The sequence below is a fragment of the Shimia gijangensis genome, assembly GCF_900142085.1.
Lineage (GTDB): Bacteria > Pseudomonadota > Alphaproteobacteria > Rhodobacterales > Rhodobacteraceae > Shimia > Shimia gijangensis.
The window spans coordinates 56820-113484 of record NZ_FQZQ01000014.1 but is presented as its reverse complement, the minus strand read 5'-3'; the positions used below and the strand labels follow the sequence as shown (position 1 = coordinate 113484).

58 protein-coding genes (2 of these 58 only partly in view) are annotated in these 56665 nt (G+C 54.3%); 33 read left to right on the top strand and 25 right to left on the bottom strand.

The genetic code is table 11. The annotated features are described in order from the left end of the window. The 3 genes in view from BUC32_RS13145 to BUC32_RS13135 are tightly spaced (at most 4 nt apart) and all read right to left on the bottom strand, a layout consistent with a single transcriptional unit that may run on beyond the window. Window positions 1–462 carry the 5' portion of an HNH endonuclease gene (locus tag BUC32_RS13145; RefSeq protein WP_073253570.1) on the bottom strand. It extends 438 nt beyond the left edge of the window, so the window shows 462 of its 900 coding nt (coding positions 1–462); it begins with the start codon at window positions 460–462; its stop codon lies off the left edge, out of view. A gap of 4 nt (window positions 463–466) precedes the next feature. Next, window positions 467–763 (bottom strand): hypothetical protein, encoded by a 297-nt coding sequence (locus BUC32_RS13140; protein ID WP_073253567.1) that lies wholly within the window; start codon window positions 761–763, stop codon window positions 467–469. A 4-nt stretch (window positions 764–767) separates the two neighbouring features. Beyond that, the gene (locus tag BUC32_RS13135; protein WP_073253564.1) at window positions 768–1190 is read right to left on the bottom strand and encodes a helix-turn-helix domain-containing protein; all 423 of its coding nucleotides are present in this window, start codon (window positions 1188–1190) and stop codon (window positions 768–770) included. Between the two features lie 367 nt (window positions 1191–1557). Here BUC32_RS13135 and BUC32_RS13130 point away from each other — a divergent pair, with 367 nt between their 5' ends. Continuing rightward, complete coding sequence (locus tag BUC32_RS13130; RefSeq protein ID WP_073253561.1) at window positions 1558–2652, top strand: tyrosine-type recombinase/integrase; 1095 nt, start codon at window positions 1558–1560, stop codon at window positions 2650–2652. 130 nt (window positions 2653–2782) lie between these two features. Here the strand turns inward: BUC32_RS13130 and BUC32_RS13125 are convergent, their stop codons facing one another. From BUC32_RS13125 to BUC32_RS13115, 3 genes are read right to left on the bottom strand one after another with little or no spacing between them, the layout of a single operon-like run. Then, window positions 2783–4258, bottom strand: a complete 1476-nt coding sequence (locus BUC32_RS13125) for a heme biosynthesis protein HemY (protein ID WP_073253558.1) — start codon at window positions 4256–4258, stop codon at window positions 2783–2785. Window positions 4259–4268: 10 nt separating this feature from the next. Next, entirely contained in the window at window positions 4269–5480 is a 1212-nt protein-coding gene (locus tag BUC32_RS13120; RefSeq protein ID WP_073253555.1) for a COG4223 family protein, read from the bottom strand. 52 nt (window positions 5481–5532) lie between these two features. Continuing rightward, entirely contained in the window at window positions 5533–6270 is a 738-nt protein-coding gene (locus tag BUC32_RS13115; RefSeq protein ID WP_083599327.1) for a uroporphyrinogen-III synthase, read from the bottom strand. 59 nt (window positions 6271–6329) lie between these two features. Between BUC32_RS13115 and tsaD the strand changes: the two genes are divergently transcribed. From tsaD to BUC32_RS13090, 5 genes are read left to right on the top strand one after another with little or no spacing between them, the layout of a single operon-like run. Continuing rightward, complete coding sequence (gene tsaD, locus BUC32_RS13110; protein ID WP_073253613.1) at window positions 6330–7427, top strand: tRNA (adenosine(37)-N6)-threonylcarbamoyltransferase complex transferase subunit TsaD; 1098 nt, start codon at window positions 6330–6332, stop codon at window positions 7425–7427. Beyond that, window positions 7424–8383: an NAD(P)H-dependent glycerol-3-phosphate dehydrogenase gene (locus BUC32_RS13105; protein ID WP_073253552.1), complete on the top strand. Its 960-nt coding sequence runs from the start codon at window positions 7424–7426 to the stop codon at window positions 8381–8383. The genes tsaD and BUC32_RS13105 overlap by 4 nt, the downstream gene beginning before the upstream one ends. Window position 8384: 1 nt before the next feature. After that, a complete protein-coding gene (locus tag BUC32_RS13100; protein WP_073253549.1) occupies window positions 8385–8657 on the top strand; it encodes a YciI family protein in 273 nt (90 codons plus the stop codon). Then, the gene (locus BUC32_RS13095) at window positions 8657–9070 is read left to right on the top strand and encodes an EVE domain-containing protein (RefSeq protein WP_073253546.1); all 414 of its coding nucleotides are present in this window, start codon (window positions 8657–8659) and stop codon (window positions 9068–9070) included. Before BUC32_RS13100 ends, BUC32_RS13095 begins: the two co-directional genes overlap by 1 nt. A gap of 52 nt (window positions 9071–9122) precedes the next feature. Continuing rightward, entirely contained in the window at window positions 9123–9515 is a 393-nt protein-coding gene (locus BUC32_RS13090) for a DUF1761 domain-containing protein (RefSeq protein WP_073253544.1), read from the top strand. A 277-nt stretch (window positions 9516–9792) separates the two neighbouring features. Here BUC32_RS13090 and BUC32_RS13085 read toward each other — a convergent pair whose 3' ends face one another. The 3 genes from BUC32_RS13085 to BUC32_RS13075 all read right to left on the bottom strand — a co-directional run bounded on the left by BUC32_RS13085 (window position 9793) and on the right by BUC32_RS13075 (window position 12114). Further along, the gene (locus tag BUC32_RS13085) at window positions 9793–10134 is read right to left on the bottom strand and encodes a DUF2853 family protein (RefSeq protein WP_073253542.1); all 342 of its coding nucleotides are present in this window, start codon (window positions 10132–10134) and stop codon (window positions 9793–9795) included. Window positions 10135–10337: 203 nt separating this feature from the next. Beyond that, window positions 10338–11729: an adenosylhomocysteinase gene (gene ahcY, locus BUC32_RS13080; protein ID WP_073253540.1), complete on the bottom strand. Its 1392-nt coding sequence runs from the start codon at window positions 11727–11729 to the stop codon at window positions 10338–10340. Between the two features lie 70 nt (window positions 11730–11799). Then, the gene (locus BUC32_RS13075; protein ID WP_073253537.1) at window positions 11800–12114 is read right to left on the bottom strand and encodes a hypothetical protein; all 315 of its coding nucleotides are present in this window, start codon (window positions 12112–12114) and stop codon (window positions 11800–11802) included. 308 nt (window positions 12115–12422) lie between these two features. On the opposite strand from BUC32_RS13075, the gene BUC32_RS13070 reads away from it, so the two are divergent. Next, window positions 12423–12989 (top strand): HD domain-containing protein, encoded by a 567-nt coding sequence (locus BUC32_RS13070; RefSeq protein ID WP_073253534.1) that lies wholly within the window; start codon window positions 12423–12425, stop codon window positions 12987–12989. Window positions 12990–12992: 3 nt separating this feature from the next. Next, a complete protein-coding gene (locus BUC32_RS13065; protein WP_073253531.1) occupies window positions 12993–13484 on the top strand; it encodes a GNAT family N-acetyltransferase in 492 nt (163 codons plus the stop codon). A gap of 71 nt (window positions 13485–13555) precedes the next feature. Here BUC32_RS13065 and BUC32_RS13060 read toward each other — a convergent pair whose 3' ends face one another. Beyond that, window positions 13556–14110: an ActR/PrrA/RegA family redox response regulator transcription factor gene (locus tag BUC32_RS13060; RefSeq protein WP_073253528.1), complete on the bottom strand. Its 555-nt coding sequence runs from the start codon at window positions 14108–14110 to the stop codon at window positions 13556–13558. Window positions 14111–14181: 71 nt separating this feature from the next. Further along, window positions 14182–14799 carry an SCO family protein gene (locus BUC32_RS13055; RefSeq protein WP_073253526.1) on the bottom strand — a complete coding sequence of 206 codons (618 nt, stop codon included), beginning with the start codon at window positions 14797–14799 and terminating at the stop codon, window positions 14182–14184. An 88-nt stretch (window positions 14800–14887) separates the two neighbouring features. Here BUC32_RS13055 and regB point away from each other — a divergent pair, with 88 nt between their 5' ends. The 8 genes from regB (at window position 14888) to trxA (ending at window position 26780) form a co-directional block, all read left to right on the top strand. Continuing rightward, on the top strand, window positions 14888–16285 hold the full coding sequence (gene regB / locus BUC32_RS13050) for a sensor histidine kinase RegB (RefSeq protein WP_073253523.1): 1398 nt from the start codon (window positions 14888–14890) through the stop codon (window positions 16283–16285). Between the two features lie 67 nt (window positions 16286–16352). After that, entirely contained in the window at window positions 16353–17894 is a 1542-nt protein-coding gene (locus BUC32_RS13045; protein WP_073253520.1) for a PAS-domain containing protein, read from the top strand. A 44-nt stretch (window positions 17895–17938) separates the two neighbouring features. Then, a complete protein-coding gene (tsaE, locus tag BUC32_RS13040) occupies window positions 17939–18415 on the top strand; it encodes a tRNA (adenosine(37)-N6)-threonylcarbamoyltransferase complex ATPase subunit type 1 TsaE (RefSeq protein ID WP_073253518.1) in 477 nt (158 codons plus the stop codon). Continuing rightward, window positions 18408–19427 (top strand): aminoglycoside phosphotransferase family protein, encoded by a 1020-nt coding sequence (locus BUC32_RS13035; protein ID WP_073253515.1) that lies wholly within the window; start codon window positions 18408–18410, stop codon window positions 19425–19427. Before tsaE ends, BUC32_RS13035 begins: the two co-directional genes overlap by 8 nt. Continuing rightward, window positions 19403–20095: a nucleotidyltransferase family protein gene (locus BUC32_RS13030; protein WP_073253512.1), complete on the top strand. Its 693-nt coding sequence runs from the start codon at window positions 19403–19405 to the stop codon at window positions 20093–20095. Before BUC32_RS13035 ends, BUC32_RS13030 begins: the two co-directional genes overlap by 25 nt. Beyond that, window positions 20088–23018 carry a double-strand break repair protein AddB gene (gene addB, locus BUC32_RS13025; protein ID WP_073253509.1) on the top strand — a complete coding sequence of 977 codons (2931 nt, stop codon included), beginning with the start codon at window positions 20088–20090 and terminating at the stop codon, window positions 23016–23018. The genes BUC32_RS13030 and addB overlap by 8 nt, the downstream gene beginning before the upstream one ends. Beyond that, a complete protein-coding gene (gene addA / locus BUC32_RS13020; protein ID WP_073253506.1) occupies window positions 23015–26410 on the top strand; it encodes a double-strand break repair helicase AddA in 3396 nt (1131 codons plus the stop codon). The genes addB and addA overlap by 4 nt, the downstream gene beginning before the upstream one ends. A 49-nt stretch (window positions 26411–26459) precedes the next feature. Continuing rightward, complete coding sequence (gene trxA / locus BUC32_RS13015) at window positions 26460–26780, top strand: thioredoxin (RefSeq protein ID WP_073253502.1); 321 nt, start codon at window positions 26460–26462, stop codon at window positions 26778–26780. 53 nt (window positions 26781–26833) lie between these two features. On the opposite strand, the gene BUC32_RS13010 is transcribed toward trxA, so the two are convergent. Then, on the bottom strand, window positions 26834–27802 hold the full coding sequence (locus BUC32_RS13010; protein ID WP_073253499.1) for a phosphotransferase: 969 nt from the start codon (window positions 27800–27802) through the stop codon (window positions 26834–26836). Between the two features lie 168 nt (window positions 27803–27970). Between BUC32_RS13010 and hslV the strand changes: the two genes are divergently transcribed. Further along, window positions 27971–28528 carry an ATP-dependent protease subunit HslV gene (hslV, locus tag BUC32_RS13005; protein WP_073253496.1) on the top strand — a complete coding sequence of 186 codons (558 nt, stop codon included), beginning with the start codon at window positions 27971–27973 and terminating at the stop codon, window positions 28526–28528. 43 nt (window positions 28529–28571) lie between these two features. Here the strand turns inward: hslV and BUC32_RS13000 are convergent, their stop codons facing one another. Then, on the bottom strand, window positions 28572–28976 hold the full coding sequence (locus tag BUC32_RS13000; RefSeq protein WP_073253493.1) for a DM13 domain-containing protein: 405 nt from the start codon (window positions 28974–28976) through the stop codon (window positions 28572–28574). A gap of 169 nt (window positions 28977–29145) precedes the next feature. On the opposite strand from BUC32_RS13000, the gene hslU reads away from it, so the two are divergent. After that, window positions 29146–30456 carry an ATP-dependent protease ATPase subunit HslU gene (gene hslU / locus BUC32_RS12995; RefSeq protein WP_073253490.1) on the top strand — a complete coding sequence of 437 codons (1311 nt, stop codon included), beginning with the start codon at window positions 29146–29148 and terminating at the stop codon, window positions 30454–30456. 84 nt (window positions 30457–30540) lie between these two features. Next, the gene (locus tag BUC32_RS12990; RefSeq protein ID WP_175556937.1) at window positions 30541–31635 is read left to right on the top strand and encodes an alpha/beta hydrolase; all 1095 of its coding nucleotides are present in this window, start codon (window positions 30541–30543) and stop codon (window positions 31633–31635) included. Here the strand turns inward: BUC32_RS12990 and BUC32_RS12985 are convergent. Genes BUC32_RS12985 through BUC32_RS12975 form a run of 3 tightly spaced genes read right to left on the bottom strand, consistent with a single transcriptional unit; the run spans window position 31632 to window position 33903 of the window. Continuing rightward, window positions 31632–32210, bottom strand: a complete 579-nt coding sequence (locus BUC32_RS12985) for a Smr/MutS family protein (protein ID WP_073253484.1) — start codon at window positions 32208–32210, stop codon at window positions 31632–31634. The two genes, BUC32_RS12990 and BUC32_RS12985, sit on opposite strands and share 4 nt — an antisense overlap. Next, complete coding sequence (gene mltA, locus BUC32_RS12980) at window positions 32207–33244, bottom strand: murein transglycosylase A (protein ID WP_073253482.1); 1038 nt, start codon at window positions 33242–33244, stop codon at window positions 32207–32209. Before mltA ends, BUC32_RS12985 begins: the two co-directional genes overlap by 4 nt. Then, the gene (locus tag BUC32_RS12975) at window positions 33241–33903 is read right to left on the bottom strand and encodes a Tim44/TimA family putative adaptor protein (protein WP_073253479.1); all 663 of its coding nucleotides are present in this window, start codon (window positions 33901–33903) and stop codon (window positions 33241–33243) included. Before BUC32_RS12975 ends, mltA begins: the two co-directional genes overlap by 4 nt. Before the next feature lie 102 nt (window positions 33904–34005). Between BUC32_RS12975 and BUC32_RS12970 the strand changes: the two genes are divergently transcribed. Next, on the top strand, window positions 34006–34503 hold the full coding sequence (locus tag BUC32_RS12970; RefSeq protein WP_073253611.1) for an FxsA family protein: 498 nt from the start codon (window positions 34006–34008) through the stop codon (window positions 34501–34503). Between the two features lie 60 nt (window positions 34504–34563). After that, window positions 34564–35052: a protein-export chaperone SecB gene (gene secB, locus BUC32_RS12965; RefSeq protein WP_073253476.1), complete on the top strand. Its 489-nt coding sequence runs from the start codon at window positions 34564–34566 to the stop codon at window positions 35050–35052. 28 nt (window positions 35053–35080) lie between these two features. On the opposite strand, the gene dnaQ is transcribed toward secB, so the two are convergent. From dnaQ to BUC32_RS12945, 4 genes are read right to left on the bottom strand one after another with little or no spacing between them, the layout of a single operon-like run. After that, complete coding sequence (gene dnaQ / locus BUC32_RS12960) at window positions 35081–35809, bottom strand: DNA polymerase III subunit epsilon (RefSeq protein WP_073253473.1); 729 nt, start codon at window positions 35807–35809, stop codon at window positions 35081–35083. Then, complete coding sequence (coaE, locus tag BUC32_RS12955) at window positions 35802–36395, bottom strand: dephospho-CoA kinase (protein WP_073253470.1); 594 nt, start codon at window positions 36393–36395, stop codon at window positions 35802–35804. The genes dnaQ and coaE overlap by 8 nt, the downstream gene beginning before the upstream one ends. Beyond that, on the bottom strand, window positions 36392–37225 hold the full coding sequence (locus BUC32_RS12950) for a shikimate dehydrogenase (RefSeq protein ID WP_073253467.1): 834 nt from the start codon (window positions 37223–37225) through the stop codon (window positions 36392–36394). The genes coaE and BUC32_RS12950 overlap by 4 nt, the downstream gene beginning before the upstream one ends. Further along, complete coding sequence (locus BUC32_RS12945) at window positions 37222–37821, bottom strand: Maf family protein (RefSeq protein ID WP_073253464.1); 600 nt, start codon at window positions 37819–37821, stop codon at window positions 37222–37224. Before BUC32_RS12945 ends, BUC32_RS12950 begins: the two co-directional genes overlap by 4 nt. 407 nt (window positions 37822–38228) lie before the next feature. On the opposite strand from BUC32_RS12945, the gene BUC32_RS12940 reads away from it, so the two are divergent. The 7 genes from BUC32_RS12940 to BUC32_RS12910 all read left to right on the top strand — a co-directional run bounded on the left by BUC32_RS12940 (window position 38229) and on the right by BUC32_RS12910 (window position 45614). Beyond that, complete coding sequence (locus BUC32_RS12940; RefSeq protein ID WP_073253461.1) at window positions 38229–38678, top strand: CopD family protein; 450 nt, start codon at window positions 38229–38231, stop codon at window positions 38676–38678. A 122-nt stretch (window positions 38679–38800) separates the two neighbouring features. After that, complete coding sequence (gene rho / locus BUC32_RS12935; protein WP_073253458.1) at window positions 38801–40096, top strand: transcription termination factor Rho; 1296 nt, start codon at window positions 38801–38803, stop codon at window positions 40094–40096. Between the two features lie 10 nt (window positions 40097–40106). Beyond that, window positions 40107–41405 carry a tRNA uridine-5-carboxymethylaminomethyl(34) synthesis GTPase MnmE gene (gene mnmE / locus BUC32_RS12930; RefSeq protein ID WP_073253455.1) on the top strand — a complete coding sequence of 433 codons (1299 nt, stop codon included), beginning with the start codon at window positions 40107–40109 and terminating at the stop codon, window positions 41403–41405. Between the two features lie 12 nt (window positions 41406–41417). After that, window positions 41418–43280: a tRNA uridine-5-carboxymethylaminomethyl(34) synthesis enzyme MnmG gene (mnmG, locus tag BUC32_RS12925; protein WP_073253608.1), complete on the top strand. Its 1863-nt coding sequence runs from the start codon at window positions 41418–41420 to the stop codon at window positions 43278–43280. After that, window positions 43277–43903, top strand: coding sequence for a 16S rRNA (guanine(527)-N(7))-methyltransferase RsmG (gene rsmG, locus BUC32_RS12920; protein ID WP_073253452.1), 627 nt, complete (start codon window positions 43277–43279; stop codon window positions 43901–43903). The genes mnmG and rsmG overlap by 4 nt, the downstream gene beginning before the upstream one ends. Further along, window positions 43896–44705, top strand: coding sequence for a ParA family protein (locus BUC32_RS12915; protein WP_073253450.1), 810 nt, complete (start codon window positions 43896–43898; stop codon window positions 44703–44705). Before rsmG ends, BUC32_RS12915 begins: the two co-directional genes overlap by 8 nt. A 15-nt stretch (window positions 44706–44720) precedes the next feature. Beyond that, window positions 44721–45614, top strand: a complete 894-nt coding sequence (locus BUC32_RS12910) for a ParB/RepB/Spo0J family partition protein (protein ID WP_073253447.1) — start codon at window positions 44721–44723, stop codon at window positions 45612–45614. Here the strand turns inward: BUC32_RS12910 and BUC32_RS12905 are convergent. Genes BUC32_RS12905 through rph form a run of 4 tightly spaced genes read right to left on the bottom strand, consistent with a single transcriptional unit; the run spans window position 45604 to window position 48432 of the window. After that, entirely contained in the window at window positions 45604–45957 is a 354-nt protein-coding gene (locus tag BUC32_RS12905; protein ID WP_073253444.1) for a YbaN family protein, read from the bottom strand. The genes BUC32_RS12910 and BUC32_RS12905 overlap by 11 nt on opposite strands. A gap of 3 nt (window positions 45958–45960) precedes the next feature. After that, window positions 45961–47118, bottom strand: coding sequence for a radical SAM family heme chaperone HemW (gene hemW, locus BUC32_RS12900; protein WP_073253441.1), 1158 nt, complete (start codon window positions 47116–47118; stop codon window positions 45961–45963). Next, entirely contained in the window at window positions 47111–47722 is a 612-nt protein-coding gene (gene rdgB, locus BUC32_RS12895; RefSeq protein ID WP_073253438.1) for an RdgB/HAM1 family non-canonical purine NTP pyrophosphatase, read from the bottom strand. Before rdgB ends, hemW begins: the two co-directional genes overlap by 8 nt. After that, window positions 47719–48432 (bottom strand): ribonuclease PH, encoded by a 714-nt coding sequence (rph, locus tag BUC32_RS12890; RefSeq protein ID WP_073253435.1) that lies wholly within the window; start codon window positions 48430–48432, stop codon window positions 47719–47721. The genes rdgB and rph overlap by 4 nt, the downstream gene beginning before the upstream one ends. Window positions 48433–48547: 115 nt before the next feature. Between rph and hrcA the strand changes: the two genes are divergently transcribed. The 3 genes from hrcA to BUC32_RS12875 are packed head-to-tail and all read left to right on the top strand — an operon-like array spanning window position 48548 to window position 51296. Further along, window positions 48548–49612, top strand: a complete 1065-nt coding sequence (hrcA, locus tag BUC32_RS12885; RefSeq protein ID WP_073253432.1) for a heat-inducible transcriptional repressor HrcA — start codon at window positions 48548–48550, stop codon at window positions 49610–49612. Window positions 49613–49622: 10 nt separating this feature from the next. After that, complete coding sequence (locus BUC32_RS12880; protein ID WP_073253429.1) at window positions 49623–50183, top strand: nucleotide exchange factor GrpE; 561 nt, start codon at window positions 49623–49625, stop codon at window positions 50181–50183. Between the two features lie 54 nt (window positions 50184–50237). After that, window positions 50238–51296 (top strand): TPM domain-containing protein, encoded by a 1059-nt coding sequence (locus tag BUC32_RS12875; RefSeq protein WP_073253426.1) that lies wholly within the window; start codon window positions 50238–50240, stop codon window positions 51294–51296. Here BUC32_RS12875 and mutS read toward each other — a convergent pair whose 3' ends face one another. After that, window positions 51297–53912, bottom strand: coding sequence for a DNA mismatch repair protein MutS (gene mutS, locus BUC32_RS12870; protein WP_073253423.1), 2616 nt, complete (start codon window positions 53910–53912; stop codon window positions 51297–51299). 164 nt (window positions 53913–54076) lie between these two features. Here mutS and BUC32_RS12865 point away from each other — a divergent pair, with 164 nt between their 5' ends. Both BUC32_RS12865 and BUC32_RS12860 read left to right on the top strand, forming a co-directional pair. Then, window positions 54077–56332 carry an NADP-dependent malic enzyme gene (locus BUC32_RS12865; RefSeq protein WP_073253421.1) on the top strand — a complete coding sequence of 752 codons (2256 nt, stop codon included), beginning with the start codon at window positions 54077–54079 and terminating at the stop codon, window positions 56330–56332. Between the two features lie 76 nt (window positions 56333–56408). Next, a protein-coding gene (locus BUC32_RS12860) for a ribokinase (protein ID WP_073253418.1) crosses the window boundary here: on the top strand, window positions 56409–56665 show its 5' end (the start). Its footprint extends 619 nt past the window's final position; 257 of the gene's 876 nt are visible here — the first part of the coding sequence; its start codon is at window positions 56409–56411; the stop codon falls past the right edge of the window.

The following is a 56665-nucleotide window of genomic DNA, read 5'->3' as shown; positions in this document are numbered from 1 at the left end:
GTCTTGAAACCCCGGCAACTGCATCGAGTCGCCCACGCGAGGCAGGATGTCCTCATCCCGTCCAAGGCCGCGTTCGACAATTCGAGCAAAGTCATCAGGAGACAGGATTCTTACTGCGGCTTGCGCGCGTCCGGATATCTTGCCTTGATCGTTCAACAACCCTTGTTCGACGATTGAATTTTCGTCTCGAAATGAAACAGGGTCGCCGAAATCAAGATACGTTCCTGGCTCGATAACCGCCAAGAACATGTCCGGTTTCCTAGGATCCGGAATGATCTCCTGGACCTTAGCGACAGCAAAATAGCCTTTGGTCTCTTTGACCTTGCTTGGCTCTAGGTAGACGATCCAATCCCCTTCGCACTGTTGGGCACGCGAGAGGTATTGCTTGGGAAACTGATACCGCTCAGAGGGGATGTCGTCGTAGATCGAGTCGCGGCGATGGATGAAGATACCGAAGGCCATCGGATCACCCGCGTTGAAGACGTTCCAGTTTTCGATCGGCCGCGCGTAGGGTCAGCACCGCACCTGTCAAAAATGGAAGTGCTAAGCCTGCTGCTGCGATGGCAAAAATCATGATGGCAGCCAAAACCGAGTATTCGGCGGTCTGTTGTGCCAATGATAGTCGGCCCAAGCCAATCAGGTAGAAGACACTGGTTCCCAGGAAGATCAGGTAAAGCGGCCCAAAGGGTTCAATCACCTCACGACGGGTGCGCTCCAAGACTGAATGTCGCAACATGTTCCAGCGTTTGCTTGCCTTGTTCACCAGATTACTCCCTTACCAACTCGATCCATGTGTGCACGTCGTCATCCGTCACTTCACGGCCTTCGACATGCGATTGATACCAACGGGCGACGATGGCACCGCGCTTTTCGCTTTTGATTTTTATGCCCGCTTCGGTGAGGTGCTTGTCCATCGAGCTTTCGATGTGTTTGAGCGCTTCGAAATCATGCCCCGCCCGAATGGATTTGGTGCCTAGTAGTAGCCAGGCGACGTCAATAGCATAGCGGCTTTGCATCTTCACGAGGGCCTCGACCGGGACGCCGCGTTTGCCCTTTTCATAGCTGTGATAGGCACGATGCGACACGCCAATGGCTTCAGCCATAGCAGCCTGCGAGACGCCTATCTCATTGCGACAGATCGCGAGGCGAGCGCCAATCTCTGCAAACAATTCAGCATCATCTCGCACCATGCAAGTTTCCCAATTGACGAGTGCGCAATTTTGTATAAACATAGCACAAAATGACGCATATTTACGGCTTCACTCATCTGAACACGTCAGAAGGTGCATAACAAGCGATTCCATGCGTGTCGCCGATTCAACTTAAGCGGACAAGGACGACTGAAATGTCAGAGACCAACTATTCAGACAGCTCTCAGATCCTGGGGCTTGGGAAAACGCCCGCGCAATGGGTCGAAGTTATGGCCGGGATGGGGATCGATATTTCAGAACGCACTTTGCGTGAACGCGCCAATGAGACGGGCGCATTTTATCGCCTTGGGCGAACCATGCTGATCACGCCCGCGCAGATCGACACGATTTTTGAAGGAGGCCAGTCATGCCGCTCCAAATTTACAAGAGGGGCCACGTTTACTGGGCCAAGGGGTGGATCGAATACAACGGCAGGCCAATCGCCGGCCCATACCGGAGAAGCACTAAGGCATCTTCAGAAGAGGGCGCACGGGACTGGATAAATTATGAGACTGAACGTCAGATCCGTCGCTATGTCGTGGGCGACGAACCGAGCAAAACGTTCTCTGATGCAATTATGCTCTACAACGCGTCCCCAAAAGCAGCGAAGCAGCTGATCCCGATCGTCGAAGCAATCGGCGACTTGTCACTAGGCACGATTTCTGCTGCGCTATTGAAGAGCCTTGGGCCGAAGCTGAAACCCAAAGCGTCGACCGATACCTGGTGGCGTGAAATCGTGACGCCCGCGACTGCAGTGATCAACAACGCGCATGAGCTCGAGGGCACGCCTCTAATTCGTGTGAAGCCCTACGACAAGTTTGAGCGCATCGCTCAGGACAAGCGGCGCGGGAAGCTTAGTCGTGTAGAGCGCACGCCTGCCGATAAGGAATGGATCGAGGCGTTTTGCCGTGCGGCTGATCCATACAATGCCGCGCTGGTCCGTTTCATGTTTGAAACGGCGGCACGGATTGATCAGGCGGTATCACTGGAGCCTGATGACCTACGACCGCATGAAAACAAAGTCCGAGTGAAAGCGCAGAAGGGGCATCCGGAAAGCTGGATCACTGTATCCCCTCAGATGATGGACGAGCTGCTCGCGTTGCCGCCAAAACGCCCAAAGAACCGCAAGACTGGCAAACTGATGAAGGCGCGTGTTTTCGGCTATGGCAGCTCGACAGGCTACAACACGCGCTGGAAGACAATCTGCAAGCGCGCGGGCATTCCGTACCTGTCAGCGCATCCCGCCGGTCGGCATGGGTTCTTCACTGAGCTAGTCGTGCGCCAAGGTGTAGACCCGGTCACCGCAGCCAAGGCTGGCCGCTGGTCAGACCCGAATCTGCCCATGCGGATCTATGCCCATGCAGAGACCGATGAGGCCGACATCAGGGCCCGTTTTCGTACAAACCATGTACAGGAAGACCCTGTACAAACACCCAAGAGCAAGAAATCAAAGAAGGAATAACGCTATGAACGGTTCCCTCCTAAGGGGCAGGTTGCAGGTTCGAATCCTGCCGGGGTCGCCATAAAGGATTTTGAGTTAGTAAATATCGGCAGTCTTTCACAAGAAGACTGCTGGCAATATCAGTTTGCACTCAGGTTTTCGTACTTTCTGCCTCAACATCATCTGGCGTGTCATCTGCTTCTGAAAATTCAACATCGATGGGTTCGTCGTCTTCAGAAACGTCATCCTCTATCGCACCAACGATCAAAGGCAACATTTCCACGCCGGTGGGGCTGACGCCCTCTGTCGCTGGTGGATCGGTCCATGCCAGAGTGTCAAAGCTCTGACAATTCCCGCAAACCGGAGACCATTCCGAATGGATGTTGTGACAACTGCTGCAAACCCATTTTGGCCCGCGCGGTGCGGTTAGCGCTTTGGCCAACCAGCCTTTGACCACAGCATCCGAAGAGCCTTCGCCACGTTCAATGGCCGCCATGATGGTTAATGACCGGGTGCTTGGGTCCGATTCGAACAGATCGCCCAGTGCGCGGCGCGCTTCGGGAAAATCTTCGGCGGCGATGTTCAATTCGGCCAACACCATTTTTGCTTCGGCGTGATCGGAATTGTTTTTCGTGAGGGTTTTGAAACGCTTGATACGTTCCTGAGGCGTTTCATCCGGAGCAATGGCCGCAAATGCAGCTGCAAGATCAGGATGTGGCTGAGCCTCCCATGCTTTTTTCAACACGCGTGTGGCATATTTGGGCTTGTCTTGCGCGATGTATCCCTGCGCGGCCATAACAGCGGCTGGAATCAAATCTGGCGATAGGCGATTGGCTTCAATCGCCGCTTCGCGAGCCTCAATCGGCTTGGCGTCATCCATGATGTCGTTGGCTTCTGACAAAGCCAGCACCGCATCACGCCGGCGATGCACATCCCGCGGCAAGTTTCCCGCACGCAGTTTGGCATTCAGGGTTTCGCGGGCACCTGACCAGTCGCCGGTTTCGGCCTGCAGGCCAAGCAGCACATCTTGGGTTTCTTCATGGCGTGGCTTCAGAGCAAAAGCGGTTTCCGCCAGTTTCAGCGCGGTGTCCGTTTGACCTTCTTCCAGCTTTTGTTTCATCAACCCTCGCACACCCACAAAGCGGGTCGAGTCGTCGGTCAAAAGTGTTTTGTAGGCCTCTGTCGCCTTGCGTTTGTCACCCGCCAGCTCGGCAGCCTGGGCCGTTAGCAGGTTCGTCAACTCGGGTTGTTTAAGAAACTTTTCCGCTTTGCGAGCTTTCTCCAAGGCAGTGCGGCCTTCACCGGATGCCAACGCCATCAGCCCTTCTGACAAAGCCTGATAGCCCTTTTTCTCGCGATTACGGTCGAAATAGCGGCTCAGAGCGGTTTCATCCCCGTTCAGAAATTTCAACACCGCAATCAAAAACGAAACCAGCCTTAGTGTCACCCAAACCAAAACCACCAGCGCCACGAGCGCGATTACCGCCAGAAGCGGGCCAAGTGTGAACTCTTGTCCAGCAACGGTGATCATCACGCCGCCTTCACTTTCCATCAGATAACCGGCGCCATAGGTCAGGCCAGCGATGGCAGCAACAAACAGCAGGATTTTAATCAGGGACCACAGCATGAAATGACTTTCAGTTTGAATTGAGGCTTTGGGCCAATGTTTCGACCGCCTGAACAGCAGCCACACGAGTTTCGGCCAGCGTACGCCAATCAGCCATCACAGCTTGCGATGTCTCAGGCAATGCCGAGAGTTCAGACAACGCACCATCAAGGCGGCCTTCACGCAAGGCGGCTTCTGCGCGCGAAAGGATCGCATCAGCATCGTCGCCTTCTTTTGGCTCAATAGAACGCGCGCCAAGTTGCGTTTTCAGAAAATGCGCCAGCCCGCCGCCACCGTTCGCGTTTTCCTGCTTGCGCGCATCCGCGAGCGCGCTGCGTGCATAGGCCGGAAAGGCCTCTGCCAACGCTAAGTTGGTTGTCACGCCAGAATCCGCATGAGCGGCAAGAGCTTCGGGAATGGACGCACCTGTTGCACCCGCCAGTTCGGTCAATGGCCCACGATATGGCACACCTGAATCCAACGCCGAAATTACCCGTGTTAGTGCGGCTTGAGCCAGAGTTTCCTGCGCTGTGCGGGTCGAGTTTTCTTTTAAGTTTTCGGCTTCGGCCAATTGCTCAGAAACAAGGGTGCGCAGTTGTTCAACTTCACGCTCATAAGCTTCGATCGCAGTGGAAGACACGCCTTCGGTCATCGGGCGTTTTTCGGCCTCGATTATCCGGCCCTCAAGCGTCACCAGCTTTGCGCCCAAATCTTCAACCCGGTCCGACAGGGCCGCTGCGCGTGCCTCGGACTCAGCTGCGCTGGCAACACCATCGCGCGCTGCGTTGGCGGTTTCGGCAATCTTGTCCTGATTGGATTTCAACAAAACGATCAGGTCGTCCTGAACCTCCAGCTTGGCGGTCAGCTCAGCAATGGAGTCGTTTGCTTTGTGGCCAAACAGAATACCCTGAGATCCCAGATAACTTGCGGCCGCAAATCCAACACCCGCCGCCAAAACGCCACCCAAAACCAAAGGCACAAAGCCGGAACCGGAATTCTCCTGAGGGGCCTCGATCGGAGCATCTAATTGTGCTGACTCAGCATCGCTTTCTTCAACAGTGTTTTCGGCAGCGAGATCTTCGGGCTCTCCAACAGGGTCTTCTGACTCGGCCAATGGAGCGTCGTCCTGATCTGAGTCTTCAGGTTGCGCTTCGATCACCTCAGCATCGATAATCTCTTCGACCTTAGTGTCTTCGTTGGTCTGAGCGTCGTCCGGTTTGTCGGTCTTTTTTGACTTGGCCACCCGTTGTCACCTTTTCGAATCCGATTTCATTCTACAAATGCACACAGCAAATCTAAGTGGAGTTTCCTTCACTCTCAATGCCATAAGCTGCTTTTGCCACCTGCTTTATCGCCGCAACCATGCCTTTTGCGTCTGGCGTTACAGAGATTTCCAACTTTGTCGGCGAAAGTGCGGCCGCATTTGCGGCCACTGCCTCGCTCATTGCGACCACCCATAAAGGCGCTGCAAATGGCCCTTGCTGAACAAGTTGCGCGGCACTGCGTGGCGAGAAAAGGGGAAGAATGACAGGGTTTTCCCGCATCAGCACAGCCTTTGCGGCATCCGACATTGGCAGGCTGACTTGTTGATACACAACCATCTCCCGGGTTTCGATGCCGTCATCCCACAATCGTTCAGCAAGATTGCCGCGGGCATACGCGCCCCGAAAGTGAATCAGCGGACCCTTGGGATGGTCGGCTGCAATCCGCCTGAACACAGCTTCAGCATCGCCATCGGCTGACACAGCTTGCCAACCCTTAGCGCGCGCCGCTTTTGCGGTGGCCTCACCGACGCACCAACATGGCGCATCACGACCCATGACTGCATCTACCCCATTGCGAGACGTAAAGATCGCACCAGCCAGATTGATTGGTTCCTCGAACTTTACCGGCTCAATGCCCTGCACCGGTGACACAAGTATCTCCGCCTGAACGCCCGCAGCTTTCAATTGGTGCGTAAATTTCTCAGCAGCCTCCAACGGCCGCGTCAAAAGTATTATTGGGTCTTGAGGCTTCATAATCACGGCCAGCATTGTTCCCGGACACCTTTCGGTGTTACCTGCCTATTAGGGCGCACGCAACGGCAATGGGCATGACACAAGACCTCACCATCCTTGGATTAGAGAGCAGCTGCGACGATACAGCAGCCGCAGTTGTTCGCCAGTCCGGCGACAATGCGCCCGAAATTCTGGCATCGATTGTGCACGGTCAGGCCGATTTGCACGCTGCATTTGGTGGGGTTGTTCCGGAGATTGCAGCGCGAGCGCATGCAGAAAAGCTGGACATCTGTGTCGAAGAAGCTTTGACCGAATCTGGTCTTTCGCTCAATCAAATCGATGCCATTGCCGTCACAGCAGGCCCCGGTTTGATTGGTGGCGTTCTGTCTGGTGTCATGTGTGCCAAGGGTCTGGCCACTGGGCTGGGTATTCCGCTTGTCGGGGTCAATCATCTGGCGGGTCATGCGCTCACCCCTCGACTGACGGATCAGGTGGCGTTTCCGTACCTGATGCTTTTGGTGTCCGGCGGGCATTGTCAGTTCCTGATCACACGCGGACCTCAGGAGTTTTCTCGGCTTGGCGGCACAATTGACGACGCCCCGGGCGAGGCATTTGATAAAACCGCGCGCCTTCTTGGCCTTTCGCAACCCGGCGGCCCAGCGGTTCAGGCCGCCGCTGAAAAGGGTGATGCCAAACGGTTCCGGTTTCCACGCCCTCTGTTGGATCGCCCCGGTTGTGACATGTCTTTCTCAGGCCTCAAGACTGCGTTGTTGCGCGCCCGTGATGCGATCATCACCGAAAAGGGCGGTTTGACCGAACAGGATCGCGCCGATCTGTGTGCAGGATTTCAGGAAGCGGTTGTCGCCGTGTTGGCCGAAAAAACCCGCCGGGCTTTGGCGATCTATCTGGAAGGTCGACCTTTGGCACCCGTGCTCGCAGTGGCGGGCGGTGTGGCGGCAAATACCGCCATTCGGGCTGAATTAGAGACTGTTTGTGCCGGGCTGGAAGTCAAATTCACCGCCCCTCCTTTGGCACTTTGCACGGACAATGCGGCAATGATTGCATATGCCGGCCTTGAACGGTTTCGCGCCGGCGACTCTGATGACATGACCTTGATGGCCCGCCCGCGCTGGCCATTGGACAAAACCGCGCCTGCCTTGCTGGGCGGTGGCAAAAAAGGGGCCAAAGCATGAGCATCAGCGTGATCGGTGCCGGGGCATTCGGAACGGCACTGGCGATTTCCTTGGCCCGAACGGGCATGGCTGTCTCGCTTTGGGCGCGCGATCCGAACCATGCCGCAAACATGCAAAATACACGGGAAAATACCGCCCGCTTGCCTGGAGTTGCGCTGCCTGACAGCATAACTGTGACGGCCAACATATCCGAGGCATTGGCCGACACGATGCTGCTGGCCGTACCAATGCAAAAAATGCGCGACCTGCTGAAATCCACACCCGAGCTAAACAGCCGCTTGCTGGTTGCCTGCTGCAAAGGTGTTGAATTGGAAACCGAGCTTGGTCCTGTGGCGGTTATCCGGGACTGCGATCCAAAGGCCACCCCTGCGATTTTGACAGGCCCCAGTTTCGCCGCGGATATTGCACGCGGATTGCCCACGGCATTGACCCTGGCAATTGCCGACGACAGCCTTGGTCAATCGTTACAACAGGCTCTAACAACGCCCAATTTGCGCATATATCGCACAACGGACACCATCGGCGCCGAACTTGGCGGGGCCTTGAAGAATGTCATCGCGATTGCCTGTGGAGCAGCCATGGGTGCGGGTCTGGGCGAAAGCGCGCGCGCCGCTTTGATGACCCGGGGCTACGCAGAAGTTCAACGCATGGCTCAGGCACTTGGGGCGCGACCTGACACGCTGGCCGGGTTGTCCGGTTTTGGTGATCTCACCCTCACCTGCACGTCAGATCAGTCACGAAATTACCGTTTTGGCTTGTCTCTGGGTCGCGATGAACCTTTTGACCCCCAGATCACTGTTGAAGGGGCCGCCACCGCGCGCGCTGTGAAGGCACGCGCCAAGCACATGAATATCGACATGCCAATCACGGCTGCGGTTGTTGGTATGATTGATCACAATTTGAAAATCACACAGGCGATGGAGATGTTGCTCTCTCGCCCACCAAAGGAAGAATGACATGCGTTTTGCCCTGATGGCCAAAGACAAACCCGGGTCGCTTGAGATCCGCAAAGCCAATCGCGACGCCCATGTGGCCTATTTGAAGTCCACGGATGCAGTCGAGATGGCTGGACCATTTCTGGACGACAATGGCGACATGTGCGGCTCACTGATCATTCTGGAGATGCCCGATTTGGCCGCCGCAGAAGCCTGGGCTGCCAATGATCCTTACAAAGCTGCCGACCTGTTCGCGTCCGTCGAAATCATCGCCTGGAACAAGGTGATCGGCTGATGGCGTATTGGCTGTTCAAATCCGAGCCGAACACCTGGGGCTGGCAAGACCAAATCGCCAAAGGGGATGTTGGCGAAGAATGGGATGGCGTGCGTAATTATCAGGCCCGAAATTTCATGCGGGCGATGGAAATCGGGGATCGTGGGTTCTTTTACCATTCGATGAAAGAGAAATCCGTGGTGGGCATTGTTGAGGTAATCGCAACCGCACACCCGGATTCCACAACGGACGATCCTCGTTGGGAATGTGTGGACATCAAGGCCGTCGAAACCGTGCCCACGCCGGTTACCTTGGATCAGATTAAGGCAGACCCACGCCTGACCGAGATGGTCTTGGTAAAAAACTCTCGCCTGTCCGTGCAGCCGGTGACAAACGAAGAATGGCAGATCGTCTGCACACTAGGCGGATTGTAGAAATCAATCTGACACTTGTGCATACTGGTGACCAGCAACTCGGGAGGGCTAGATGGAATTCCTTATCGTGATTGGCGCGGGGCTGGCGTCCTATATTTTTGGTGCCATCTGGTACATGACCTTTGCCAAAACCTGGATGGACGCTGCTGGAATTGAAGCGGACGAAAATGGCCGCCCACCCAATTCCGGTGCTGTGCCCTACATCGTTGCCTTGCTGGGTGCGATTCTTGTGGCGGGACTGATGCGCCATATGTTTTCCCTGAGCGGGATTGAGACCGTATGGGCCGGTCTTGTGTCAGGTTTTGGAGTGGGTTTGTTTCTTGTCACGCCATGGATTGCAACCAACTATGCGTTTGCAGGTCGGGGTCGCACACTTTTTTTGATCGACGGTGGATTTGCCACCATTGGCTGTACGATTATCGGCGTTGTGCTAACTTTTGTTTAGTGGCTACAGAACAAAACTCTAGCGCCGTACCCTTATCCAAACCCAAATAAAAACGGAGGCCTAACCGAACCCCTTCGGCCAGAACCTCCGTCACCCCACGTGCTCCCTACTCACCACACGTGTTCGAATATCAGGTTCCGGCCATCCTGGCGCGGTATGAGTGTTGATACCGCAAATACCTATTTTGGGCAAAGGCCAAGTGTTTCAAAAGCAATACAAAAACAAAACGCCCGCTTAACCAAGCAGGCGTTTTTCGTTTTTCCAAAAGCCACTTCAGTCAGCGGTACTGAGACTCTTTACCAAAGTGTTTGGTCAGCATGTAGTAGACCACAGCCCGGTATTTATTACGCTCAGAACGGCCATAGGTTTCGATGACGGAATCGATGGCCTTCATCAGCTCGGGACCATCCGCCAGACCAAGCTTCTTGATAAGAAAGTTGTTTTTAACGGTTTCAAGCTCATCCGGCTGCGTCGCGGCCACCGTGGAAGCATCGTCATTGTAGATCGCCGGACCACAGCCGATGGTCACCTTAGTGAGCAGGTCCATATCAGGCGTCATGCCACATTTTTTGGTCAAATCATCTGCATATTTTGCAATCAGATCGTCTCGTTTACCCATTGTTCAATCTCCTAAAAGGCAGGCGGATCGCCCGCAAAACACTCAAACCATGCGAAGGTCTGAACATAAATTAAGTCGATTGAATTTCTTAACAAAGGGGAAAAACCGCCATGGCTCCCCCTATTATTCTGGCACCACCAGATTGATCAAAAAAGGCCCTCGGGAGACTTTCCCGAAGGCCAATTCTTGCATTTTAAAGCCGATTAGTAGCGGTAATGCTCTGGCTTGTAAGGTCCGTCCACTGAGACGCCGATATAGTCGGCTTGTTCCTTGGCCAACTTGCTCAGCTTCACGCCAATGCGATCCAGATGCAGGCGCGCAACTTTTTCGTCCAGATGCTTGGGCAAAATATAGACTTCGTTGTTGTACTCATCTGCACGAAGCCACAGTTCCATCTGTGCCAGAACCTGGTTGGTGAAAGATGCTGACATCACAAATGAAGGGTGACCCGTGGCGTTGCCAAGGTTCAACAAACGGCCTTCGGACAACAGGATCATGCGATTGCCCGAAGGCATCTCAATCATGTCGACCTGTTCTTTGATGTTGGTCCATTTGTGGTTTTTCAGGTTAGCGATCTGAATTTCGTTGTCAAAGTGACCGATGTTGCCAACGATCGCCATGTCCTTCATCTCGCGCATATGCTCGATACGGATCACGTCTTTGTTGCCGGTGGTGGTGATGAAGATATCCGCGGTTGCGGCTTCGTCTTCCAATGTGGTGACCTCAAATCCGTCCATGGCCGCCTGAAGCGCACAGATCGGATCAATCTCGGTGACTTTCACACGGGCGCCAGCGCCAGCCAGCGACGCTGCCGAGCCTTTGCCAACATCGCCATAGCCACAAACCACGGCAACTTTACCAGCCATCATGGTGTCTGTGGCGCGACGGATGCCATCAACCAGCGATTCCTTACAGCCGTATTTGTTGTCAAACTTGGATTTGGTGACCGAGTCGTTGACGTTGATCGCAGGGAAAGGCAGTTGGCCGTTTTTATGCAGTTCATACAAACGGTGCACGCCGGTAGTGGTTTCTTCCGAAACACCCTGAATGGCCTCGCGGGTTTTGGTGAACCAGCCGGGGCTTGCAGCCATACGCTTTTTGATCTGGGCAAAAACAGCTTCTTCTTCTTCCGAAGTGGGTGTTTCGATCAGACCGGCTTCACCTGCTTCAACGCGGGCACCCAACAACACATAAAGTGTTGCGTCGCCGCCATCGTCGAGGATCAGGTTGGCACCTTCCGGGAACATGAACGAGCGGTCCAGATAATCCCAATGCTCTTCCAAAGACTGGCCCTTGATGGCAAACACAGGCGTGCCGCCAGCCGCAATCGCCGCAGCTGCGTGATCTTGGGTCGAGAAAATGTTGCACGAGGCCCAGCGCACATCGGCGCCCAGCGCCACCAGTGTTTCAATCAACACGGCTGTCTGGATTGTCATGTGCAAGGATCCAACAATCCGGGATCCTTTCAAAGGTTTGCTTTCGCCGTACTCTTCACGCAAAGCCATCAGGCCTGGCATTTCCGTTTCGGCAATATCCAGTTCCTTGCGGCCAAATTCAGCCAAATTGATATCTTTTACAATGTAATCGGTCGCCATCGCGCCCTGCTCCTTTAAAGCTTGAATTTGGGCACCAGATAGCACTGGATATCAGTTTGGACAATAGCACCTAACTGGCTGTGTCCGCAGGATCACTACCGGCCTCTGACTGGAACCAGTCTGTGCCCGCAGCGACAACACAAGAAACCCCTTGCGGATTGGTTATGATCACGGTGAACGTTCCGCTTTCTTTGGACGCCCAAACTTCAATGAACGTCGTTGAATTTTGCTTGCCCTGCAGCCCTCCGGCCGTCAGCGCTTCGCTGTACATTGTGGACAAGCGCTCAACCACAGTATCGCGCATTGCACAATTTGCAGCATGAGCCGGGGGTGCGGTCGCGGCCATCCCAAACAGAAGGCCTGATACAATCAATCGCTTGAACATGGCATTCTCCTTTCGATGCAAAGCATTGAAAGGAGGGCACGCGGGAGGAAGCTAGTTAAACGTGCCCCCCTCGCAGTATATGTCGGTATCGCAGACGACAAATTCAAAACACGAACACTCACATTGTCGTCGGCAGCGCGATCCGCAACACTATCAAAATACCCCGGAAATGTGGCAAAATCTGGGCAGGCACATTCCTGGGGCTTAGAAGCGTTGCGCAAATGCCGTTGCACTATCTGTGTTTTTTCGGTTACCCAAAGGCCCGTCACTCAAGAAAGGACACCCCTTTGGCGCGCGCTTGGCAACGAATGCTTTCGGGTCGCAGGCTTGACCTGCTGGACCCCACTCCGGTCGACATTGAGATCGAAGACATCGCCCATGGGTTGGCGTTTGTGGCGCGCTGGAATGGCCAGACCAAAGGTGATTTCGCCTATTCCGTCGCCGAGCATTCCTTGCTGGTCGAAGACCTGTTTGGGCGTCTCAATCCCGGCGTTTCGGCCAAATGGCGATTGGCCGCTCTTTTGCATGACGCGCCAGAATATGTGATCGGCGATATGATTTCCCCGGTAAAGGCCTCTGTCGGACCGGGTTACGAGGCCCTGGATGAACGCCTGACCGCCGCCATCCATATTCGCTTTGGATTGCCCGCCTCGACGCCGTCCTTGATCAAGAAGCAAATCAAAAAGGCAGACCGGATCAGTGCATGGATGGAGGCCGTTGAAATAGCAGGCTTCACCGAAGCTGAGGCCGACAAGTTGTTCGGCGTCCCCGACAAGACCGTAATCAACGGCCTTCACATCCGCCTGCGACCGCCCGTCGAGGCCCGCAATGATTTTACAGCGAGACACACTGCTTTGCTCTCACAGATAGGTTGACCGATGCTGATTATTCGACGCGGTGCCGCCGCCGACCTGCACCATTCTGCGGACCTTTTGAACACCATTATTTCAATCGGTGGGACAACCGCACGCACCGAACACACAACTGCCGATGCATTAGGGCAATGGTTATTTTCCAACCCCTCTCAGGCGACATGGTTTGTGGCCGAAACTGAAACTGGCGAGCTGTTGGGCTTTCAGTGGATCGGGCCTCATGAAAACCTCCCGCCCGAGGCATGTGACATCAGCACATTTGTTAAACCCGGACAAACCGGACTTGGCATCGGTTCAAAGCTGTTCGGAGCGACGGTTCAGGCCGCCATCGATCTTGGGTATGACTGGATCAATGCCAACATCCGCGCCGACAATGAGGGCGGGTTGATCTACTACCAAAGTCGGGGTTTTCGCGATTGGGGTCGCCTTGAGGGCATCAAACTGGCCGATGGCACAGAGACAGACAAAGTTCTCAAGCGGTATGACCTAAAGGACTGATCAGGTTTGCAAATGACCAAAATACCCCGGTGTGAGCGACGCAATCGTGAGAGACAGCGCCCCTTTCTGGCTTAACGCGGGCTGCGTTTGGCCAGAATACGCTGCAAAGTCCGGCGGTGCATATTCAATCGACGCGCAGTTTCCGACACGTTGCGATCACACAGCTCATAGACCCGCTGGATATGTTCCCAACGCACACGATCCGCGCTCATCGGATTTTCCGGGGGCGGAGGCAGCTCGTCTTCCGGGCTTAGCAAGGCGTTCATGATGTCGGCAGCATCAGCAGGCTTTGACAGATAATCGGTCGCGCCAATCTTAACCGCGGCAACAGCCGTGGCAATCGCGCCGTATCCGGTCAGAACAACCACCCGGCAATCCTCACGTTTTTCGCGCAACACTTCGACCACATCAAGGCCGTTGCCATCTTCAAGTCTCAGATCCACAACGGCGTATGCCGGTGTGCGGGCAGTGGCAATTGCGCGTCCGGCGGCTACGGATCCGGCTGTTTCCACTTCGAAACCGCGTTTTTCCATGGCCTTGGCCAAACGGCGCAGGAACGGCTCATCATCGTCCACCAACAATAGTGTTTTGTCCGGTCCGATGTCCCGCAAGGTGTTTTCCGCCATTCGTCCTGTTCCTTCCCGAATTTCACAAGTTTTAGCCTGTGAAACCTAGAGGGTCAAACAACGTAATGAAATTACATGTTTTCGATGAAGCAACCGATCCGATTTGCCATCTGTTCTGGCGTTTCATCCCGCTTGAAAAAGTCCACAAAACCCACTTCCGGGAATACCAGATAGGAATAGGTAGAGTGATCGACCAGATAGTATTCCTCGTCGTCGCCATCCTGTTTCTTGTAATATGTACGATAGGCCTGGCTTGCAGCTTTGACCTGTGCAGGCGTTCCGGTCAGCCCCAACATGCGCGGGTGCATCACATCGGTGAACTCTTTGACGACTTCGGGCGTATCACGGGCTGGATCGATCGAAATGAACACTGGTTTGACCATGATGCCGCGGTCTTCCAGTATTTCGACGGCCTCTGCATTACGCGATGTATCCATTGGGCAGACATCCGGGCAGAAGGTATAGCCAAAGTACAGGATCGAAGGTTCTGTAATGACGTCTATGTCGGTGACTGTGGCGCCATCTTCATCAACCAACTCGAAAGGTCCGCCAATTGCGGCCTGTCCCCCGGCAACGGCACCTACCCGACATTGCGCCAAAGGATCGGCTTCGCCGCGCGACAAAAACCACGTGCCACCCAGCGCCAGGATAACAACCGCAATGGCAATGACTGCAATATTTCGGATCATTTCTAGGCCCACCCAAGGCTTGTGTTGATTGATACTTGTCCGACACCTAACAATTGTCACAAGCAGGACAAGGGACAAAGACGCACAGATGTCGGATTTTTCAGCAGAATTGATCTCGGGTGATCGCCGCAGCAATTGGATTCGTCTGCGCACCATCATCATGGTGCGCTGGGTGGCCATCGTTGGTCAGGTCATTGCACTACTGGTGGCTCAGCGTGTGTTCGAACTGCAGTTGGAATATGGGCTGTGTTATCTGGCAATCGGTATTTCGGTTATCGGCAACCTGATTGCCATGTTCGTTTTTCCCGAAAACAAGCTTCTGTCGGAATCTGAAAACACCTTCATGATCCTGTTTGATCTGCTGCAGCTGTGTTTTCTCTTGTTCCTGACAGGGGGTTTACACAACCCATTTTCAATTCTGGTAGTGGGTCCGGTCACTATTTCGGCCTCGGTTCTGTCCGTGCGCTCAACCACCTTTCTGGCGGCAACAGCCATAGTGCTGGTGACGCTCATGCTGGACTTTCACATGCCTCTACGGGCTGAACAGCGGTTTATCTTACGTATGCCGGATGTGTTTCTCTATGGGTCCTGGGCCGCCATTGTGATCGCGATCCTGTTTTCGTCTGTATATTCGCGCCGGGTTGTCTCGGAAATGTCCTCCATGACCGAAGCATTGGCCGCAACGCAAATGGCATTGGCCCGAGAACAAAAACTGACGGATTTGGGTGGAGTGGTGGCTGCAGCAGCCCACGAACTTGGAACGCCCCTAGCCACCATTAAACTGGCCAGCGCGGAATTGATGGACGAGTTGGAAGATCGCCCCGAGCTATACGAAGACGCCGCCTTGATCCGTGAACAGGCAGACCGATGCCGCGAAATTTTGCACTCGATGGGACGCGCCGGAAAAGACGATCTGCATCTGCGCAAAGCCCCCCTGACGGCGGTTGTCGAAGAAGCGGCTGAACCACATCTGGACCGGGGCAAAACCGTTCATCTGGAAGTTGCGTCTTCGAATGCCAACGGGGATACCCCTCCGACAATCTTGCGGCACCCGGAATTGATCCACGGGCTACGCAATCTGATCCAGAACGCCGTGGATTTTTCCCGCGCCAATGTTTGGGTCGAATCTGCATGGAGCGAAGACCGCATCGTTCTGCGGGTCATGGATGATGGCAAGGGGTATCCGACACATGTCTTTGGCCGTATTGGTGATCCATTCATGCGCCGCCGTCGAACCGAGCGCGATCGTAAACAAAGGCCCGGATACGAGGGTATGGGGTTGGGTCTTTTCATCGCCAAAACTTTGCTTGAACGCACCGGGGCCGAATTAATCTTTGCAAATGGGTCAGATGGGTCGCTCTCAGACCAAGGCACACCGCAACCTTCTGGCGCGATTGTCGAAGTAATCTGGCAGCGCGACTCGATTGATGCGCAAAAAATTATGCCGTCAGGTCCCTTGGGTGAAAATCCACAGATCCGGGTGTGATTGGTTAACCACCTGTTAAGGTTCCCCACAAAGAATGGGTCCGCAGCAAGTTGGTTAGGACGCATCAATGATGGATTTGGGCATGCTCGAGGGCGTTTTGTTGGTGTCTCTGAGCTTTGGTCTGGCCTTAGTTCTGATCTGGCTGGCCAATCGGCTGGGGACCGGTTTTTCACAAGAAGGGCAAGGCCGGCAACATACCCAATCAGAGATCGCTGTTTTTCTGTTTCAAAGCGGTGTTTTGCTGGATGCAAACCCGGTCGGTCAGAATATGCTATGCGCTCCGGGTGAAGACAAATCGGATTGGAGCTTTCTGGCAGACCTTCTATTGCCCCGGTTTCCGTCATTTCCTGCCACCCAAGGGGATGCAAAATCGCAGGGTGTCCGCACGTTTTCAAGCACTGACGACACGGATCAGGATTTTGTCCTGCTGGATCAATGGGACGACATGGCGCGGGTTACGTTGAGCAAAATTCAGCCCTCGAACCCGGTGATCCCTCTGGCCCAGCGCGCGCCTTCATCGGGGCACACAGCAGTCGAAGCGCCTTATCCCGTCTGGCAAAGCAACCAAAAAGGCGAGGTTGAGTGGGCCAACAAAGCCTATTTCAAGCTTGCAGAAAACCTTGGGCTTGAGCGCTCCAAGTCCAGACCTCCATCCATTTTCGATCAGTTTACTTTGGTTTTGGGCGACAAACCTGTGCGGTGCTCCGTAGTGGATGCCTCTCGGTCGCAAAGCTACTGGTTTGACGTTACAACCACCAAGTCCGAAAATGCCCTGAGCCATTTTGCAACAGACGCCAATGCCATTGTGAATGCAGAAATCGCCCAGCGCAATTTTGTGCAAACTTTGACCAAAACTTTCGCGCAGCTTTCCATAGGTCTGGCGATTTTTGATCGGAATCGACAATTGGCCCTGTTCAATCCCGCACTTATTGACCTGACCGCCCTGCCTGCCGACTTTTTGTCATCACGGCCAAATCTTTTATCCGTTTTTGATCGAATGCGCGAAAACCGCATGATGCCCGAACCGCGCAACTATTCCTCTTGGCGCGAACAAATTGCCGAACTTGTCGTCGCTGCGTCTGATGATCGCTATACCGAAACCTGGACGTTACCTTCCGGCGTAACTTACCGCGTGATGGGTCGGCCCCATCCTGACGGTGCGATTGCCTTTTTGTTTGAAGATATCAGCGCCGAAGTTTCTCTCACACGGCGGTTCCGCGCGGATCTTGAGCTGGGCAAATCCACTCTGGATTCCCTGAAAGAAGCCATAGCGGTTTTTGCACCGACCGGCGGGCTCAGCATGTGCAATCTGGCTTACAGAGAGCTTTGGAATTCCGAGCCTGAAAGCGGCATTACCGAATATGGATTTCAGGATGCAATTCGTGAATGGCGTGCGCAATCCGAAAAATCCGATGTTTGGGAGCGATTGCGCCACCATATTCTGGATATCAGTCCCCGCGAAAACTGGAGTGCTCCGCTGAGGCTGTTGTCCGGGCAATCCGTTATAATGCGCGTCGTGTCGCTGACGGGTGGGTTTACATCAATTGTTTTTGACAAACCCCAGCCCGACGCCAAGCCAAAAACCGCAATAGAAATCATGGCTGGATAGTCAATCCGGGTTGCAGGTCAGGCCGGGGGGTGCAATCTTTGGGCATGTCAGGACTACAGAGTAAAATTTCCCTCGCCTCACCCGAAGATACGCGCGCAATAGCGCAGCGTCTTGGCGGCTATTTGCACGCAGGAGATGTTCTTCTTTTTGAAGGAGACATCGGGGCAGGAAAAACCCATTTTGCGCGCTGCCTGATCCAGTCTTTGCTGCCTGAGCCCGAAGATGTACCCTCGCCAACGTTCACTCTGGTTCAAACCTATGAAACACCGGATTTTGAAATCTGGCACGCGGACCTGTACCGTCTTTCATCACCGGATGAAGTTGTTGAGCTGGGACTGACCGAAGCCTTTGAGGACGCCGTATGTTTGGTTGAATGGCCCGACCGTCTGGCCGAGCTAAAACCCGAAAAGGCGCTGACTTTGTCACTTCAGATGACTGACACTCGGGGTGAGCGCGAACTGACCTTGCGCGCCAAAGACTCACGGTGGGCTGTCGTATTGGACAAGATGATACATGGCTGACCGGACCGAGCAGATCGACACCTTTTTACGTGATACAGACTGGGCACAAGCAGATCGTGCGCCATTGGCAGGAGATGCCTCAAACCGGCGCTATGTTCGATTGCATCAGGGGTCGCAATCTGCAGTCTTGATGGACGCGACGTCCGACACGCGCGAAAGCCTGCAGTCTTTCGTAAAGATAGGTCATTGGTTGTCAGACAGTAATCTGTCAGCTCCAAAAATTCTACACGCAGACATGGATTTCGGTCTGCTACTGCTTGAGGATTTGGGCGATGATCTTTTTGCCAAAGTAGTTCAAAAAAACCCTGATCTGGAAGCCCCACTTTATACGGCTGCTGCAGATGTGCTGATTTCCCTGCACAACAGCCCACCGCCCAAGGATATCCCCTGCTATGATCCCCAATTCATGGCCGACAAATCTGCAATGGCCTATCATTGGTATCAACGCGGAGCCGGTCACCTGACCAAAGACCGGGCAAAGGCTTTCCAGAATGAATTTGAGCGGCTTTTGAACCAGCACTGCGGCCAATGTAATGTGCTCACTTTGCGCGACTATCATGCAGAAAACCTGATTTGGTTGCCTGATCGCAAAGGCATTGCCCGTGTCGGGTTGCTTGATTTTCAGGATGCCATGACCAGCCACCGTGCCTATGATCTGATGTCCCTGTTGCAAGACGCCCGTCGGGACGTGCCGACCCAGACCGAGATCGCGATACTGGATCATTATATCAACGTCACCGGGGTCGAACGCGACGCATTTTTGGCGGCTTATGCCGTTCTGGGTGCTCAGCGAAATCTTCGTATTCTCGGCGGTTTTGCGCGACTTTGCATGCATGCGGGCAAGGCCCATTATGTCGACTACATTCCCCGTGTTTGGCGCTATGTTCTGCGCAACCTGAACCACCCTGCCCTGTCTTCAATCCGCAAATCCGTACTTGCCGACCTTCCTGAACCCGATCCCCATGTGTTGAAAAAGCTTAAAAACCAATGTGCCACAATCCCGACGCCGTAATGTTGTTTGCTGCAGGTTTCGGAACTCGTATGCGCGAGTTGACCGAAAGCCGGCCCAAGCCACTGGTGCCAGTGTGCGGCAAACCATTGCTGGATCACACGCTGGACCTCGTGCACCAGGTTTCGCCGTCACGTATCGTTGCCAATACGCATTATCGCGCGCCCCAGATTGCCGCGCATCTTAATGGAAGCGACGTGCTGCTTTCACATGAAAGCCCCGATATTCTTGAAACCGGCGGCGGGCTCAGACATGCGCTGCCTCTGCTTGGGGATGGCCCGGTCTTTACCGCGAATACAGATGCGATCTGGCAAGGCCCCAATCCTTTTGAGGTTTTGAAAGACGCCTGGCAACCCGACAAGATGGATGCTCTTTTGATCTGTATTCCGACAGAAAGCGCTGTGGGTCATAGTGGCGCCGGTGATTTTTTGTTGGCCGATGACGGACGCCTCAGCCGGGGGCCGGGTTTGATTTACGGTGGCATTCAGATCACTAAGACCGATGGCCTGAAAGACATTGACCAAAGCGCGTTTTCACTCAACATGTTGTGGGATCAAATCCATAGTATGGGCAAGCTGTTCGGCGTGCCCTATCCGGGGAAATGGTGTGATGTCGGCTCGCCCGAAGGCATCGTTCAGGCCGAAGCTCTGCTGAGGAGTACCAATGTTTGATCCCTCGGAAAAACCCCGTGTTTTTGCCGCCCCGCCAGGTGCTGATTTTCCGGCCGTGCTGGTCGAAGGTCTGCGCGCCCGGTTCGCAGGTAAGCCGCCCGAAGCCATGGCCCGGGTTCATCTGATCGTAAATACCCGCAGAATGGAGCGGCGCATCCGAACTTTGTTTGATCAGGGTCCGCCCGCGCTTTTGCCGCGAATATCCTTGTTGTCGGACATCGCCACCCATGCCGTGGCCGCTGACATTCCGCCAGCCGTATCTCCTCTGCGAAAGCGGTTCGAACTGACACAATTGATCTCTCAACTGCTTGACCGTCAGCCAGATCTGGCTGCGCGCGCCACACTGTATGATCTGGCCGATAGCCTTGCGACACTCATGGATGAGATGGCTGGTGAGGGCGTAACCCCCGACGTTATCGAAGGCTTGGATGTGTCGGACCAGTCCGGCCACTGGGAACGTGCCAAAGCGTTTTTCTCCATTGCCCGTCATTTTCTGGAAGACGTCGACAAGCGGCCGGACACCGATACACGCCAGCGTCGCATCGTCGAAGCAATGGCGGCGGAATGGGCCAAGGCACCACCTGATCATCCGATTATTCTGGCGGGGTCAACCGGATCACGCGGGACAACAATGCTTTTGATGCAAGCCATTGCTGGTTTACCTCAAGGTGCCATTGTCCTGCCTGGATTTGATTTTGATATGCCAGAGCCTGTCTGGGACACGCTTGATGAAGCGCTGCATTCAGAAGATCATCCGCAATATCGGTTCCGCCACCTGATGAATACATTAGGTGTTGCGCCATCCGAAGTGGATCACTGGCATCCTGTTGCTGCGCCCTGCCCTTTGCGCAACGCGTTGGTGTCTCTGGCCCTTCGACCCGCACCTGTAACTGATCAATGGTTGCGTGAGGGTCCCAAGTTGGGAAATCTACCCGATGCCACCGAAGCTATCACTTTGATCGAAGCACCTTCCGTACGTGATGAGGCTCTGGCCATTGCCTTGCGGATGCGCAAGGCGGCCGAAGATGGCGAAACCGCTGCATTGATCACACCGGATCGAATGCTGACCCGTCAGGTCGAAGCTGCGTTGGATCGATGGAATATCATCGCCGATGACAGTGCTGGTTCTCCCCTGCAACTTAGCCCACCGGGGCGCTTTTTGCGGCATGTTTCGACCCTGTTTCAGCGAAAATTGACTGCCGAGTCGCTGCTGACTTTATTGAAGCACCCGTTGTGCCATAGTGGTGAAAATCGCAATACGCATCTTTTGAACACCCGCGAATTAGAGCTGGCGATCCGCCGAAAAGGCATGACCTTCCCGACGCCAGAAGTGCTTCGGCAGTGGCAAGTCGCTCAGGAGTTTGTGCCATCAGCTTGGGTTGAATGGGTCATTTCGAATTTTTGCGACAAGGTCTGGGATGGCAAGAAAACCTTGTCGGACAGGCTTGAGGCGCATGTGGCTTTGGCCGAAAACCTTACCCGAGGCAGTGCAGAAGGGTCAGGTGGGCTTTGGGATGAAGCGGCTGGCCGCAAGGCAGCGGCAACCATTGCTCAGCTGCGTGAAAATGCCAAATTTGCCGGGGATATGTCTGCAGCGGATTACGCAGACCTGTTTGGTGCCATTTTCGCGCGGGAAGAAGTGCGCGATCGTGACAGCGGCCATCCCAACATTCTGATTTGGGGCACCCTTGAAGCCCGCGTTCAAGGCGCGAATCTTGTCATCCTTGGCGGCTTGAATGAGGGCAGCTGGCCTGCTGCACCCACGCCCGATCCATGGCTTAATCGCAAAATGCGGCACGATGCCGGACTGTTATTACCAGAACGTCGAATTGGCCTGTCAGCACACGACTTTCAACAAGCTATCGCCGCGCCTGAAGTTTGGATCACGCGTTCCGTTCGCTCGGACGAGGCGGAAACTGTACCGTCACGCTGGATAAACCGGCTCACCAACTTACTGTCAGGACTGCCGGATCAGGGTGGCGTGCAATCATTAAAGGAAATGAAAGCACGGGGCACCCATTGGATGGGGCTTGTTTCTGCAATCGAAGCCGTAAAAGAAATTCCGCCATCTGCCCGCCCATCCCCAAGGCCACCGGCGCAAGCGCGGCCCAAACGCCTTTCGGTCACTCAGATCAAACGACTTATTCGGGACCCCTATGCCATTTATGCCCGTGAAACCCTGCGGTTAAGGCCGCTTGATAGCCTGATGAAAACCCCGGATGCCTTGTTACGCGGCATCATTGTGCACGAGATTCTCGAACAGTTTGTAAGCGATATCGATAAGGATATGTCTTTGCTAAGCCGGGATCATCTGATGTCGATATCAGAGACTGTTCTTGCCAAAAACGTCCCCTGGCCCGCCGCCAAAGCGCTATGGAGTGCACGGCTTGATCGGGTGTCTGATCGATTTGTCGCAAGCGAAGCCCAGCGCCGTGAACACTCACGTCCGATTGCTTATGAATGTGGTGCCAAACTGACCGTGCCGGAACTCGACTTCACGCTCGTGGCCAAGGCAGATCGGATCGACAGAACCGAGGACGGGGATCTGATCATTTACGATTACAAAACCGGGAAACCGCCATCTCAGAAAGATCAAAGGTACTTTGATAAACAATTGTTGTTAGAAGCTGCGATGGCAGAGCAGGGCGGGTTTCGTGACATTGATCCGGCCGAAGTGGCTGATGCGATCTACATTGGGCTTGGCCCATCACCCAAAGATGAGCACGCGCCTATGCTTGACGCGCCTGCTCTTGAGGTGTGGGCCGAGTTTCTCCAGCTAATTGCGCATTATGGCGACCCGTCAAACGGATTTACTGCCAGACGCGCCATGCAAAGCGACCGTGATGTTGGCGATTACGATCAGCTTGCCCGGTTTGGCGAATGGGACGCGACGGATGAGCCATTGCCAGAGGATCTGACATGATCCATCGAGACGATGCAACCGAACGCCAGGTTCAGGCCGCCCGCCCAACCGAATCGACCTGGTTGTCGGCCAATGCAGGGTCTGGAAAAACACGGGTATTAACGGACCGTGTTGCCCGCCTGTTGTTGGAAAAAGTTCTGCCACAACACATCTTGTGCCTGACTTACACCAAGGCCGCCGCCAGCGAGATGCAGAACCGATTGTTCGAACGGCTGGGCGCGTGGGCGATGAAAGACGATGACGCCTTGCGGGATGAACTGCGCTCGCTTGGGGTTGATGAGTTGTTGGACGCCGATCTGTTGCGCAGCGCCCGCACGCTGTTCGCTCGTGCCATTGAAACACCCGGCGGTTTGAAAATTCAAACCATCCACTCATTTTGCTCATCTCTTCTGCGTCGCTTCCCGCTCGAGGCGGGAGTGTCACCTTTGTTTGTGGAAATGGAAGATCGGGCCGCTGCGCTGTTGCGAGAGGACATTATCTCGGAAATGGCCGAAGGTGATGATGGCGCTCTCGTACAGCGTCTTGCCGGACATTATTCTGGCGAAACGTTTGATACGCTCACCAGCGAGATTGTGCGCAACCGTGATTTCTTTGAGCAGCCTCTTGGCGTTTCAGATTTCCTGTCAAAGCTGGGACAAGACCTCTCGCTGAATGAAGCCGACGTTCAGGGCCATGTTTTTCTTGGAGACGAGGCAGAAACGCTCGACCAATTGATCAAAGCGCTCAGAACAGGCGGTGTGACTGACAATAGAAATGCCGACAAACTGGCGGTGATTTCAGAAATTGGGTTTTCTGCATTGCCTGCTCTGGAAGACGTCTTTCTGACGGGTTCCGGTGCAAAAATTCCGTTTTCCGCCAAGTTAGGGTCGTTTCCTACCAAAGCTGTGCAAAAATCCCATCCAGATCTGATGGTCAGGATTGACCCGCTGATGCAGCGGGTCGAGACCGCAAGAGAACTGCGGCTGGCGCTGATTGCAGCACATCGATCGGCGGTTTTGTCAGAATTTGGGTTTCGGTTTTTGGATGTGTATGACGCGCGCAAACAACAGCATGGCTGGCTTGATTTTGATGATCTGATCCTTAAGGCGCGGGCGCTTTTGAATGATCCGTTTGTGGCGGAATGGGTGCTTTACCGGCTGGACGGTGGCATTGACCATATTCTTGTCGACGAGGCACAGGACACCAGCCCCGTTCAATGGCAGGTCATTGAACGGTTGACCCAGGAATTCACCAGCGGCAGCGGCGCGCGAAGTGATGTTGAGCGCACAATTTTTGTTGTTGGTGACAAAAAACAGTCGATCTACAGCTTTCAGGGCGCTGACCCGGCAGAATTCGACCGGATGCAGTTGGAATTTGGCCGTCGTCTGGAACCAACGGGCAAGCCTCTAAATCCGATGGTGCTTGAGTATTCATTCAGGTCATCAGACGCGATCCTGCGCCTGGTAGATCAGTGTTTTGACGGTCAGGATCAGGCAGGATTTCCACAAGAAATGAAACACCGGGCTTTCCATCAGGGTCTGCCCGGTCGGGTTGATCTGTGGCCCGTTGTTGAGCAAACACCGCAATCAGACAATGACGAATGGTACAAACCCGTCGATCGTCTGGGGGAAACACATCACACGATCATTTTGGCCAATCGCGTGGCGGCGGAAATTGAACACCTGATCGAAACACAAGAGACTATTCCAGCCAAAAAGCAAGAAAATGGGCAATTTTCGCAGCGCCCCGTTCAAGCAGGAGATTTTCTGGTTCTTGTACAGAGGCGGTCGGAATTGTTTCATGAAATCATCCGCGCCTGTAAGGCCCGCGGGCTTCCCATCGCCGGTGCGGACAGGCTTAAGGTGGGGGCAGAACTGGCGGTCAAAGATCTTGGTGCTTTGTTGTCCTTCTTGTCGACACCCGAAGACAGCCTGTCCTTGGCAACGACTTTACGGTCGCCGCTGTTCGGGTGGTCAGAACAAGACTTGTTTGATTTGGCGCATCGTCGGGAGTCGCCGCTTTTGTGGCAGGCTTTGCGAGCCCGCAAAGATGATTTCCCGCAAACCATGGCCATTATTCTGGATTTGATGGCACAGGCTGATTTTCTACGCCCTTACGATTTGATCGAACGAACATTAACCCGACACAACGGTCGCCGGAATCTTCTCGCGAGACTGGGGTCCGAAGCCGAAGACGGGATCAATGCGCTGCTGTCGCAGGCTCTGGCCTTTGAGCGCAGTGCCGTGCCCAGCCTCACGGGATTTCTGATCTGGATGGAAACAGATGATCTGGAAATCAAACGCCAGATGGACAGTGCTGGCAACCGCATCCGCGTTATGACCGTGCATGGGTCTAAGGGGCTTGAGGCACCGATTGTTATTCTGCCGGACACGGGCAAAAGGCTAATCCGCAACGACGGTCAATTGGTTGCGAACAAAGATCATGTGCTTTGGACAATGCCGGCCAACGCCAGCCCAAACGCCATGGCAAAGGCCCGCGAAGCCAAAGCAGAGACTGTGCGCGCCGAACGGCAAAGGTTGCTTTACGTCGCCATGACGCGTGCCGAGAAATGGCTGATTGTCGCCGCGGCGGGCGATCTCGGCAAGGATGGGCAGACCTGGTATCAAACAATCGAACGCGGGCTGAACGGGGTTGGCGCAGAAGCGCATGATTTTGTTGGTGGGCAGGGGCTACGATACTCGCATGGCGATTGGTCCGGCCCGATCGAAGAGGTGCAAACCAGAACGCAAATCGTTTTGCCGGATGTTCCGGAATTCGCAAAACTTCCACCCAAAGATCCACCTGCAAGCAAACCCACCCTCAGCCCATCAGACCTGGGTGGCGCCAAGGCGCTTGCCGGAGACGCTGGTCTGGATGAAGAGGCAGCCAAACGCCGGGGGCGCTGGGTTCATCTGTTGCTTGAGCATTTGCCAGATCATCCTCAAGGCGGATGGCCGGGCATTGCCAGCAATCTGTTGCTTTCAACCGAAGAGCCACCTTCTGACACAGAGCTGGATACACTTTTGGACGAGGCGACCAGAGTTTTGACCAACCCGGATCTCCGGGCGTTTTTTGGTGATGAAACGTTGGCAGAGGTTCCGGTCACGGCGAACCTTGGAGCGGCTCGACTACATGGCATTGTTGATCGGTTGATTGTGCGGGACGACCATATTCTGATCGTGGACTTCAAAACCAACGCGACGGTGCCACAGCGCCCCGACCAAACGCCGGCAGGGTTGTTACGCCAAATGGGGGCCTATGCCCACGCGCTCCAACAAATCTACAAAGACCGCGAAATTCGCACTGCCATTTTGTGGACTCGCACCGGCACTCTTATGCAGATGCCACACGATCTTGTGACAAAAGCGCTGCAGTCCACAGGATACCTTGACGATCTGTCGGGCGCTTCATAGGTTCTCACGGAACGAAATTCCCAAGATCCCTCACTCAGGAGTAAGCCAAATGGCAACCGTCGCTGTCACCGATGCCACCTTTGACGAAGAAGTAAAAAACTCGGACGTCCCAGTTGTGGTCGATTTCTGGGCCGAATGGTGCGGCCCCTGCAAACAGATCGGCCCAGCTTTGGAAGAGCTGTCAACCGAAATGGAAGGCAAGATTAAAATTGCCAAAGTTGATGTGGATTCCAACCCGAACGCCGCTGCGGCGATGGGTGTACGTGGCATTCCGGCATTGTTCATTTTCAAAGATGGCCAGGTCGTGTCGAACCGCGCGGGCGCCGCTCCAAAAGCTGCGCTTCAAAGCTGGATCGAAGACGCGATCTAGGTTCGAGCCAACATTGACGTTTACGAAAGGGCGCCCAACTTGGCGCCCTTTTTTTACACCATAAAGCCCTTTTCCGCCAACACTTGGATGACGGCCAAACGTCTGGATTGGCGCAGGCTGCGCGCTTCACTTTTGGCGGGAATGATGCGCCAGTCATTCAAAATCTGGACAAATGGCAGAAAGGACACGGCTGGATCTTCCGAACCCACAACATCATACCCCTTAAAGAAGCCATTCGTCGTTTTGGCCGCCAGTATCTGACCGCGTTTGACGTCTGAAGGGTCTTGAAACAGCTCAGCATAATCCATCAGAAATCTGACGATGTCATATCCGACTGGGGCAGAGCTTTCCGCAGCGAAATCAAGGCCGAAAACACCTTGTGGCCCGACCAGAATATTACGGGTGTTCATATCGCCATGCTTTTGCGCCACGGTCGTTTTGGCATTGTGGAATTTATCGGCGATGGCGGGAATGCGCTCGCAACATCGCAAAAACAGATCGCTGTTGGGCACTGAAACCTCCAAAGCTTCAACTTTCTCGGAAACCCGTTGAATATGGTTCACCATGAAATGCGGTTGAAACTTACGATGGCTCGTTTGAAAACTGCTGTGAAAGGATGCCAACCAAGCGCCGGTTCTGCGCAAAAACTGAACGGCTGGCTTACCGGCTTCCAGGTGATCATTCACAGTTTTACCTGGTACGAACTCCATGATCGACAGACTGCCGTCCTTTGATACATGCAACACTTGAGGCGCCCCAAATCTGGCGTCACCGGACATGTGTTCATTGGCTTTCTGCTGCATCTCCATCGACTGTTTCATGTTGTGCGCTTCAGGTTTGAAAACCTTTTTCAGGATCAGCTTGTGGGTTTCTCCCACCAAGCGCACAACAATGTGGCTTCGGTCCGGCTCTTGTTTTTGCCAAACCAGCCTGTGGTGAAATGACTCCGCATCAAAACCCAGACCGGGGGCAATCAAACGCCACTCTTCCATGGCTTGTTTCACACGGGGGTCAGCCAGCACTTTGCACTCCTAAAAACCGGAACCAACTCCAAACTATCAGCATTATCCAATAATGACATGACGTAGGGGTCTTCAAATTCCGTATCAATTTGATTTCTCTGCGTCACCACCCGGTTGCGTCCCCGCCTGATGCGGCCCATATATTGCTGGCAACAAACGGAGGCCCACATGGCGGACGATCAATTTCCTGGCTGGCACGGAACCACAATCATTGGCGTGAAAAAGGGCGATGAAGTCGTGATCGCAGGTGACGGGCAGGTGTCTTTGGGCCAGACCGTTATCAAGGGCACGGCCCGCAAGGTGCGCCGACTTAACCCCGGTGGATACGACGTGGTTGCCGGTTTCGCCGGATCAACGGCGGATGCATTCACTTTGCTGGAACGGCTTGAAGCCAAGCTTGAGGCAACTCCGGGTCAGCTGGCCCGCGCCAGTGTTGAACTGGCCAAAGACTGGCGCACGGATAAATACCTTCAAAAACTCGAAGCGATGCTGATTGTATCTGACGGCAAAGACATTTTTGTGATCACCGGGGCAGGCGATGTTCTTGAACCCGAGCACAACGTCGCGGCCATCGGGTCTGGCGGCAACTTTGCCCTGGCAGCAGCGCGGGGCATGATGGACACGGACAAATCTGCGGAACAGGTCGCACGCGATGCCATGGCCATTGCCGCCGACATCTGCGTCTACACCAACGGCAATCTGACCATCGAGAAAATCGGGGGCTGACCGTCTGGATCAGCCAACCCCCTCACCGCGAGTGGTGTTACGGTTACTGAATTTTGGCGACACCCAGCGGCACGCTGGCCACATCACACCAGATGACCACTTCGTTGTAACTGGCGAGGTCGAGCGTTGGTGGTAGGGCATAACGCTGTTTTCCGGAATAACTTAGCAACGCGCCAAGTTTGCTGTCCGGATCATAGGTTCCGTCTTTGCCCAAAGCGACGCGCGGGTCCGGGCCACTGTCCAGCGAAAAATCATCACCGAGCTCAATAAACCTGCGGCCATCTTCTTCGATGATCGAAACCGTACCCATGGTGACGTGGTTGCTGCGCCCTTCAAACATTCCGGTTGCAGCCTTCATCCTCTCCGCAAAGGTCGGAGTGGCGATCATCATGGCAGCCCCCGAACCAACAAGGGCGGTTGCGCTGATAAATTTGCGGCGATTGATCATGGTACTGTCCTTTGTGATGTGTGATCCGTCTTCAACTCACCTAAGAACGCCTTGGAAAATGGAAATGTCTCCTCACGAGGTGCTTACTTGGCGTGAAAACACCGTGGGTGCTTGCGTTTTTGAATTAGGTGCTTAGGTTCCGCCCTGTCTTTCTGGATTGGAGAATTTGATGACTGACCTGACCCCGCGTGAAATCGTTTCGGAACTGGATCGGTTCATCATTGGCCAGAATGATGCCAAACGCGCCGTCGCCGTGGCGCTGCGCAATCGCTGGCGCCGCAAGCAATTGTCAGATGATCTGCGCGAAGAGGTTTATCCCAAGAATATCCTGATGATCGGGCCGACGGGCGTTGGTAAAACCGAAATCAGCCGCCGTCTGGCAAAACTGGCCAAAGCCCCCTTTATCAAGGTCGAAGCCACCAAGTTCACCGAGGTGGGCTATGTCGGCCGTGATGTCGAGCAGATCGTGCGGGACCTCGTCGACAGCGCCATTGCCATGACCCGCGAAAACATGCGCGATGAGGTTAAGGCAAACGCCCATCAAGCCGCCGAAGACCGCGTGATCGAAGCCATCGCCGGAGAGGACGCCCGCGAAGCGACCCGCGAAATGTTCCGCAAAAAGCTGAAGTCCGGCGAACTGGACGACACTATGATCGAATTGGATTTGGCCGACACTTCAAATCCGATGGGTGGAATGTTCGACATCCCCGGCCAGCCCGGCAACCAGATGGGCATGATGAATATTGGCGATCTGTTTGGCAAAGCCATGGGCGGGCGCACTCAGCGCCGTCGCCTGACCGTTTCCGAAAGCTATGAAATTCTGATTTCAGAAGAAGCTGACAAATTGCTGGATGACGAGGCCGTGACCCGCAGCGCGCTTGAAGCCGTGGAGCAAAACGGCATCGTGTTTCTGGACGAGATCGACAAGGTTTGCGCCCGCCAGGAAGCCCGCGGTGGTGACGTCAGCCGCGAAGGTGTTCAGCGTGATTTGCTGCCATTGATCGAAGGCACAACCGTCAGCACCAAACATGGAACAGTGAAAACCGACCACATCCTGTTTATCGCATCGGGTGCTTTCCACATTGCCAAACCATCTGATCTGCTGCCCGAACTTCAGGGCCGCCTGCCGATCCGTGTTGAACTGCGTGCGCTGACCGAAGAAGATTTCGTGCGCATTCTGACCGAAACCGACAACGCGCTGACCCGGCAATACACAGCGTTGATGGGCACCGAAGAAGTCACTGTCACATTCACCGACGATGGCATTGCGTCGCTTGCCCATATTGCAGCTGAAGTGAACCAAAGCATCGAAAATATCGGCGCGCGGCGTCTGTACACTGTGATGGAGCGTGTGTTCGAAGAGCTGAGCTTTACAGCACCGGATCAATCCGGCCTTTCGGTCACCGTAGACGCTGCTTTTGTAGACAAGAACCTTGGCGAACTCACCAAGTCGGCAGATCTCAGCCGCTACGTTTTGTAATCGCCGCTGGCGTCGCCGCGCCCGGTTGGGCATAGTTATAGGCAACTATGCCAGATCGGGTTTGTGTACGGTATGCGGTTTTTCTTGATCTTATCTCTCGTTGTGCTGGTCAGCTGCGGCGACCGCACGCCTGCGCCGATCATTCCTCAGGCGCAGTTTCAGGACGAGACCGTTTCGGTTTTTGTCGTGACGGATCGCAGCCGAAATGCTGAAGGGTATTATGGCAAGGAGCGATCCCAAATCACCAGCTACAATAAGACATTGGTTGGAATTCCGCCCAATCATGAGGTTGGTGATTCGCCAAAATACAATAAGAAGCCAAATCTGAACAAACACTTTGCGATTGCTGCCGAGACTGAATTCAAGTCAGATCAAGAGTTTATTCGCGCCCTGCGCGCCGAGTTGCAAACCCGACCATCCAAAGAACGCGAAGTCACGCTTTTCGTGCATGGCTATTACAATGGGTACTCAGATTCTGTGTATCGCACCGCGCAGATTGCCAAAGACTTTGAAAACCCCGGTGTGAGCGTCGCCTATGCGTGGCCCAGCGCGGCCCATCCCGCCGGTTATACTTATGACCGAGAAAGCGTTCTGTTTGCCCGCGACTCGATGGAGAAGACCCTCTATCTTCTAACCCAGGCCGGCGCGCGCAATATCTTGGTTATGGGCCACTCAATGGGTGGCCTGCTTGTGATGGAGGCGTTACGCCAGATTGAATTGACTCATCCGGGCTGGACCAACCGAAACATCGAAACTGTTTTGCTCGTGTCACCTGATATTGCCGTCGATTTGTTCCACGAACAACTGGATCGGATTGAAGAGCTACCCAATCAATTTGTCGTTTTCACATCGCAAAATGACAAAGCCCTACGCTTTTCTTCAACGCTGAACGCGGGCACAAACCGCCTTGGCTTGGGTAACAGTCAGGATGAATTATCAGATTATCCCATACAGTTCGTCGATGTGAGCGAGTTCAGCGAAGATTCCAAAAACACGCATTTTGTGTTTGCCGAGTCGCCTGCACTCATCGCGCTGATGACAGGCGCCAGGCAACATGAGGGTTTTACAGAAGGGCGGTCGCGAAGTGTGCTTGATAAGCTGTCAGATTCGACGCTTCACGCCAATCAGGCCGTTGTCTTCAATCTGGCCCCTGATGAAGACCCCGCCGAGCAGCGCTAGTGGCGGCGCAGATATACGTAATAAGCACCAGATCCGCCGTGCTTGAGATGTGCTTCGGCGACCTGCAAAACCACAGTCGACAATGGTGGCATCGAAAGCCATTGCGGCACCTGATGTTTCAGAATACCCCGACGCACTGGCATCGGCCCATCGTCTGATCTGGTTTTTCCCTTGCCGGTAATGACAAGAACCAGACGCCTACCCTCGGCATGAGATCGCAAAACAAACCCGGTCAAAGCGGGGTGGGCCCGATCCAGGGTCATACCGTGCAAGTCAATTTTGGCATCTGGCAGCATCTTGCCGCGCTTCAGTTTGCCAAACATCTTTTTATCCATCTGGATCGGCTGTCTTGCGATCCTTTCGGAAATGCCGGGTAACAGATTGTGTTTCTGCGGGCCAGATTTGGCTTTGGCGCCCACTTCGAACTCTGCAACGCGGGCCCTGGCCACCTTAACCGGCTTAGGCTTTGGTTTTGGGGCTTCGTGGCGGGCCTGCTCTGGATGAAATCTGTGTGCGGTTTCCGTCACCTTGCGCCACAGCTCAACCTCTTCGGGCGTCAATCGGCGTCTGGTCACAACACGGCCTCGGGTAGCATGGCAAAAGCGCGTTGAATCGGGAGCAGCACAACCATGCGGCCACTATCTTTGAGTTGGCCCGCTGCGCGACCAGCTTCGTCGCCAGTTCCGAAAAAGATGTCGGCGCGTTGCGCGCCTTTGATCGCTGATCCGGTGTCCTGCGCCACCATCAGCCGCCGCAAAGGATTTTTACCATCTTTCTCAAGCCAAACCGGCGCACCCAAAGGCGTGAATTTCGGATCAACCGCGACACTGCGCATATCTGTGACAGAACGGTTCATTGCGCCCAATGGCCCCCGATCCGAAGGAACACGGTTCACTTTCCTGAAGAACACATAGGAATCATTGTGGCGTAACAACTCGGCCCCATCGACCGGATTTCGCCGAACCCAGTTTTTGATAACTTCAGCACTCACCTGATGCGACGAATATACCCCTCGCCGGACCAGCTCGACACCAATTGAGCGATAGGGATGGCCGTTTGACCCACCATAACCCACCCGCAATGAACTTCCGTCTGGCAGGCGAATACGGCCTGATCCCTGAATTTGCAGAAAAAACAGCTCAACCGAGTCGTCAACCCAGGCTATTTCCAACCCTCTGCCATCCATCACACCACTGGTTTCAATGGCGCGTCGGGACAACCATTGGCTTTGGCGTTTCACTTCTGGCGGGGTCAGGTACACCGGATACCGATAACGGGAAGTCTGACGCAGCGCGCCGTCCAGTTCTGGCTCAAAATATCCGGTGAACAGCGGATTGGCGCCGTCCTCGATCAAAACCGGACGAAATAGTAACTCAAAGAATTTGCGGGCATCGGTGAACTCATTCGCGGCCGCGCAAAGCGACTTCCAGTCAGGCGCGTCAAAATCCATACAGGTGTTGCGAAACACCTCGAGTGCTTCAACGTGGTTGTCTTCGGCCCAACCATCAAGATCATTGAAATCCAGAATGGAATAGGTGGTTTCGGACATCGCGTCAGAGCCAGCCATGACCAGCCCCGCAAATATCGTAGCCCGAAACCAGCGGATCATTCGCCCGTCGCGACAAGTTGCCAGTTGGGATCGTTGTTTCCCATCACGCGCGCAAAGGTCCAGATGTCCTTTTGCTTTTTCACGTGGCGCTCGTCGCCTTCAACAATATCTCCGGCGCGGTCGCGCACGACATGGGTCAGCTCGCCAACAAACCGAACCGATACTTCGCCCTCGCCTGAATTTGCATCAAACTGAGCATCATGCAGAGCCATTTCACGCACACCCACAAATTCACTCTCAACCGTGAGGCCTTGTTGTTCGCGTGAATCCACCACTTGCGAAAAGGCTTCGTAAACCTCTTCGGACAGGAAAGGCAAAATACTGGCCAGATCGCCTTTTTCAAATCCCATTAGAATCATTTCATAGGCCCCACGGGCACCCTGAAGGAATTCGGAAACATTGAAACTTGGCTCGGCAGCTTTCATTGCACCCAGCGCTTTGGCAGCATCGCTGTCGGCAGGCACGTGATCAACGATATCTGCGTCTGGTCCGCCTTCGATAACAGAAAGATCAGGGCCGCTGCGGCTTATTGGTTGTTGCTGCGCTTCACGCGGAGGCTCAAAACCATCGCGAGTGCCAAGTACATTCTTAAGGCGCAGGATCAGAAAAACGGCAATTCCGGCCAGAACCAAAAGCTGTATGATAGGCGAAGAACTCATTTGAACCCCTTTCGGGCATGGAAACGGTGATATACCGCACTTATGTAAGTCACGAACCGGGTCAAGTCCACCGGGCCAAGTAACCTTAGGAGAATGGAAAAAATGTGGCTGTTTCTGGCCTTTGTGAGCGTTCCACTGATTGAAATCGCATTGTTCATCCAAGTTGGCGGTGCAATTGGCCTTTGGCCGACCCTTGCCGTAGTGATTATCACGGCGATGATCGGCACGTATCTTGTTCGCAACCAGGGTGCCCTTGCCATGGGAAACCTGCAGCGCTCATTTTCCGAACTGGATGATCCGACCGAGCCTTTGGCGCATGGTGCCATGATCCTGATTGCTGGCGCATTGCTGCTGACGCCGGGCTTTTTCACCGATGCCGTCGGGTTTGCACTTTTGATGCCGCCAATCCGGGTGGCCGTATTCAAATACGCACGGTCCCGGATCAGGGTTCAAAGCTTTTCGATGGGCTCTATGCATGGCCACCCTTCACAGCCTCCAAACCATCCTAACGGTGGGCCGGACGTGATTGATGGCGAATTTACCGAAGTTGACCCGAACAAAAAACCTACACACTCATCCTCTGGTTGGACTAAGCATTGAGGCTTTGCGCTCTAGCTGCTAAAGCAACCGGGATTTTTTGAATTTTCAGGAGAAACCCAAATGTCGGAAAACGACAACGGAGCCACTCAGGCCCCTCAGATCCGCATGAACGTGCTGGCCCAATTCATTCGCGATATGTCGTTTGAAAACATTTTGGCGCAAAAGCGCGCGCAAGGCGAAGTTCAGCCAGACGTACAGGTTCAGGTGAACCTTGACGCTCAGCCGCGTGACGTTGAACACCAGTTCGAAGTCACCACCAAGCTGAACATCACATCGAAAGCCAAGGAAAGCGGCGACGAGATGTTTATTCTTGAGCTGGAATACACTGGCGTTTTCCACATCGAAGGTGTTCCGGAAGATCAAATGCACCCCTTCCTGCTGATCGAATGCCCACGTCTGTTGTTTCCGTTCCTGCGTCGCATCGTCTCTGACGTGACCCGCGATGGTGGCTTCCCGCCACTGAACCTGGAAAACATCGACTTTATGCAGCTCTACCGTCAGGAAATCGCGCGCCGTCAGGCTGCCGAACAACCCCAAGGCACTGCATAATACGTCTCTCTGATTTTTCAGGGTACGTCTAAGATTTGGCCCACAAGGCATCGTCGCCCATTTCGGCAACGAACGCCTCGTGGGCCTTTTTCTCTTCTTCCGTCAGCCGGGATGGAAGCGGATTTGGCCGGGCCTGGGGTCGCCAGTCATCCTGTTCTTGGCCAACGCCGCCCACAGATGCATTCGCAGACAAGGCAAAGTCCGGCTGACGTCCACCAATAAGCTCCAGATAAACCTCGGCCAGGATTTCCGAGTCGAGCAGGGCGCCGTGTAACGTCCGGTTCGAGTTATCAATACCAAAGCGGCGACACAGCGCGTCCAAAGAGGCGGGCGAGCCGGGAAATTTCGTGCGGGCGATCGCCAGCGTATCAATCGCCTGTTCCCACGGGAGCTGCGCCAAGCCAATCCATTTCAGCTCGGCATTCAGGAACTTCATGTCGAATGACGCATTGTGGATCACCAGTTTGGCGTCACCAACAAAATCCACAAACGCCTGACCAATTTCCTTGAACAGTGGCTTGTCGCGCAACGTGACCGCTCCCGGTCCGGTTTCCTGTGGCGGCTCCAGAATATCGGGGCCAATCCCGTGCACCTCAAAGGCGCCCTGCGGCATGGAACGTTCCGGGTTGATGTACTGATGATAGGTGCGCCCGGTTGGCATGTGATTGTGCAGCTCAATCGCGCCGATCTCGACAATGCGGTCGCCGGTGAACGGATCAAACCCAGTTGTTTCGGTATCAAGCACGATTTCACGCATTGGCCAGTTGCCTCCTGATCGTTTTAACAATCTTGTCCACCTGAGCACGCGCGTGGTCAAGCGTATCCGTGGTCACGACGAAATCGGACCGCGCGCATTTTTCGTCATTGGGCATCTGTTTAGCTCGAATTTGCTCGAATTGTTCTTCGGTCATGGTACCACGCTCCATCACGCGGGATTTTTGAAGTTCGGCCGGAACAGAGACACATATCACCGCATCCATCATCGCGTCTCCGCCGCCTTCAAACAGCAAAGGAATGTCAAAAACCACGATATCCGCCTTGGCCGTCTCAAGAAATTGGGCGCGGTCCTGGGCCACCAAAGGATGTACAATCTGCTCCAGCGCTTTCAGCACCGTCGCATCCTGCCCAATCATCTCTTTCAACCGATCTCGCGAGACCGCCTCATCAACAATTGCCTGTGGCAAAGCCTCTTGGATGGGCTGAACCGCCGCGCCCCCGGCAGAATACATGCGATGAACGGCGGCATCCGCATCCCACACCGCGCATCCAGCCTCGGCGAACAACCGGGCTGTGGTTGATTTGCCCATTCCAATTGAACCGGTCAACCCAAGGCAAAAAGTCATGCCAACGCCGCCTGTCTGGTCGCATCATCCACTTCCGGACGCGTGCCAAACCACCGCTCAAACCCCGGAACCGCCTGATGCAGCAACATGCCAAGCCCATCAACCGTTGTGCAGCCTTGGGTCTCTGCTTCTGCCAGGAAGTTGGTTTTCAAAGGATTATAAACCAAATCCGTCACAACTGCGTTTTTGTTCAACCCATCCAACGGCACCCGCAACTCTGACTTACCCGCCATGCCCAAAGACGTCGTGTTGACCACGGTTGCGCCATCTTCAAGGATATTTCCCGCCTGAACCCATTCGACAACCGTCAACCGGGTGCCAAAATCTTCGCGGAGCTGCTCGGCCCGTACCCGAGTGCGGTTTGAGATCAGAATTTCAGGTACGCCCGCATCCAAAAGGGAGGCGACAATCGCCCGAGCAGCACCCCCAGCACCCAAAACCACAGCCGGGCCCGCTGCAGGTTGCCAATCTGGTGCGCCCTGACGCAGGTTTTCAATGAAACCATAGCCATCGGTATTGTCACCAATAGCAGTTCCGTCATCGCGAAAGATCAACGTATTCACCGCGCCAATCAACGTTGCCCGGTCGGTCACCTGATCGACAAGGTCCAAAACCCGTTCTTTATGCGGGATCGTGACGTTCGCCCCGACAAATCCCATTTTTGGCAGGGCCCGAAGAACCTGCTCAAGATCTTCACTACTGACGTCCATCGGGATGTAGTGACCCGGCAATCCATAGGTTTTCAGCCAATGCCCATGCACCTGTGGCGATTTGGAGTGCGCGATGGGGTGGCCAATTACACCAGCAAGGGGAATGCGCGGTAAAGTCATGTTTTTAGGTCTCCTCGGGTCGTGAGGTAATTCAGCAATTCAATCAACGGTAATCCAAGCACATTGAAATAGTCGCCGTCTACACGGTGAAACAACCGCACACCCTCTTCTTCAAGCTTATAACCACCGACAGACCAGCGAATGCTATCCCAGTTGCGATCAAGGTATTCGTCCAGATAGGCGTTCGAAAAGTCCCGCATCTGCAATCGGACAACACCCACATGCCGCCAAACAGGTTGGTTTTCATGAAACACAACCAACGCAGACAACAACTGATGGCGGTTGCCACGCAAAGACATCAGCTGGCGACGTGCTTCATCAATATCAGTTGGCTTGGAAAAAACCCGCCCCTCGAACTCCAGCACCTGATCGCAACCAATCACCAACCTGTCCGGGTTTTTCATTGCAACCTTACCGGCCTTGGCCTCGGCCAGCGCATCCGCCACATCGCGGGGCGGCGCGCCTTCAGCCTCAAGCGCACGGCGTAACATATCTTCGTCGACACGCGCGACCGCTATGTCGAACTCCAAACCTGCATTTCGCAAGAGAGTTGCCCGGATTTCCGAGCCTGAGGCCAAAATGATCTTGTTCGACATGTGGATAAGTTCGTGGATTTCTATGCGTGTATCCTGAGGTCCCTTTCTGGGAAATTCGACGCCGCATTGCAAGCCGGGGAAAACCCACATGTTTCACGATGTTCCACGCGTTTTATCCTTTCTGGATGAGGATAACTATCGCCCTGTTAGTGGGCTTCTCCATACATTTTTTACCCTCTGATATCCCCAAGCACTCCTCACATTGTTCACCCTTACACCGTTGATATTTAACAGATATCAATAATCATCCACAAAACAGTCATAGTGTTGAAAACGAATATCCCCCTGTGCAAAACCCTTGTGAAAAGCCATTAATCCACATGTTTTGACCTCCCTACAAAAACATCATCCTTTTTCTTTCTTCTTTATTTATTTAGAGAAGAGAAAAGACGCGCTTGGATATAACGATGACCTATTTTCTTGCTGACATTTATCCGTATGTCCTTTCGGTTCATATCATGGCCGTGCTTTCCTGGATGGCAGGATTGTTCTATTTACCCAGACTGTTCGTCTATCATGCCGAGAGAGCGGATAAAGGGGATCAGCTGGATGAAACCCTTAAGATCATGGAATTCAAGCTGCAGCGATATATCATGTCCCCGGCCAGCGTGGTGGCATGGGGCGCAGGGCTTTGTTTGGTGTTCACTCCCGGTGTTGTCGACTGGTCTTTGATCTGGCCCTACACCAAAGGCTTCTGCATCATCGCTATGACGATCTTTGATCACTGGCTGATGATAATGCGCAAACGCTTTGCGCGGGGTGAAAACAAGCTGCCAGGTCGGTCGTACCGATTGATGAACGAAATACCGACCATTCTGATGATTGTGATCGTCTTGTCTGTGGTTGTTAAATTCTGAGAGTTTGACTCTTTTCGCCTGACACCTTAAGTAATCCCGCAACAGGCCCGTCCGGGTCGCGTGTTTTCCATATTTGAAATGCAATTCGTAGCTTCGAAGAAGCTGCACTTGGGATGTACCCTATGACCGATGATGTAGTCGTTGAAACAAACGTCGAAAAACTATCTCTTTCCGAGTTGAAAGCCACAAGCCCCAAAGACCTGTTGGCGGTGGCTGAAGAGCTTGAGATTGAAAACGCCTCGACTATGCGTAAGGGCGAAATCATGTTCCAGATTTTGCGCGAACGTGCAGATGACGGATGGGAGATTTCCGGCGAAGGTGTGCTTGAGGTGCTTCAGGACGGTTTTGCCTTTTTGCGCTCACCCGAAGCAAACTATCTGCCGGGCCCAGATGACATCTACGTCAGCCCTGACATGATCCGTCAATATAGCCTGCGTACCGGAGATACGGTGAGTGGTGCGATCAAGGCGCCGGAAGAGGCCGAACGCTATTTCGCTCTGACGAACGTTACTCAGATCAACTTTGAAGCGCCCGAACGCGCCAAGCATAAGATTGCTTTTGATAACCTCACGCCGCTTTATCCGGATGAGCGTTTGAACATGGAAATCGAAGATCCCACTATCAAGGATCGCTCGGCCCGGATTATCGATTTGGTGGCTCCGATTGGTAAGGGTCAGCGCTCGCTGATCGTGGCGCCGCCGCGGACCGGTAAAACCGTTCTGTTGCAGAACATCGCACACAGCATCGAAGCCAACCACCCAGAGTGTTATCTGATCGTCCTGCTGATCGATGAACGCCCCGAAGAGGTGACGGATATGCAGCGCTCGGTGAAGGGCGAAGTTGTGTCGTCTACTTTTGACGAACCTGCAACCCGTCACGTAGCCGTGGCTGAAATGGTGATCGAAAAGGCCAAGAGATTGGTCGAACATAAACGAGATGTTGTGATCCTTCTGGATTCGATCACAAGACTTGGTAGAGCTTTTAACACCGTGGTCCCATCCTCGGGTAAGGTTTTGACTGGTGGTGTGGATGCAAACGCCCTGCAGCGCCCTAAGCGTTTCTTTGGTGCCGCGCGGAACATCGAAGAGGGTGGGTCGCTGACCATCATATCGACTGCGCTGATCGATACGGGCAGCCGCATGGACGAGGTGATCTTTGAAGAATTCAAAGGCACCGGTAACTCAGAGATTGTTCTGGATCGCAAGATCGCTGACAAACGTGTCTTCCCTGCCATCGATATTCTGAAGTCCGGCACCCGGAAAGAAGAGCTGTTGGTCGACAAAATCGATCTGGCGAAAACATTTGTGCTGCGTCGTATTCTGAACCCGATGGGGACGACGGATGCTGTCGAGTTCCTGATTTCCAAGTTGAAGCAAACCAAATCGAACTCTGAGTTCTTCGATTCTATGAACACCTAAAGGTGGTGCCATGGTCTATGTGCCTGACACAATCTTCGCTCTAGCAACGGCCCCCGGTAAAGCGGGGGTCGCTGTCGTTCGTGTGTCCGGGTCTTTGGCTGGGCATGCAGGCAGCGCACTATTTGGTAAACTGCCGCATCCCCGCATGGCCAGTCTCCGGATATTGAAGGACGCCGCCGGACGTCGCTTGGATCAGGCGCTGGTGCTGTTTTTCCCAGAAAAAAACAGCTTCACCGGAGAAGAAGTTCTCGAGCTGCATTTGCATGGCTCGGTGGCCGTGGTCAACGCAGTGTTGCGGGAACTGTCTGAGATGGACGGCCTGCGATTGGCCGAGCCCGGAGAGTTCACACGTCGCGCGTTGGAAAACGGCTGTCTTGATCTGGCGCAGGTCGAGGGGCTGGCGGATCTGATTGAGGCTGAGACCGAAGCACAGCGCCGTCAGGCCCTGCGCGTGCTTTCTGGTGATCTTGGTGACCTTGCAGGGGGTTGGCGCTCAAACTTGATCCGCGCAGCGGCTCTGTTGGAAGCCACAATCGATTTTGCGGATGAAGAAGTCCCTGTCGATGTGTCACCAGAAGTTCTGGGCTTGCTTGGCAATGTGCGTTCAGAGCTTGCAACTGAGATTTCCGGTGTAGAGGCAGCTGAGCGTATCCGTACTGGGTTTGAAGTTGCCATTTTGGGTGCCCCAAACGTTGGAAAATCTACTCTTCTCAATATGTTAGCTGGTCGTGAGGCGGCAATTACATCGGAGTACGCGGGCACAACCCGCGATGTCATTGAAGTCCGCATGGATTTGAATGGTTTGCCCGTAACTCTCTTGGATACTGCGGGTCTGCGCGAGACAACGGATCATGTAGAAGGCATTGGAATTGAGCGCGCCAGAGAACGTGCTAAAGCCGCTGACCTTCGGGTCTTTTTGATTGAGCAGAACCAGCATCCGGATTTTCAACCGCTCCCAGGTGACATCGTTCGGACCGCCAAGGCGGACGTGTTAAGTGATGCAACAGATGCGGTGTCCGGTGTGTCCGGGCAGGGGGTGTCTGATTTGGTCAAAGAGATCACCACAACTCTATCGGACCGCGCCGCGCGTTCCGGAATAGCCACACGCGAACGTCACCGCACAGCCATGGGTCGGGCAAATGATAACCTAAGCGCTGCCAGCGCGGTTCTCGATTTGGGCCCGGATCATTATGAGATAGCCGCAGAAGAACTGCGCAGCGCAATTCGGGCTTTGGATTCGATTGTTGGTCGCGTAGATGTCGAGAACCTGCTCGACGAAATCTTTTCGAGCTTTTGCATCGGTAAGTAGGGAGTGTTTCACGTGAAACATTTTGATGTCATCGTTGTTGGAGGAGGACATGCCGGCGCAGATGCGGCGCATGCGGCCTCTCGTATGGGTGTACGCACTGCTTTGGTGACGTTGAAGAAATCCGGTATTGGTGTCATGTCTTGCAATCCGGCGATTGGCGGCTTGGGCAAAGGCCATCTGGTGCGCGAGATCGATGCGCTGGACGGCCTTATGGGTCGTGTTGCGGATCAGGCGGGCATTCAGTTTCGACTGTTAAATCGTCGAAAAGGGCCCGCTGTTCAGGGTCCGCGTGCCCAGGCAGATCGGAAAATCTATCGCGACTCTATGTTGGCTGAGATTGAAGCGACGCCAAACCTCACGATTGTTGAAGGCGAGGCAACAGATTTTCTGATACAAAGCGGCGCCGTGCGCGGCGTCATTCTGGCGGATGGGTCCGAGATTTCGGCTCAGTCCGTTGTTTTGACAACAGGAACGTTCCTGCGCGGCGTTATTCACATTGGTGATGTATCGCGCCCCGGTGGGCGGATGGGCGACGATCCTTCCGTTAAGCTGGCTGAGCGAATCGACAGCTTCGCGTTGCCATTGGGGCGGCTGAAAACCGGAACGCCCCCGCGTCTAAACGGGAAAACCATCAATTGGGAGGTGCTGGATTCTCAGCCCGGAGACGAAGACCCGGCAATGTTTTCGTTTTTGAACAAGGCGCCTTTTGCGCGTCAGATCTCCTGCGGCATTACCCACACGAATGAGAAAACCCACGATATTATCCGCGAAAACCTCGAAAAATCAGCGATGTATGGTGGTCACATCGATGGGGTTGGTCCCCGCTACTGCCCCTCGATTGAGGATAAAATTGTTCGGTTCGCTGACAAGTCCTCGCATCAGGTCTTTCTTGAGCCGGAAAGTCTGGATGATAACACGGTGTACCCGAACGGAATCTCGACGTCTTTGCCTGTAAATGTGCAGGAAGAGTACGTTCATTCGATCTATGGGCTTGAAAACTGTGAGATACTGCAGCCCGGTTACGCGATTGAATATGACTATGTCGATCCCCGGTCTTTGGATGCGACATTGGCAGTTAAGACGGTACCAGGCCTGTATTTGGCCGGCCAAATCAATGGCACCACCGGCTATGAAGAGGCAGCAGCGCAGGGTTTGGTTGCGGGCTTAAACGCGGCTTTGGCATCGCAGGGGCGGGATCCTCACTATTTTAGCCGTTCAGACAGCTATATTGGCGTTATGGTTGATGACCTTATCACCCGAGGCGTGACAGAACCCTATCGGATGTTTACATCCCGCGCCGAATTCCGTCTGTCGCTCCGGGCCGACAATGCGGATCAGCGACTCACCCAGACCGGCATTGAGCTCGGGTTGGTTGGTGACGGTCGAAATCGCGTGTTTTCTGAAAAGATGGAAAGACTAACATCCGCCAAATCAATCTTAGAGAAGGAAGAATTTACGCCCAAACAGCTAAGGGCGGCTGGCATTTCCGTCAACCAGGATGGCAATCGGCGCACGGCGTTTCAGGTTTTGTCTTATCCTGACGTGGGGTTTGATGACTTGCTTTCTTTGGACGAAAGCCTGTCTGATGTTGACGGAGAAATTCGCGAACAGCTTGAGAGAGATGCTTTGTACGCGACCTATATCGAACGGCAAATGCGCGATGTTCAGGCCATGCGTCGTGATGAAAACCAGCGTATTCCCAATGACTTCGACTATTCCATGATTGAGGGCTTGTCGAATGAACTCAAGTTCAAACTCAGCCAGGCCCGTCCAGATAACCTGGCTCAAGCAGGTCGAATAGATGGAATGACGCCAGCGGCTTTGACGCTTCTTTTGGCGAAATTGCGCAAGGCGCAACGGGAGAAATCGGCGTGAGCGACCAAGCGGACCGTGTTCTTGAGCAGTTGAATGTTTCACGTGAAACATCTGACCGCCTGAAAATCCTCGCTGATCTACTTTTGAAGTGGAATCCGCGAATAAATCTCGTGTCAAAATCCACTTTAGATACCTTATGGACCCGCCATATTCTTGATTCAGCGCAGATCTATCATATGGCAGAGCATCCAGTCGGGCATTGGGTCGACATCGGAAGCGGTGGCGGCTTTCCTGGGTTGGTGGTTGCGCTTATGTCGTCCGAGAGTCACTCACCGGTGAGGGTTACTCTAATCGAGAGCGATCAGCGAAAATGTGCGTTTCTACGCACGGTGTTGCGGGAAACCGGGGTTCAAGGAACCATTCTTACCAAGCGCATTGAGCAGGCCGACCCCCAAGCTGCAGATATTCTTTCTGCGCGGGCCCTGGCGGATCTGTCTGCCTTGTTCTCATTTGCTGAACGTCACTTGGCCCCGAATGGGACGGCGTTGTTTCAAAAAGGCGCCTCTTGGCAAAAAGAAGTTCAGAACGCACAGGAATCGTGGTCTTTCGATTTCGACGTGATTACAAGTAGGACTGAGCCCAGTTCTGTCATTCTCAAGGTTAAGGATATCAGGCGTGTCTGATCCCACTCGCCCTAAGGGCCCTAAAATTATCGCAGTGGCCAACCAAAAAGGCGGCGTCGGAAAAACGACCACCGCTATTAACCTGGCGGCCGCCTTGGTCGAGCAGGGTAGTCGCGTTCTTGTGGTTGACCTTGATCCTCAAGGCAATGCATCGACCGGACTTGGGATTGACACCGCAGACCGTGAATATACGACCTATGACTTGTTGTTGGATGATGCGGATCTAAAGGATGTGGTCCATCTGACGGCGACCGAAGGAATGGCCATAATTCCAGCGACTGTGGACCTGAGCTCGGCCGATATCGAGCTGATTTCAAACGAAAAGCGCAGTTTTCTTTTGCATGATGCCCTTCGTCAGCCAGCAATGGATGAGTATCACTGGGACTTTGTTTTGATTGATTGCCCTCCGTCTTTGAACTTGTTGACGGTGAACGCAATGATTGCTTCGCATTCGGTCCTGATTCCTTTGCAAAGTGAGTTTTTTGCTCTGGAAGGGTTGTCTCAACTGATGCTGACTGTGCGCGAGGTTCGCCAGACCGCAAACCGCAATTTGCGTATCGAGGGCGTTGTGCTGACGATGTTTGATGCCCGCAACAACCTTTCCCAACAGGTTGAACAGGACGCGCGCGACAATTTGGGTGAGCTGGTGTTTGAGACAAAAATTCCGCGCAATGTGCGGGTGTCCGAAGCGCCGTCATTTGCTCAACCTGTGTTGGATTACGATCCGACATCCAAAGGTGCCGAAGCTTATCGCGACTTGGCGCGCGAAATTCTGAATAAACGTATCAGTACAACCGCTTAAGGGGAGACCCACACTATGGCAGCAAAGAAAACCAAATCTCGCGGATTGGGGCGTGGCCTTTCGGCATTGATGGCAGATGTTACCGAAGATCAGGCACAATCCTCACACGAGGCAACTCGACGGGCCGATCTTATGGTGCCGATCGAGCAGGTTGTTCCAAATCCAGACCAGCCCCGGCGTGATTTTACACAAGATCAGCTGGAAGAGTTGGCGGCGTCGATACGCGAAAAAGGCGTGATTCAACCGCTTATCGTGCGCGAAGTCGACGGCGGAAAATATGAGATCGTTGCAGGTGAACGGCGCTGGCGTGCATCGCAAATGGCGCAATTGCATGAACTGCCGGTCGTTGTGCGCGAATACAATGACACAGAAGTTCTGGAAATCGCCATTATCGAAAACATTCAGCGGGCTGATCTCAACCCGGTGGAAGAGGCGGCCGGCTATCGTTCATTGATGGATAAATTTGGGCATACCCAAGAAAGGCTTTCCGAAGCACTTGGCAAAAGCAGAAGCCACATTGCCAACCTTATGCGTTTGTTGTCATTGCCCGAAGATGTGTTGTCCATGCTAAAGTGCGGTGACCTGACCGCAGGGCATGCACGTGCGTTGATTACTTTAGACAACCCAAGTGAGTTGGCGAAAAAGGTCGTGAAATCAGGGCTTTCCGTTCGCCAGACTGAAGCTTTGGCGAAGGCTGTTTCAAAACCGGATGGAAAGCCAAAGAAGGTTGCGGTTAAACCCGCCAAGGATGCGGATACTGTCGCGCTGGAAGGGGATCTTTCCGCCAATCTTGGAATGAAGGTGTCAATCGATCATCAAGTCGGCGGAGAATCTGGTCAGGTGGTGGTTAAGTACGCATCGCTTGATCAGCTGGACGAGATTTGCCGAATTTTGTCCGCTACCAGTTAGGCCGCGTCCAGATAAACAGCAGAACGCAGGACAAAACGACGGCCTGAATACCCAAAACCAATGGGCGCAGCCCAAGTATGAGCGAAATTGCAAACACCAGACCAATTGAGATTGTGGCAATTCGCTTGGCTGCCGGGTTGATTGCGCCGCGCGTCTGCCAATCTTCGATGGGAGGGCCAAGTTTGGGGTGCGACAAAAGCCAATTGTGCATGCGTTCGGAAGAGCGAGCGAAGAAAAACGCGGCCAAAAGCAAAAATGGGACCGTTGGCAACAGCGGTAGAATGACTCCAACAAGCGCAAGACCCAGGCAAACGAACCCCAAAAGTGCCCATACGTAGCGCATCCGTTACCCCAACAACAATTCCGAAATGACCGAGTTCAACACCATTCTGCCTTTGGGAAGAGCTCTAAGTCTTTGATTTTCTTGTGTTATCATACCTAATTCACGCAGAACATCAACTTTGGTACCTGCAAGCTCCTGACCAGCGAGCGTCTTGTAACGTATCAGGTCAATTCCGTCGCTCAACCGCAAGCCCATCAACAAAAATTCGGTTACCTGGTCTTCGCGTTCAATGATCTCGCACAAAGACTCGCCATTTCCGGCTTCTGCCTCTGCAAGCCATTTGGTCGGGTTGCGCCAGGTCTCGATCGCGTGTCGTTTGCCATTAAACGTCAATCTGGCGTGTGCGCCGGGGCCAATTCCTGCGTAATCTCCATAACGCCAATAAACCTGATTGTGGCGAGATTCCGAGCCTAACTCAGCGTAATTCGAGACCTCGTAAGGATTAAGGCCCGCCTTGGCGCAGATATTCTGGGTTTCTTCATACATGTCCGCGGCGAGATCATCTTCGGGCAAACCGCGTAGTTTACCAACGGCGTAACGGTCCCCAAAGGCTGTGCCTTCCTCGACGGTTAGCTGATAAAGCGACAGGTGGTCGATTGCCATTGCTGTCGCCTCGCGTAATTCGGCGCGCCAATCCGCAAGAGATTGATCCTGACGGGCATAGATCAGATCAAAACTCACCCGATCAAATGTTTTCCGGGCGATATCGAAGGCCTGCTGCGCCTCGGCAACGCTGTGAATGCGGCCAAGGCGCTGCAGGTCCCGATCATTCAGCGCCTGAATACCCATCGAGATGCGATTGACCCCACCATCCCGGTAGCCAGAAAACCGACCAGCCTCAACTGATCCGGGATTGGCTTCAAGCGTGACTTCCATGTCATTGGATGTCGGCCAAAGGCTGCGAACGCGTTCCAGAATAGATGCAACAACGTCCGGCTGCATCAGGCTGGGGGTTCCGCCTCCAAAGAATACGGTGTTCAGAACGCGATTTGGGGTTTGGGCAGCAACGCGGTCCAACTCGGACAAATAGGCTCTAAGCCACCTTGATTGATCAATTTCACGTGCAACATGGCTGTTGAAATCACAGTAGGGGCATTTGGCCTGACAAAACGGCCAATGGATATAGAGGCCAAAGCCTCCGTTTTGCCAATCCTCAGCCAAAACAGGCGGCTACAAATTTTTGAACGGCCAATCCACGGTGGCTGATCTTGTTCTTTTCCCAACGATCCATCTCAGCAAATGTGATGTCATAACCTTCTGGCACGAACATTGGATCGTATCCGAACCCGTCTTTGCCACGAATGGGCCAGGTCAGGTGCCCGGGTGCAATACCTTCAAAAGCTTCGTCATGCCCGTCGGGCCAGGCCAAAACCAAGGTGCTGCGAAACTGTGCCAAACGGGGATGGTCGGCGTTTTTGGCTTCAAGCTCGTTATGGGCACGGGTCATCGCCATCATGAAATCCCGACCATTTCCGGTTTCGGCCCAATCCGCAGTATAAACACCTGGCGCACCATCCAGAGCATCAATTGTGATCCCGGAATCATCGGACAAAGCAGGCAATCCAGTGGCCTTGGCTGCGGCATGCGCCTTGATCCGGGCATTGCCGACAAAGGTATCTTCGGTTTCTTCAGGCTCGGGCAAATCCATTTCACCCGCCCCAACAACCTTGACGCCAAAGGGCTCGAGGAGATGCACCATCTCCTCAAGCTTGCCTTTGTTGTGGGTCGCCACCAAAAGGATATCGCCCGAAAACTTGCGGGTCATGCGGTGGCTGCCAATTGTGCGACCGCCAACTCGTCCACGCCTTTTTCCGCTAGATCAATAAGCAGGTTCATCTGATCGCGCGAATAGGTTGATCCCTCGGCGCTCATCTGCACTTCGATCATCTGCTTGTTGCCGAGCATGATGAAATTACCATCGACGCCGGCCTCAGAATCCTCTGGGTAGTCCAAATCCAAAACTGGTTGGCCCGCGTAAATACCGCAGGATACCGCGACAACAGGAGAAACCAGCGGATCAGAAATCACATCACCTGCTTTCATCAGCTTGTTCACCGCAAGGCGCAGCGCAACCCAGCCGCCGGTGATTGATGCACAACGCGTGCCGCCGTCAGCCTGAATAACATCACAGTCAACAGTGATCTGACGTTCACCCAAAGCCACACGATCCACACCAGCCCGCAAAGACCGGCCAATCAGGCGCTGAATTTCAACTGTACGGCCACCCTGTTTTCCGGCGGCAGCCTCGCGGCGCATCCGCGATGTGGTCGAACGCGGCAGCATACCATATTCGGCCGTCACCCAACCCAGACCGGAACCTTTGATAAACGGTGGAACCCGGTCTTCAATGGTTGCGGTACACAGAACATGGGTGTCGCCCATCTTGATCATGCACGAACCTTCGGCATGTTTCGTAACGCCTGTTTCAATCGAAACAGAGCGCATTTCATTCAATTCTCTTCCGGAGGGGCGCATGGTGAATATCCTTTTTTGCTTGGCCAAGGGGATACAAGGGCGCAAGGGCGAAACGCAACCCCGATTGACCTTTTGCGCGCACGCACTTTAATGGCATCTGAGACAAGGAGTGCCCATGAGTGACAGCGCCCGCCTTTTAGAAGAAATGAACGACCGCTCGCGCGAAGTGTTTCGCCGCGTGGTCGAAGGTTATCTTGAAACCGGTGATCCTGTGGGTTCGCGCACCTTGACCCGATCCTTATCTGAACAAGTGTCGGCTGCGACCATTCGCAATGTCATGCAGGACCTCGAATTTCTGGGCCTGCTGGATAGCCCCCATGTCAGCGCGGGCCGAATTCCAACGCAAGCCGGATTGCGGATGTTTGTCGATGGTTTGCTCGAGGTGTCCGACCCGGATGTTACGGATCGCCAAAAGATTGACGCAACCTTGGGCGACAATGCGGCGGATGTTGGCGGCATGCTGGACCGCATCGGATCGGCCCTTTCCGGTGTGACCCACGGCGCGTCTCTGGTTTTGACGCCAAAACACGAAGCACCGATCAAACATATCGAATTTGTCAGCCTGAGCAGCAATCAGGCGTTGGTTGTTCTTGTCTTTGCTGATGGCCATGTGGAAAACCGTTTGTTTACACCGCCCGCGGGCCAAACCCCCAGCTCACTGCGCGAGGCGGCAAACTTTCTCAATGCGATCATCGAAGGCCGCACCCTGTCTGAACTTCAGACCGTGATCCGCGAGGAGATTGCACTCCGTCGGCAGGAAATTGATACGCTGGCGCGCGACATGGTGGAAAACGGACTCGCCCTTTGGGCGGACGAAGGCGAACAACAAGAACGCCTGATTGTGCGCGGCCGGTCGAATCTTTTGGGAACCGATGAAGAGGAACACGATCTCGAGCGTATCCGCACCTTGTTTGACGACCTTGAACGCAAGCGCGATATCGCCGATTTCCTTGAACTGGCCGAAGATGGCGACGGTGTGCGCATTTTTATTGGCTCTGAGAACAAACTTTTTTCACTTTCGGGTTCCTCTTTGGTGGTTTCCCCTTATATGAACGCTGATCGAAAAATTGTGGGCGCGGTCGGGGTCATCGGACCCAAGCGCCTGAACTATGGACGGATCGTGCCGATTGTGGATTACACGGCACAGCTGGTCGGGAAGTTGATTTCAGACCGGGGTTAGAGGACAAGACATGGCAGAGCCGAAAGAAAACGATTTTCTGGATGACCTCGCAGAAGCCGAGGCAGAAGAATTCGAACAATCTCTGGAAGAGATGGACGACGAAGCAATTGAACTGGATTCGTTGCGCGCCGAGCGTGACGATTACAAAGATAAATTCATGCGCGCCTTGGCGGATGCGGAAAATTCCCGCAAACGCGGGGAACGAGCACGCCGGGACGCCGAGCAATATGGCGGCTCAAAGCTGGCCCGCGATATGCTGCCGGTTTACGACAACATGAAACGTGCTGTTGAAACGATCACCGACGAACAAAAGGCGGCATCGGCCGCGTTGATCGAAGGTATCGAGCTGACCATGCGCCAGCTTCTCAGCACCTTCACCAAGCACGGCATGGAAGTGATTGCACCAGAAGTGGGTGACAAATTTGACCCCCAGTTCCACGAAGCCATGTTTGAAGCACCGGTTCCAGGTACGAAGTCTGGCGAAATCATTCAGGTCTCTGCTGAAGGCTTCATGCTGCATGATCGTCTGCTGCGCCCTGCACAGGTGGGCGTGTCCTCCACTCCGGGCTAAACAGACCGACTTAAGAATGTTAAAAGGCTCCCTAAACACAGGGAGCCTTTTCTTTTGCGCGCATTTATTCTTTCATTGATTGTTCTTCTTGGGGCTGGCCTGACAGGTATGGCGCAGGCTCAGGATTACCCGGATTACAACGAACTCTACATCAACGATTTTGCCGCCATTCTGGGTGAGCAAGACGAGAACCGCATTCGCGCCAAGCTGATCGAGTTGCGCGAAGAACGCGGAATTGAGTTCACATTGGTCACCATCAACAGCATGACCAACTATGGCCACACTGGACCGATTGAACCCTTTGCAACAGGCCTGTTCAATTATTGGGGTGTCGGAAATGCAGATCGCAATGATGGCGTCATGATGTTGATCGCCAAAGACGATCGGCGGATGCGGATCGAGGTGGGTTCTGGCTATGGAACGGCCAAGAATGTCCCGATGGGCAACATCATCGACACGAAAATCACGCCCAAGTTTAAGGAAGGTGACTTTACCGGTGGTATCGAGGATGGCGTAGACGCTGTGATCCGCGACCTAACCGGAAGCTGGCCGGGCGAATACGACGCAAACACTGCGCAAAAAGCCTATGGCACCCTCAAGAGGGTTCTGGATTGGATCGGAAACTGGATCTTTGCCATTCTAGCACCGTTTCTCGCGATTCCTGTACAGATGTATCGCCGATGGAAGCGAAACAAGCCGCGTATCTGTCCGCTCGACAATTCCAAAATGACTCGTCTGGACGAGGCGTGGGAAGATAGCCATCTGCAAAAGGGTCAGATTACCGAAGAACGTCTGAAAAGTGTGGACTACGATGTTTGGCACTGTCGGGCATGTAACCACGTCACCATCGAGGGCTACAAGGCTTGGTTTTCCCAATATGGCGCCTGCCGGTCTTGTGGGTATCGCACTGTCGAAGGCGACACGACCATTCTGGAATCCGCAACAACCACCTCAACCGGCTCAAAGCGGATCGATTATCAATGCCATAATTGTCAGGATCAGTGGTCCGTCCGCAAAACTATCCCGAAAATCTCCAAAAGCTCGTCGTCTTCCTCGGGGTCGTCTTTTGGCGGCGGCTCGTCCAGCGGCGGTGGATCTTCAGGCAGCTGGTGACTAGCCCAGCTTGTCTTTCAGATCATATAGCGCCTGCAAGGCTTCGCGTGGGCTCAGGTCATCGGGGTGAATGCTTTCCAACAGGTCTTCTACTGGCGACGGGCCTTTTTGGACCACCGGCGCCGGGGTCGGGGTCGCGGCAAACAACGGCAAATCATCAATCAACGCCTTTTGCGTAGGCCCCTCGCGCTCGCCTTTTTCCAGCGCTTCCAAAACCACGCGGGCCCGCTCAACAACGACAGGTGGCAAGCCCGCCAATTGCGCCACTTGCACACCATAAGATCGATCAGCAGCGCCTTTTTGCACCTCATGCAGAAAGATCACTTCGCCTTCCCATTCCTTTACCGTAACCGTGGCATTTTCCACGCCGTCCAGGTTACCAGACAGAGCCGTCATTTCGTGATAATGCGTGGCAAACAGCGCGCGGGATTTGTTGACGTCGTGCAAATGTTCTAACGTGGCCCAAGCGATCGATAGCCCGTCGTAGGTGGCTGTACCGCGCCCAATTTCATCAAAAATCACCAATGCGCGATCATCCGCCTGATTAAGAATAGCGGCCGTTTCGACCATTTCGACCATAAATGTCGACCGCCCGCGGGCCAGATCATCTGACGCGCCAACCCGGCTGAACAATTGGCTCACCAGCCCGATGCGGGCTTTGCTCGCAGGGACAAAACTCCCCATTTGCGCCAACAAGGCGATCAAGGCGTTTTGGCGCAGAAAGGTCGATTTACCCGCCATGTTCGGGCCGGTCAGCAACCAAATGCTGGCTTCATCCCCCCCAGAGAGATCACAGTTGTTGGCGATAAATGGCGCGCCACCTTGTTGGCGCAGCGCGGCCTCGACCACAGGGTGACGCCCACCTTCGATGTGGAAATCCCGGCTTTCGTTGACGTCCGGCCGGCACCAGTTTTCAGCAATCGCAAGATCGGCCAATCCGGCGGCAAGATCAAACTCGGCCAACGCCTTGGCAGCTGCAACAACTTCACCGGATTTCTCCAGAATTGCGCCCTTTAAGGTGTCATAGAGCCGCTTTTCAATCTCCAAGGCATGATTGCCGGCATTCAGAATCTTGGTTTCCAGCTCGCTCAGCTCTACGGTGGTAAACCGCACCTGATTGGCCGTGGTTTGACGATGGATAAAGGTTTCCGACAGCGGCGCAGACATCATAATCTCGGCGTGTTTCGCCGTTGTCTCTACAAAATACCCCAGCACATTGTTGTGCTTGATCTTAAGCGATTGAATGCCAGTCTGTTCCGCAAACCCGGCCTGCATCCCGGCGATTACACCCCGGCCTTCGTCCCGCAACTGGCGGCTTTCGTCGAGGTCCTGGTTATACCCTGGCGCAATAAACCCACCATCGCGCGCCAACATCGGAGGTTCAGCGACAAGCGCCTGTTCTAGCAACTCGAGCAGATCATCGTGACCTTCGAGTCCACCCAGCGCATTCTTCAAAACAGTTGGCATGTCGCCCGGATAGGATCCTGCCGCCATTTCTTGCGCCTGACCCAGCGCATTTCGGATCGCGGCGAGGTCACGCGGACCACCCCGATCCAGTGAAAGCCGCGACAGGGCGCGATCCATGTCGGGCACACGGCTGAGGTTTGCGCGGATTTCGCCTGCCAACCCGCGATGTTCATAGAAATAGCCAACCGAATCCAGTCGGTCGTGAACCGTGCTCAACCGAAGAGACGGCGAAGCAAGGCGGCGCTCTAACAGCCGCGCACCACCGGCGGTAATCGTGCGATCAATCGTCGCGAGCAATGATCCGGCGCGCCCACCGGACAAGGCATGTGTCAACTCAAGGTTTCTGCGCGTCGCTGCATCGATCTGCATCACCGATTGGGTGGCTTCGCGCAGCGGTGGTTGCAAAAGCGGTAGTTTTCCTTTTTGGGTCAGCTCCAGATAATCAACGATGGCACCCAACGCGCCAATCTCAGGGCGTGAAAATGCTCCAAACGCATCCAGCGTGGATGTTTTGAACAGGGATGCGATACGCTTTTCCGCAGAAGAGGAATCAAACGCTCCGCGTGACATAGGCGTCATTGGAACACCCATATCTTCAACCACTTCGGACAGGTCATTTTCTGACCCTTCAGCAATCAACAACTCCGAGGGTGCAAGCCGTGCCAATTCTGGCCCCAAACGTACGGGCGTAATTGGCATCACATGCAACGCGCCGGTGGAAATATCGGCCCATGCCAGTGCTGCTTCGTCTCTAACATTGGCAAAAGCGGCCAAAAAGTTATGTTTGCGCGCATCGAGCAATGAATCTTCGGTCAGCGTGCCGGGCGTCACCAACCGCACAACTTCACGTCGCACCACCGCCTTGTAACCACGCTTTTTGGCTTCAGCGGGGCTTTCCATTTGTTCGCAAACCGCGACGCGAAACCCTTTGCGGATCAGCGTCAGGAAATACCCTTCGGCGGCATGATGTGGCACTCCGCACATCGGGATTTCCGATCCTTCATGTTTGCCGCGTTTTGTCAGGGCAATATCCAACGCTTCGGCAGCCGCGACCGCGTCGTCAAAGAACATCTCGTAGAAATCACCCATCCGATAAAACAACAGGGCATCCGGATGTTCGGCCTTGATCTCAAGATATTGCGCCATCATCGGCGTGACGGCTGGCTTAACTGCGTTCACGTATCAAAACCCCCTGGTCTGGCTTTAAGACTTAGCAAAACCTGACCCACTGGCGAAAGGTGAAAGTGCTTCTTTGTTGTGACAATCACGCCCTTAGGCTAAGAGGCGCAAACGAATTCGCAGGAGAACCCAAAATGGCCAAAACCAAAGTCACCGCGGAAGAAGCGCTCGCGTTCCATCTTGAGCCGACCCCCGGTAAGTTTGAGATCAAGGCCACTGTGCCGATGACAACGCAACGCGACCTGTCGCTGGCTTACTCTCCGGGTGTGGCCGTTCCATGCGAAGCCATCGCCGCCGATCCCGCGACCGTTTACGATTATACCAACAAGGGCAACCTTGTGGCGGTGATTTCAAACGGCACTGCGGTTCTGGGCTTGGGCAACCTTGGCGCGCTGGGCAGTAAGCCCGTGATGGAGGGCAAGGCCGTCCTGTTCAAACGCTTTGCCGATGTGAACTCGATCGATATCGAACTCGACACCGAAGACCCCGATGCGTTTTGTCAGGCCGTGCGCCTGATGGGCCCGACCTTTGGCGGCATCAACCTTGAAGATATCAAAGCGCCCGAATGTTTTATCATCGAACAGCGGCTCAAAGAAGAGATGGACATTCCGGTCTTTCACGACGACCAGCACGGCACTGCCGTGATTTGTGCGGCCGGCCTGATCAACGCGCTGCACATCTCGGGCAAAAAGATCGAAGATTGCAAGATCGTGCTGAACGGCGCTGGCGCTGCCGGCATCGCCTGTATCGAATTGCTGAAATCCATGGGTGCGAAACACGACAATTGCATCACCTGTGACACCAAGGGTGTGATCTATCAGGGTCGCACCGAAGGCATGAACCAGTGGAAATCTGCTCACGCGGTCAAAACCGATCTGCGTACTTTGGAAGACGCCATGAAGGGCGCGGATGTGTTCCTTGGTGTATCTGCCAAGGGTGCCGTGACCCCTGAAATGGTCGCCAGCATGAACGACGATCCGGTGATCTTTGCCATGGCCAACCCCGACCCGGAAATCACTCCGGAAGAGGCTCACGCCGTGCGCGCCGATGCCATCGTGGCCACGGGCCGTTCGGATTATCCCAACCAGGTCAACAACGTTTTGGGTTTCCCATACCTTTTCCGTGGGGCGCTGGATATTCACGCCCGCGCCATCAACGACGAAATGAAAATCGCCTGCGCCGAAGCACTGGCCGAACTGGCCCGCGAGGACGTGCCGGACGAAGTTGATATGGCGTACGGCCGCAAACTGTCCTTTGGTCGCGACTACATCATCCCGACACCATTCGACCCGCGTCTGATCTACCGCATTCCACCCGCTGTCGCCAAAGCGGGCATGGACACTGGCGTTGCACGTCGCCCGATCATCGACATTGATGGGTACGAAGAAAGCCTCAAGTCGCGAATGGATCCAACCGCGTCGATCCTGCGTGGACTGAATGCGCGCGCCCGAAACGCCCAATCCCGCATGATTTTCGCTGAGGGTGATGATCCACGCGTGCTGCGAGCTGCCGTCAACTATCAGCGTTCTGGCTTTGGCAAAGCGTTGGTTGTGGGTCGCGAGGCCGATGTCAAAGCCAAGCTCGAAGCAGCAGGTCTTGGGGATGCTGTGCGCGAAATCGAGGTCGTGAATGCGAAAAACACGCGCTACCTCGAGACATACACAGATTTCATGTATGACCGCCTGCAACGCAAAGGTTTTGACCGCCACGATGTGTTCAAACTGGCCGCGCGTGACCGTCACGTCTTTGCAGCACTGATGCTTCAACACGGCCACGGCGACGCCTTGGTCACGGGCGCCACCCGCAAATCGGCCCATGTTCTGCAACTGATCAACCATGTGATCGATGCCAGCACCGAAAACGGCGCGGTTGGGGTTACGGCCCTTTTGCACAACGGCCGTATTGTTCTGATTGCCGATACCTTGGTGCATGAATGGCCTGATGAGAATGATCTCGCCAACATTGCAGAACGCGCTGCGGGCGTGGCCCGTCACATGGGGCTCGAGCCTCGCGTCGCCTTTGTCAGCTTCTCAACCTTCGGATACCCGGTATCCGAGCGCGCCGAGAAAATGCATCTTGCACCGCAGGTATTGGATGGTCGCGGAGTTGACTTTGAATACGAAGGTGAAATGACCGTCGATGTGGCCCTGAACACCAAGGCCCAGGACTCCTATCCATTCCAGCGCCTGACTGGCCCTGCCAACATTCTCGTCGTGCCCGCGCGCCACTCGGCTTCGATCTCGACCAAATTGATGCAGGAAATGGCCGACGCCACCGTGATTGGACCAATCCTGTCCGGCGTGGATCATTCGATTCAGATCTGTTCCACCGGCTCCACCGCCAATGATATCCTGAACATGGCGATCATGGCGGCTTGCAAAGTCGGCTAGGGACACGACAAAGCTTGAAGTTTTACGCGGGTCGGGCAAACTTGTCCGGCCCGTTTCTTTTTGTCCGAGGCCCTCAATGGCAATCTACAACCTAGGCTCCATTAACGCCGATCTGTTCTACCGCGTGCCCCACCTTCCTCAGGCGGGAGAAACGCTCGCGGCCAGCTCAAGGTTACGCGGCCTGGGGGGAAAGGGCGCGAATATGTCCGTGGCTGCAGCCCGGGCGGCATCGCGCACAATTCATATCGGGGCCGTGGGAAATGATGGCAAATGGGCCATCGAGCGCCTGATGGAATACGGTGTCGACACAAGACATATTTCCGTATTGCCGGG

What these genes read in the sequence shown, in the direction of transcription:
- BUC32_RS12880 (WP_073253429.1), top strand. Translation starts at nt 49,623, where the DNA reads ATGGCAGAGCCGAAAGAAAACGATTTTCTGGATGACCTCGCAGAAGCC.
- hslV (WP_073253496.1), top strand. Translation starts at nt 27,971, where the DNA reads ATGGCGGACGATCAATTTCCTGGCTGGCACGGAACCACAATCATTGGC.
- BUC32_RS13100 (WP_073253549.1), top strand. Translation starts at nt 8,385, where the DNA reads ATGCGTTTTGCCCTGATGGCCAAAGACAAACCCGGGTCGCTTGAGATC.
- dnaQ (WP_073253473.1), bottom strand. Translation starts at nt 35,809, where the DNA reads ATGCGTGAAATCGTGCTTGATACCGAAACAACTGGGTTTGATCCGTTC.
- BUC32_RS13030 (WP_073253512.1), top strand. Translation starts at nt 19,403, where the DNA reads ATGTGCCACAATCCCGACGCCGTAATGTTGTTTGCTGCAGGTTTCGGA.
- hrcA (WP_073253432.1), top strand. Translation starts at nt 48,548, where the DNA reads ATGAGTGACAGCGCCCGCCTTTTAGAAGAAATGAACGACCGCTCGCGC.
- BUC32_RS12970 (WP_073253611.1), top strand. Translation starts at nt 34,006, where the DNA reads ATGTGGCTGTTTCTGGCCTTTGTGAGCGTTCCACTGATTGAAATCGCA.
- BUC32_RS13125 (WP_073253558.1), bottom strand. Translation starts at nt 4,258, where the DNA reads ATGCTGTGGTCCCTGATTAAAATCCTGCTGTTTGTTGCTGCCATCGCT.
- BUC32_RS13085 (WP_073253542.1), bottom strand. Translation starts at nt 10,134, where the DNA reads ATGGGTAAACGAGACGATCTGATTGCAAAATATGCAGATGATTTGACC.
- BUC32_RS13000 (WP_073253493.1), bottom strand. Translation starts at nt 28,976, where the DNA reads ATGATCAATCGCCGCAAATTTATCAGCGCAACCGCCCTTGTTGGTTCG.
- BUC32_RS13055 (WP_073253526.1), bottom strand. Translation starts at nt 14,799, where the DNA reads ATGATCCGAAATATTGCAGTCATTGCCATTGCGGTTGTTATCCTGGCG.
- rph (WP_073253435.1), bottom strand. Translation starts at nt 48,432, where the DNA reads ATGCGCCCCTCCGGAAGAGAATTGAATGAAATGCGCTCTGTTTCGATT.
- regB (WP_073253523.1), top strand. Translation starts at nt 14,888, where the DNA reads ATGTCGGATTTTTCAGCAGAATTGATCTCGGGTGATCGCCGCAGCAAT.
- BUC32_RS13130 (WP_073253561.1), top strand. Translation starts at nt 1,558, where the DNA reads ATGCCGCTCCAAATTTACAAGAGGGGCCACGTTTACTGGGCCAAGGGG.
- BUC32_RS13135 (WP_073253564.1), bottom strand. Translation starts at nt 1,190, where the DNA reads ATGGTGCGAGATGATGCTGAATTGTTTGCAGAGATTGGCGCTCGCCTC.
- BUC32_RS13075 (WP_073253537.1), bottom strand. Translation starts at nt 12,114, where the DNA reads ATGTTCAAGCGATTGATTGTATCAGGCCTTCTGTTTGGGATGGCCGCG.
- BUC32_RS12975 (WP_073253479.1), bottom strand. Translation starts at nt 33,903, where the DNA reads ATGAGTTCTTCGCCTATCATACAGCTTTTGGTTCTGGCCGGAATTGCC.
- trxA (WP_073253502.1), top strand. Translation starts at nt 26,460, where the DNA reads ATGGCAACCGTCGCTGTCACCGATGCCACCTTTGACGAAGAAGTAAAA.
- BUC32_RS12905 (WP_073253444.1), bottom strand. Translation starts at nt 45,957, where the DNA reads ATGCGCTACGTATGGGCACTTTTGGGGTTCGTTTGCCTGGGTCTTGCG.
- tsaE (WP_073253518.1), top strand. Translation starts at nt 17,939, where the DNA reads ATGTCAGGACTACAGAGTAAAATTTCCCTCGCCTCACCCGAAGATACG.
- ahcY (WP_073253540.1), bottom strand. Translation starts at nt 11,729, where the DNA reads ATGGCGACCGATTACATTGTAAAAGATATCAATTTGGCTGAATTTGGC.
- BUC32_RS13065 (WP_073253531.1), top strand. Translation starts at nt 12,993, where the DNA reads ATGCTGATTATTCGACGCGGTGCCGCCGCCGACCTGCACCATTCTGCG.
- BUC32_RS12865 (WP_073253421.1), top strand. Translation starts at nt 54,077, where the DNA reads ATGGCCAAAACCAAAGTCACCGCGGAAGAAGCGCTCGCGTTCCATCTT.
- BUC32_RS12940 (WP_073253461.1), top strand. Translation starts at nt 38,229, where the DNA reads ATGACCTATTTTCTTGCTGACATTTATCCGTATGTCCTTTCGGTTCAT.
- BUC32_RS12910 (WP_073253447.1), top strand. Translation starts at nt 44,721, where the DNA reads ATGGCAGCAAAGAAAACCAAATCTCGCGGATTGGGGCGTGGCCTTTCG.
- BUC32_RS13095 (WP_073253546.1), top strand. Translation starts at nt 8,657, where the DNA reads ATGGCGTATTGGCTGTTCAAATCCGAGCCGAACACCTGGGGCTGGCAA.
- BUC32_RS12945 (WP_073253464.1), bottom strand. Translation starts at nt 37,821, where the DNA reads ATGTCGAACAAGATCATTTTGGCCTCAGGCTCGGAAATCCGGGCAACT.
- mltA (WP_073253482.1), bottom strand. Translation starts at nt 33,244, where the DNA reads ATGATCCGCTGGTTTCGGGCTACGATATTTGCGGGGCTGGTCATGGCT.
- mutS (WP_073253423.1), bottom strand. Translation starts at nt 53,912, where the DNA reads ATGATGGCGCAATATCTTGAGATCAAGGCCGAACATCCGGATGCCCTG.
- BUC32_RS13090 (WP_073253544.1), top strand. Translation starts at nt 9,123, where the DNA reads ATGGAATTCCTTATCGTGATTGGCGCGGGGCTGGCGTCCTATATTTTT.
- mnmE (WP_073253455.1), top strand. Translation starts at nt 40,107, where the DNA reads ATGGTCTATGTGCCTGACACAATCTTCGCTCTAGCAACGGCCCCCGGT.
- secB (WP_073253476.1), top strand. Translation starts at nt 34,564, where the DNA reads ATGTCGGAAAACGACAACGGAGCCACTCAGGCCCCTCAGATCCGCATG.
- BUC32_RS12950 (WP_073253467.1), bottom strand. Translation starts at nt 37,225, where the DNA reads ATGACTTTACCGCGCATTCCCCTTGCTGGTGTAATTGGCCACCCCATC.
- rho (WP_073253458.1), top strand. Translation starts at nt 38,801, where the DNA reads ATGACCGATGATGTAGTCGTTGAAACAAACGTCGAAAAACTATCTCTT.
- BUC32_RS13105 (WP_073253552.1), top strand. Translation starts at nt 7,424, where the DNA reads ATGAGCATCAGCGTGATCGGTGCCGGGGCATTCGGAACGGCACTGGCG.
- BUC32_RS13060 (WP_073253528.1), bottom strand. Translation starts at nt 14,110, where the DNA reads ATGGCGGAAAACACCTTGCGGGACATCGGACCGGACAAAACACTATTG.
- BUC32_RS13045 (WP_073253520.1), top strand. Translation starts at nt 16,353, where the DNA reads ATGATGGATTTGGGCATGCTCGAGGGCGTTTTGTTGGTGTCTCTGAGC.
- BUC32_RS13070 (WP_073253534.1), top strand. Translation starts at nt 12,423, where the DNA reads ATGCTTTCGGGTCGCAGGCTTGACCTGCTGGACCCCACTCCGGTCGAC.
- BUC32_RS13115 (WP_083599327.1), bottom strand. Translation starts at nt 6,270, where the DNA reads ATGCTGGCCGTGATTATGAAGCCTCAAGACCCAATAATACTTTTGACG.
- addB (WP_073253509.1), top strand. Translation starts at nt 20,088, where the DNA reads ATGTTTGATCCCTCGGAAAAACCCCGTGTTTTTGCCGCCCCGCCAGGT.
- BUC32_RS13035 (WP_073253515.1), top strand. Translation starts at nt 18,408, where the DNA reads ATGGCTGACCGGACCGAGCAGATCGACACCTTTTTACGTGATACAGAC.
- coaE (WP_073253470.1), bottom strand. Translation starts at nt 36,395, where the DNA reads ATGACTTTTTGCCTTGGGTTGACCGGTTCAATTGGAATGGGCAAATCA.
- rdgB (WP_073253438.1), bottom strand. Translation starts at nt 47,722, where the DNA reads ATGACCCGCAAGTTTTCGGGCGATATCCTTTTGGTGGCGACCCACAAC.
- tsaD (WP_073253613.1), top strand. Translation starts at nt 6,330, where the DNA reads ATGACACAAGACCTCACCATCCTTGGATTAGAGAGCAGCTGCGACGAT.
- hslU (WP_073253490.1), top strand. Translation starts at nt 29,146, where the DNA reads ATGACTGACCTGACCCCGCGTGAAATCGTTTCGGAACTGGATCGGTTC.
- addA (WP_073253506.1), top strand. Translation starts at nt 23,015, where the DNA reads ATGATCCATCGAGACGATGCAACCGAACGCCAGGTTCAGGCCGCCCGC.